The 57,671-nt window shown below is 50.0% G+C and carries 52 protein-coding genes, 1 tRNA gene and 2 pseudogenes (1 of these 55 running past the window's edge); 40 read left to right on the top strand and 15 right to left on the bottom strand.

The window, feature by feature from the left end; translation table 11 throughout:
- The 3 genes from H8L32_RS22785 to aroG form a co-directional block, all read left to right on the top strand.
- Positions 1 to 217: cellulose synthase subunit BcsC-related outer membrane protein (locus H8L32_RS22785; protein WP_186949734.1), on the top strand; the 217-nt coding region annotated here is incomplete at its 5' end.
- 3 nt (positions 218 to 220) lie between these two features.
- A complete protein-coding gene (locus tag H8L32_RS22790) occupies positions 221 to 670 on the top strand; it encodes a tetratricopeptide repeat protein (protein ID WP_186949736.1) in 450 nt (149 codons plus the stop codon).
- A 656-nt stretch (positions 671 to 1,326) separates the two neighbouring features.
- Positions 1,327 to 2,388, top strand: a complete 1,062-nt coding sequence (gene aroG / locus H8L32_RS22795) for a 3-deoxy-7-phosphoheptulonate synthase AroG (protein ID WP_186949738.1) — start codon at positions 1,327 to 1,329, stop codon at positions 2,386 to 2,388.
- 85 nt (positions 2,389 to 2,473) lie between these two features.
- Here aroG and H8L32_RS22800 read toward each other — a convergent pair whose 3' ends face one another.
- Positions 2,474 to 3,292, bottom strand: coding sequence for an Imm49 family immunity protein (locus H8L32_RS22800; protein ID WP_186949739.1), 819 nt, complete (start codon positions 3,290 to 3,292; stop codon positions 2,474 to 2,476).
- A 142-nt stretch (positions 3,293 to 3,434) separates the two neighbouring features.
- Between H8L32_RS22800 and H8L32_RS22805 the strand changes: the two genes are divergently transcribed.
- The 3 genes from H8L32_RS22805 (at position 3,435) to H8L32_RS27880 (ending at position 6,283) form a co-directional block, all read left to right on the top strand.
- Positions 3,435 to 4,196: a CPBP family glutamic-type intramembrane protease gene (locus tag H8L32_RS22805; RefSeq protein WP_186949740.1), complete on the top strand. Its 762-nt coding sequence runs from the start codon at positions 3,435 to 3,437 to the stop codon at positions 4,194 to 4,196.
- A gap of 3 nt (positions 4,197 to 4,199) precedes the next feature.
- Positions 4,200 to 4,340 carry a hypothetical protein gene (locus H8L32_RS22810; RefSeq protein ID WP_186949742.1) on the top strand — a complete coding sequence of 47 codons (141 nt, stop codon included), beginning with the start codon at positions 4,200 to 4,202 and terminating at the stop codon, positions 4,338 to 4,340.
- Positions 4,341 to 4,417: 77 nt separating this feature from the next.
- Positions 4,418 to 6,283 (top strand): eCIS core domain-containing protein, encoded by a 1,866-nt coding sequence (locus H8L32_RS27880; protein WP_230412377.1) that lies wholly within the window; start codon positions 4,418 to 4,420, stop codon positions 6,281 to 6,283.
- Between the two features lie 186 nt (positions 6,284 to 6,469).
- On the opposite strand, the gene H8L32_RS22820 is transcribed toward H8L32_RS27880, so the two are convergent.
- Together H8L32_RS22820 and H8L32_RS22825 are read right to left on the bottom strand one after the other, a co-directional pair.
- Positions 6,470 to 7,159: a retropepsin-like aspartic protease family protein gene (locus H8L32_RS22820; RefSeq protein ID WP_230412378.1), complete on the bottom strand. Its 690-nt coding sequence runs from the start codon at positions 7,157 to 7,159 to the stop codon at positions 6,470 to 6,472.
- Between the two features lie 6 nt (positions 7,160 to 7,165).
- Entirely contained in the window at positions 7,166 to 7,651 is a 486-nt protein-coding gene (locus H8L32_RS22825; protein WP_186949744.1) for a YajQ family cyclic di-GMP-binding protein, read from the bottom strand.
- Positions 7,652 to 7,821: 170 nt separating this feature from the next.
- Here H8L32_RS22825 and murB point away from each other — a divergent pair, with 170 nt between their 5' ends.
- Both murB and H8L32_RS22835 read left to right on the top strand, forming a co-directional pair.
- Complete coding sequence (murB, locus tag H8L32_RS22830) at positions 7,822 to 8,850, top strand: UDP-N-acetylmuramate dehydrogenase (protein ID WP_186949746.1); 1,029 nt, start codon at positions 7,822 to 7,824, stop codon at positions 8,848 to 8,850.
- 138 nt (positions 8,851 to 8,988) lie between these two features.
- Positions 8,989 to 10,545, top strand: coding sequence for a C13 family peptidase (locus tag H8L32_RS22835; protein WP_186949748.1), 1,557 nt, complete (start codon positions 8,989 to 8,991; stop codon positions 10,543 to 10,545).
- 104 nt (positions 10,546 to 10,649) lie between these two features.
- Here H8L32_RS22835 and H8L32_RS22840 read toward each other — a convergent pair whose 3' ends face one another.
- The 4 genes from H8L32_RS22840 to H8L32_RS22855 all read right to left on the bottom strand — a co-directional run bounded on the left by H8L32_RS22840 (position 10,650) and on the right by H8L32_RS22855 (position 14,545).
- On the bottom strand, positions 10,650 to 11,687 hold the full coding sequence (locus tag H8L32_RS22840; protein WP_186949750.1) for a M48 family metallopeptidase: 1,038 nt from the start codon (positions 11,685 to 11,687) through the stop codon (positions 10,650 to 10,652).
- Positions 11,684 to 12,787, bottom strand: a complete 1,104-nt coding sequence (locus tag H8L32_RS22845; RefSeq protein WP_186949752.1) for a YjgN family protein — start codon at positions 12,785 to 12,787, stop codon at positions 11,684 to 11,686. Before H8L32_RS22845 ends, H8L32_RS22840 begins: the two co-directional genes overlap by 4 nt.
- A gap of 192 nt (positions 12,788 to 12,979) precedes the next feature.
- Positions 12,980 to 13,543 (bottom strand): lipocalin-like domain-containing protein, encoded by a 564-nt coding sequence (locus tag H8L32_RS22850; RefSeq protein WP_186949754.1) that lies wholly within the window; start codon positions 13,541 to 13,543, stop codon positions 12,980 to 12,982.
- Between the two features lie 30 nt (positions 13,544 to 13,573).
- Positions 13,574 to 14,545 (bottom strand): quinone oxidoreductase family protein, encoded by a 972-nt coding sequence (locus H8L32_RS22855; protein WP_186949756.1) that lies wholly within the window; start codon positions 14,543 to 14,545, stop codon positions 13,574 to 13,576.
- Between the two features lie 112 nt (positions 14,546 to 14,657).
- On the opposite strand from H8L32_RS22855, the gene H8L32_RS22860 reads away from it, so the two are divergent.
- The 11 genes from H8L32_RS22860 to H8L32_RS22910 all read left to right on the top strand — a co-directional run bounded on the left by H8L32_RS22860 (position 14,658) and on the right by H8L32_RS22910 (position 25,896).
- A complete protein-coding gene (locus H8L32_RS22860; protein WP_186949758.1) occupies positions 14,658 to 15,539 on the top strand; it encodes a LysR family transcriptional regulator in 882 nt (293 codons plus the stop codon).
- Between the two features lie 91 nt (positions 15,540 to 15,630).
- Positions 15,631 to 16,161 (top strand): isochorismatase family protein, encoded by a 531-nt coding sequence (locus tag H8L32_RS22865; RefSeq protein ID WP_186949760.1) that lies wholly within the window; start codon positions 15,631 to 15,633, stop codon positions 16,159 to 16,161.
- A gap of 23 nt (positions 16,162 to 16,184) precedes the next feature.
- Positions 16,185 to 16,706 carry a hypothetical protein gene (locus H8L32_RS22870; RefSeq protein WP_186949762.1) on the top strand — a complete coding sequence of 174 codons (522 nt, stop codon included), beginning with the start codon at positions 16,185 to 16,187 and terminating at the stop codon, positions 16,704 to 16,706.
- A gap of 252 nt (positions 16,707 to 16,958) precedes the next feature.
- On the top strand, positions 16,959 to 17,336 hold the full coding sequence (locus H8L32_RS22875; RefSeq protein ID WP_186949764.1) for a flagellar protein FlaG: 378 nt from the start codon (positions 16,959 to 16,961) through the stop codon (positions 17,334 to 17,336).
- A 12-nt stretch (positions 17,337 to 17,348) separates the two neighbouring features.
- Positions 17,349 to 18,335 (top strand): hypothetical protein, encoded by a 987-nt coding sequence (locus tag H8L32_RS22880; RefSeq protein WP_186949766.1) that lies wholly within the window; start codon positions 17,349 to 17,351, stop codon positions 18,333 to 18,335.
- Between the two features lie 196 nt (positions 18,336 to 18,531).
- The gene (locus H8L32_RS22885) at positions 18,532 to 20,025 is read left to right on the top strand and encodes a pyridoxal phosphate-dependent decarboxylase family protein (protein WP_230412379.1); all 1,494 of its coding nucleotides are present in this window, start codon (positions 18,532 to 18,534) and stop codon (positions 20,023 to 20,025) included.
- Positions 20,018 to 21,259 (top strand): ATP-grasp domain-containing protein, encoded by a 1,242-nt coding sequence (locus H8L32_RS22890; RefSeq protein WP_186949768.1) that lies wholly within the window; start codon positions 20,018 to 20,020, stop codon positions 21,257 to 21,259. Before H8L32_RS22885 ends, H8L32_RS22890 begins: the two co-directional genes overlap by 8 nt.
- A gap of 78 nt (positions 21,260 to 21,337) precedes the next feature.
- On the top strand, positions 21,338 to 22,831 hold the full coding sequence (locus tag H8L32_RS22895; protein ID WP_186949770.1) for a hypothetical protein: 1,494 nt from the start codon (positions 21,338 to 21,340) through the stop codon (positions 22,829 to 22,831).
- Between the two features lie 281 nt (positions 22,832 to 23,112).
- Positions 23,113 to 23,601 carry a hypothetical protein gene (locus H8L32_RS22900; protein ID WP_186949772.1) on the top strand — a complete coding sequence of 163 codons (489 nt, stop codon included), beginning with the start codon at positions 23,113 to 23,115 and terminating at the stop codon, positions 23,599 to 23,601.
- 146 nt (positions 23,602 to 23,747) lie between these two features.
- Complete coding sequence (locus tag H8L32_RS22905; RefSeq protein WP_186949774.1) at positions 23,748 to 24,662, top strand: hypothetical protein; 915 nt, start codon at positions 23,748 to 23,750, stop codon at positions 24,660 to 24,662.
- A 163-nt stretch (positions 24,663 to 24,825) separates the two neighbouring features.
- A complete protein-coding gene (locus H8L32_RS22910) occupies positions 24,826 to 25,896 on the top strand; it encodes an acyltransferase family protein (RefSeq protein WP_186949776.1) in 1,071 nt (356 codons plus the stop codon).
- A gap of 214 nt (positions 25,897 to 26,110) precedes the next feature.
- Here the strand turns inward: H8L32_RS22910 and H8L32_RS22915 are convergent, their stop codons facing one another.
- Positions 26,111 to 26,818: a DUF4124 domain-containing protein gene (locus tag H8L32_RS22915; RefSeq protein ID WP_186949778.1), complete on the bottom strand. Its 708-nt coding sequence runs from the start codon at positions 26,816 to 26,818 to the stop codon at positions 26,111 to 26,113.
- 305 nt (positions 26,819 to 27,123) lie between these two features.
- On the opposite strand from H8L32_RS22915, the gene H8L32_RS22920 reads away from it, so the two are divergent.
- The 3 genes from H8L32_RS22920 to H8L32_RS22930 all read left to right on the top strand — a co-directional run bounded on the left by H8L32_RS22920 (position 27,124) and on the right by H8L32_RS22930 (position 29,615).
- Positions 27,124 to 28,086, top strand: coding sequence for an alpha/beta fold hydrolase (locus tag H8L32_RS22920; RefSeq protein WP_186949780.1), 963 nt, complete (start codon positions 27,124 to 27,126; stop codon positions 28,084 to 28,086).
- A gap of 214 nt (positions 28,087 to 28,300) precedes the next feature.
- Positions 28,301 to 29,008, top strand: a complete 708-nt coding sequence (locus H8L32_RS22925; RefSeq protein WP_186949782.1) for an SDR family oxidoreductase — start codon at positions 28,301 to 28,303, stop codon at positions 29,006 to 29,008.
- Between the two features lie 73 nt (positions 29,009 to 29,081).
- Positions 29,082 to 29,615, top strand: coding sequence for an acyl-CoA thioesterase family protein (locus tag H8L32_RS22930; RefSeq protein WP_186949784.1), 534 nt, complete (start codon positions 29,082 to 29,084; stop codon positions 29,613 to 29,615).
- Positions 29,616 to 29,735: 120 nt separating this feature from the next.
- On the opposite strand, the gene H8L32_RS22935 is transcribed toward H8L32_RS22930, so the two are convergent.
- Positions 29,736 to 32,021, bottom strand: a complete 2,286-nt coding sequence (locus H8L32_RS22935; protein ID WP_186949786.1) for a pre-peptidase C-terminal domain-containing protein — start codon at positions 32,019 to 32,021, stop codon at positions 29,736 to 29,738.
- Between the two features lie 816 nt (positions 32,022 to 32,837).
- The gene (locus H8L32_RS22940) at positions 32,838 to 33,584 is read right to left on the bottom strand and encodes an SDR family oxidoreductase (protein WP_186949789.1); all 747 of its coding nucleotides are present in this window, start codon (positions 33,582 to 33,584) and stop codon (positions 32,838 to 32,840) included.
- A gap of 482 nt (positions 33,585 to 34,066) precedes the next feature.
- Here H8L32_RS22940 and H8L32_RS22945 point away from each other — a divergent pair, with 482 nt between their 5' ends.
- From H8L32_RS22945 to H8L32_RS22960, 4 genes are all read left to right on the top strand, one after another.
- Entirely contained in the window at positions 34,067 to 34,384 is a 318-nt protein-coding gene (locus H8L32_RS22945; RefSeq protein WP_186949791.1) for a hypothetical protein, read from the top strand.
- A 90-nt stretch (positions 34,385 to 34,474) separates the two neighbouring features.
- Positions 34,475 to 34,804, top strand: coding sequence for a hypothetical protein (locus tag H8L32_RS22950; RefSeq protein WP_186949793.1), 330 nt, complete (start codon positions 34,475 to 34,477; stop codon positions 34,802 to 34,804).
- A 91-nt stretch (positions 34,805 to 34,895) separates the two neighbouring features.
- A complete protein-coding gene (locus H8L32_RS22955) occupies positions 34,896 to 35,393 on the top strand; it encodes a hypothetical protein (RefSeq protein WP_186949795.1) in 498 nt (165 codons plus the stop codon).
- A 231-nt stretch (positions 35,394 to 35,624) separates the two neighbouring features.
- Positions 35,625 to 36,794, top strand: a complete 1,170-nt coding sequence (locus H8L32_RS22960; RefSeq protein ID WP_186949797.1) for a hypothetical protein — start codon at positions 35,625 to 35,627, stop codon at positions 36,792 to 36,794.
- 90 nt (positions 36,795 to 36,884) lie between these two features.
- Here the strand turns inward: H8L32_RS22960 and H8L32_RS22965 are convergent, their stop codons facing one another.
- Positions 36,885 to 38,795, bottom strand: coding sequence for an ATP-binding cassette domain-containing protein (locus tag H8L32_RS22965; RefSeq protein WP_186949799.1), 1,911 nt, complete (start codon positions 38,793 to 38,795; stop codon positions 36,885 to 36,887).
- 165 nt (positions 38,796 to 38,960) lie between these two features.
- On the opposite strand from H8L32_RS22965, the gene H8L32_RS22970 reads away from it, so the two are divergent.
- A tRNA-Arg gene (locus tag H8L32_RS22970) sits at positions 38,961 to 39,035 on the top strand.
- 209 nt (positions 39,036 to 39,244) lie between these two features.
- A pseudogene (locus tag H8L32_RS27885) lies at positions 39,245 to 39,379 on the top strand (IS256 family transposase); the annotation flags it as partial.
- A 126-nt stretch (positions 39,380 to 39,505) separates the two neighbouring features.
- Here the strand turns inward: H8L32_RS27885 and H8L32_RS22975 are convergent.
- Complete coding sequence (locus tag H8L32_RS22975; protein ID WP_186949801.1) at positions 39,506 to 42,970, bottom strand: NACHT domain-containing protein; 3,465 nt, start codon at positions 42,968 to 42,970, stop codon at positions 39,506 to 39,508.
- Positions 42,971 to 43,614: 644 nt separating this feature from the next.
- Between H8L32_RS22975 and H8L32_RS22980 the strand changes: the two genes are divergently transcribed.
- Positions 43,615 to 44,493 carry an autotransporter outer membrane beta-barrel domain-containing protein gene (locus H8L32_RS22980; RefSeq protein WP_230412380.1) on the top strand — a complete coding sequence of 293 codons (879 nt, stop codon included), beginning with the start codon at positions 43,615 to 43,617 and terminating at the stop codon, positions 44,491 to 44,493.
- Between the two features lie 406 nt (positions 44,494 to 44,899).
- Positions 44,900 to 45,439, top strand: coding sequence for a cysteine hydrolase family protein (locus H8L32_RS22985; protein WP_186949803.1), 540 nt, complete (start codon positions 44,900 to 44,902; stop codon positions 45,437 to 45,439).
- Between the two features lie 114 nt (positions 45,440 to 45,553).
- On the opposite strand, the gene H8L32_RS22990 is transcribed toward H8L32_RS22985, so the two are convergent.
- Entirely contained in the window at positions 45,554 to 46,171 is a 618-nt protein-coding gene (locus H8L32_RS22990; RefSeq protein WP_222619468.1) for a hypothetical protein, read from the bottom strand.
- A gap of 337 nt (positions 46,172 to 46,508) precedes the next feature.
- Here H8L32_RS22990 and H8L32_RS22995 point away from each other — a divergent pair, with 337 nt between their 5' ends.
- Together H8L32_RS22995 and H8L32_RS23000 are read left to right on the top strand one after the other, a co-directional pair.
- Complete coding sequence (locus H8L32_RS22995) at positions 46,509 to 47,291, top strand: hypothetical protein (RefSeq protein ID WP_186949807.1); 783 nt, start codon at positions 46,509 to 46,511, stop codon at positions 47,289 to 47,291.
- 313 nt (positions 47,292 to 47,604) lie between these two features.
- Entirely contained in the window at positions 47,605 to 48,075 is a 471-nt protein-coding gene (locus H8L32_RS23000) for a hypothetical protein (protein ID WP_186949809.1), read from the top strand.
- Between the two features lie 125 nt (positions 48,076 to 48,200).
- On the opposite strand, the gene H8L32_RS23005 is transcribed toward H8L32_RS23000, so the two are convergent.
- Positions 48,201 to 50,123 carry a tetratricopeptide repeat protein gene (locus H8L32_RS23005; RefSeq protein ID WP_186949811.1) on the bottom strand — a complete coding sequence of 641 codons (1,923 nt, stop codon included), beginning with the start codon at positions 50,121 to 50,123 and terminating at the stop codon, positions 48,201 to 48,203.
- A gap of 2 nt (positions 50,124 to 50,125) precedes the next feature.
- Positions 50,126 to 50,623: a hypothetical protein gene (locus tag H8L32_RS23010; protein WP_186949813.1), complete on the bottom strand. Its 498-nt coding sequence runs from the start codon at positions 50,621 to 50,623 to the stop codon at positions 50,126 to 50,128.
- 367 nt (positions 50,624 to 50,990) lie between these two features.
- Between H8L32_RS23010 and H8L32_RS23015 the strand changes: the two genes are divergently transcribed.
- From H8L32_RS23015 to H8L32_RS23045, 8 genes and pseudogenes are all read left to right on the top strand, one after another.
- Positions 50,991 to 51,566, top strand: a complete 576-nt coding sequence (locus H8L32_RS23015) for a hypothetical protein (RefSeq protein WP_186949815.1) — start codon at positions 50,991 to 50,993, stop codon at positions 51,564 to 51,566.
- 976 nt (positions 51,567 to 52,542) lie between these two features.
- Entirely contained in the window at positions 52,543 to 52,680 is a 138-nt protein-coding gene (locus H8L32_RS23020; protein ID WP_186949817.1) for a hypothetical protein, read from the top strand.
- Positions 52,677 to 53,084: a phage tail terminator-like protein gene (locus H8L32_RS23025; RefSeq protein ID WP_186949819.1), complete on the top strand. Its 408-nt coding sequence runs from the start codon at positions 52,677 to 52,679 to the stop codon at positions 53,082 to 53,084. Before H8L32_RS23020 ends, H8L32_RS23025 begins: the two co-directional genes overlap by 4 nt.
- Positions 53,085 to 53,182: 98 nt before the next feature.
- Complete coding sequence (locus tag H8L32_RS23030; protein ID WP_186949822.1) at positions 53,183 to 54,400, top strand: phage tail tube protein; 1,218 nt, start codon at positions 53,183 to 53,185, stop codon at positions 54,398 to 54,400.
- A gap of 139 nt (positions 54,401 to 54,539) precedes the next feature.
- Positions 54,540 to 54,965, top strand: a complete 426-nt coding sequence (locus H8L32_RS23035) for a hypothetical protein (protein WP_186949824.1) — start codon at positions 54,540 to 54,542, stop codon at positions 54,963 to 54,965.
- A gap of 8 nt (positions 54,966 to 54,973) precedes the next feature.
- A complete protein-coding gene (locus H8L32_RS23040) occupies positions 54,974 to 55,372 on the top strand; it encodes a phage tail assembly chaperone (protein WP_186949826.1) in 399 nt (132 codons plus the stop codon).
- A 633-nt stretch (positions 55,373 to 56,005) separates the two neighbouring features.
- A pseudogene (locus H8L32_RS28385) lies at positions 56,006 to 56,455 on the top strand (phage tail length tape measure family protein); the annotation flags it as partial.
- A 693-nt stretch (positions 56,456 to 57,148) separates the two neighbouring features.
- A protein-coding gene (locus tag H8L32_RS23045) for a hypothetical protein (RefSeq protein WP_230412381.1) crosses the window boundary here: on the top strand, positions 57,149 to 57,671 show its beginning. The gene runs 3,992 nt beyond the window's last position; only the first 523 of its 4,515 coding nucleotides appear in the window; the start codon lies at positions 57,149 to 57,151; the stop codon falls past the right edge of the window.

Here is a 57,671-nt window from a genome sequence, read left to right on the forward strand (position 1 = left end):
TGGGCAAACGAGGTCCGCGTTCGCCTTCAAGATCAATGGTGCGGCAGAATACCAGCTGACCCCGCATTTATTCCTGGGAGGCCGTTTAACGGCAGACAACTCGGGAGACTTCAACGATGCGGCGGCGACGGTGTACCTGCGCTATAGTTTCGAGACCAGAAAGTCCCCGGTTGCCTTCCCACCGGTTACTCCTAAACCTTATTATTCTGGAAATTAAATCGTGAAAGCCACCACCTCCTTATTTCTCTCACCATCAAGACTGGCATCCATGTTGGGTGCCGCTTTGCTGGTCTGGTCTGCCGCTGCACTGGCGCAAGACCCGAACGCAGAAGGCCGCAGGTTCCTGGCAGAAGGTAATACCAGTGACGCCAGCAAGAAATTTGCCGAAGCCGCCAAGGTCAATCCCTTTGATGCTTCTGCCCTGAACAACCAGGCGGTGGCACTGGCCGCCCAGGGCGATAGCGAAAAAGCCCTGAACCTGCTGGAAAGAGCCAATCGCCTGAGCCCCAATCGCGCCGATATTGCCGCCAATCTGAATGAATTACGTAACTGGATGAACCGCAATAGCCCGCAGATTGCCGCCGTCCAGAGAAAAGCCCCGGTACCCGGTGCCTACCCCATACAAGGGGGCGATATCCCGCCGGAACCGCCACCATTGTGGAAGAAATGAGAAAAATGCATAAGTAAATAACGGCAACATCCTTGCAAATTGCCTGATTTTGATGCACTATTGACTCGGATAGCCCTTACCAAAGGGCAAAACAAGGCAAAAACAATTATTTAATCAATCATTGATATGAAACACGTTGTTTTCTTTTTCTTCTTTTACTTTAGCTATTCCAGGCCAACGGCGGTGGGAAGACGGTAAGCACTCGAAGAAAAAGCGCTAAACCAGAATTCTAAAAAACCGCCCGATCAGGCGGTTTTTTTTTGCCTGAATTTTTTACAGAATAAACGTAACGCATAAAAGCAAGACCTCTCAACACAGAGACACGGAGACACAGAGAAAGACAAGAGAAGGGCGAGCCAGTGGGAAAGGCATCGGCACTCTTAGTTATACGAACGTACTCTATGCCCCTCTGTGTCTCTATGCTTCTGTGGTGAGATTTTGGGTAAATCAAAACCTCTCAACACAGAGACACCGAGACACAGAGAAAGGCAAGAGAAGAGCTGATGAGTGTGATGATATGGAAACTCTCTTGGTTTTTCTCTGTGCTACCTCTGTGTCTCCGTGCCTCTGTGGTGAGATTTCAGGTCTTTAACAGTTTTCTAGTTTTCTTATTTTAATTTTCTTATTTAAATTTTTAGTATCTGACAGGAGTTAACATGCAGCGCACCGACGATTTACGTATACGCGAGATGAAGGAACTGGTTCCACCATCGCATTTGATCCGTGAATTTGCCTGTTCCGAAAAAGCTTCGGAAACCGCAGCCAATGCCCGCACTGCCTTGCATCGCATCTTGCACGGGCAGGATGACAGACTGATGGTCGTCATCGGCCCTTGTTCCATCCACGACACCAAGGCAGCGATGGAATATGCCCATAGACTGGCCGCAGAACGTGGCCGTTTTGCCGGTGAACTGGAAATCATCATGCGCGTGTATTTTGAAAAACCACGCACCACCGTCGGCTGGAAAGGTCTGATCAACGACCCCTACCTCGACAACAGCTTCCGCATCAATGACGGCCTGCGTATTGCCCGTGAACTGCTGCTCAACATCAATGAACTGGGCTTGCCGGCCGGTACCGAATACCTCGACGTCATCAGTCCGCAATACATCGCCGACCTGATCAGTTGGGGCGCGATCGGTGCCCGCACGACTGAATCGCAGGTACACAGGGAACTGGCATCTGGCCTGTCGTGCCCGGTCGGCTTTAAAAACGGTACCGATGGCAATGTCAAAATTGCTGTTGACGCCATCAAGGCTTCGTCACAGCCGCATCATTTTTTATCCGTCACCAAGGGCGGCCATTCAGCCATCGTATCCACCAATGGCAATGAAGACTGCCACATCATCCTGCGCGGTGGCAAAACACCTAACTACGATGCAGCCAGTGTTGATGCCGCCTGCAAAGACATTGCCAACAGTGGCCTGGCATCACGCCTGATGATCGATGCATCGCATGCCAATAGTTCCAAGAACCCGGCCAACCAGATTCCTGTCTGCGCCGACATCGCCAAACAAATCGCCGAAGGCGATACCCGCATCGTCGGCGTCATGATCGAATCCCACCTCGTCGCCGGTCGCCAGGACCTGGTGCAAGGCAAAGAACTGGTCTACGGCCAATCCGTCACCGACGGCTGCATAGACTGGGACTCCAGCATCCAGGTACTGGAAGGCCTGGCCGAAGCGGTCAAGCAAAGGCGTTTGAAGCAGGCGTATTGAAATTACCAGACTCCGTCAGGGTATAGGGTTACTCCGGTCATGACGGCATGAATAAGCTTTTAGGGGTATTTGTGCCGTTATGAATTCATGCATATGATTTCATAAAATCATATGGGTCAGTGTATGAATCGAGCGGAGAGATTGGCAACCATTCCTTCGGAATATAAGGGCTATCGATATTGACTTCGTAACCGTGATACCAGGCAAGCTTGCTATATAAAATTGCTGGGGTACAAATCAAGCCAGCGGTGTATCCACCTTCTAACGCGTCACGTCTGGCGATATATTTGTTTGTGACCAAGATATTAATAACTGCCTCCATCCTAGCAACATCGCCTTTAGCTAAGGCAAGATAAAATTGATGATCAATGATGAACTTTTTCTCCCTGCTCCCATTGGGTGGATTGGCAAGCAAACGTTCGCACCGGTCACCAAGAACATCCCATTCTCCGCGAAGTCCTACAAAAAATTGCTTGGTCCAATAATCGTATCGCCCTGTATTGTTCACGTATTTTTCGCCAAAAGCCTGGTCGTAATTTGAATACCAACGAATTAAACTAAGATTGTCTGATACCAAGAAAAACATGCCATGTAAAGCCTTGTTCTCATTTGCCATCGTTCCAGCGGTTTGATTAAAAGGTGGCTGAGTCAAAATAAATGCTAACTTGCTGTGCACATAAAACCAATTTTTAAGCTCAGCCAAATTTTCAGTATGAAACCAAGACGAAATGCCTTTTGCGGTTGCGAAGCTACTGAGTCGCAGAATACAACTAGAGGCGTTATCCTCATTCGCACTAATTCGATTGTTTAAAGAAAGGATTCGTTCAGGTTGAAAACTGTCCCCGTTGAGGTGTTCATCAGTGTGGGTTAGTCGAGCCAATGCTTTTTCATTGAGAATCGTCATATGAAGGTAATTTTTCTATTGAATACATATTATGATCTTGGGGTTCGAAGATTTGAGCAAGGATATCCATGCTTTGCAAAGCAGTCTGCGCAGATGTTATTAGTCTAATGTAATCGCACGCATATGGGATATCTCACAGACAATGCATTTGCAGTTTTTAACGTACAGCACATTCAAGCCAATGAAATTTTTTGAGTATGTAAAGCGCGAAAGCGGCGATTTCAAACGGTTTCTCGTTCATCCACAAAGACGTAAGCCCAATACGGAAAGCCTGACAGCAATTGGCGCACGTTTGCTATTTTTGTTGGCGCTGACACTTCTTTTCGGTATTTTTATCTCTGTGTTGAGCACCGAATTTTTCATGGACTGGGCAGGTGCAGAATCAAAGATGGATATGAAAGCGAAATATCTGCCCACCCGTGAGTTGCTTATGGTGATTTTATTTGCGCCCGTTATGGAAGAATTGATTTTTCGTGCGGGATTGCGCAAGGCAAAATACAGCTTGTTCGTTTGCCCACCGTTGCTTGCGCTGGCCTTATTGGCGCACAAAGTAGCTCTGGTTCTGGCGATAGTAATATGCGCGATTGCCATCATCGATTTTTTTGTAAGAAAACGTGCAGATGTTGAAGCGAAAACTGCACTTAAATTTGCGCGTGCCCGTAGCTACTTGCTTCGTTTTCCCTGGATATTCTGGTTTTATAGCCTGTGCTTTGGCTTTGTGCATATGTCGAACTACACCGTATCCGGAACACCAGGTTTGCTGATGATTGTTATCGTCGCCCCACAATTTTTTGCGGGATTGGCGGTTGGTTACCTGCGCTTGCGCAATGGCATTCTAAGCGGCATGATTTTGCACGCTTCGTATAATTGCGTGCTGGTGGCAATATCAATGGCTGCCCGGTGATTCTTGTTCAATTCACGACCGTCCGATATTGCAAGCCAGCTTGCTATTGGTGCCAACCTCATCACCACCACACGTACACTGGCATTCAAGGATGCAGAATGTACCGGCAAAGACATGAGCTGGGACTGTGAACTTACCGAATAAAGTTATTTATCTAAGCCAAAAAAGTTATAAAATGGTTAGCAAATTCAACTATTTGTTATGATTCTCTGAGGCAAGCGATGCGTATCACCACACCTGTACAGCAAGCCAGCCAACAGAAAAATCAAGCTGAACCTGTATCTCAGCGCCTATCTACAGTGGTTGATGCCCGCCCGCAAGCTTTGATGCACAGGCAAATACAAGAGCGGGCGAACAATAGCCCTCAAGCTGTGGCGCAAGCTCAATTGCAAAAAAAGGCTGACAATAGTCCGCAAGCCAGGCAACTCAAGGCGCATAGCGACTTGCTGCAAGCCAGACCCACCACCGCGCAGCGCCAAGTACAACAAACGGCGCCAGCATCCACCGCAAATAAAACCGGCATGCCCAACCAGTTGAAGACGGGTATCGAATCCCTGTCTGGTATGAGCATGGATCATGTGCGGGTGCACTATAACTCTGCACAACCAGCGCAATTGAATGCCCATGCGTATGCGCAAGGCAGCGATATCCATGTTGCGCCAGGCCAGGAAAAACACTTGCCGCATGAGGCCTGGCACGTGGTACAGCAGGCACAAGGGCGAGTGCGCCCCACCATGCAAATGAAAGGCGCAACACCGGTCAATGATGATACCGGGCTGGAAGCGGAGGCTGATGTCATGGGTGCGCGGGCGCTGCAGATGGCGGCAATGCCTGTTACAGAAGGTATTTCTCCCAACTTCATGCAAGCAAATAATGTCGCTCCAGTTGGTAAAGGCAGCGTGCAAAGAAAGCTGATGATTGGCAGTGAACCTTATTCCTACCAGGAAGACACGGAAAAGGTTCACAACACCGCCCCGGATAAGGAAAGCAGCTTCATTCCTTTGGTCAAGCCCAAGGCGAAAGAATGGTCATCGGACGCATGGAAAAGGCAGTACACGAACGTAGGTGAATTCCAGAACCATATATCTGGGCAGCCAGTCAATTGTGGGTTGTTTCCGTCTCTGGGCTTGTGGTATCGACTGCCATTTAATCCGGGAACGCCTTTTGTTTTGGCAGAAAACCACGAAACTAAAGTGACGTCGATCATGACAGAGAGTAACCGTAAGGGCAGCATTCTGCATGAGGGCAATGGCGTCATTCCTATCAAGTCAAAGAACGCAGCACAGAAACCTGATGATCCAGCCGGTTTTCATAAAACAGCAATGGAGTCAGTAATCGCCAAGACGCTGTTTGGCGTAACGTTTCATCCAGCTGCAAAAATGAAACCAGCAAAAAAAGCGGAGCACGAAACGGAACTGTCTTCAGTTTGGCTAGGGAAATACGCCAATGCCCGTGTCAAAGGTAAAGACGTGCACCAAAGGCCGTACTATCAAAATGAGCGCGGCGTTAAAGTCATACTGGGTGAAAATTCAGACGTGGCTTACAGTTCAATAAACTCTATGTTAAGAGTTAAAGCACAGTTTGACGAAGAAGCAGATAAGTATATTAAGGCTAATGAGGTAGCAAAACCAGTACCAGCCAATTATGTAAAAGGAACAAAAGCAGCATTGAATTTGTGGTGGGCCGCGATGTTGGAAGTGAAAGATTTGTATGCTGCACCAGTCGAGGATGCCGAGGCAATAAAAAATAAGGGAAGTGAAATTGCAACATTAAGGAAAAAACTCATTCCTAAATTAAAAAATCTATTTAACGAGGAGTATAAGGACGAAATTGGTGGCTTGGAAAAGCGAAAAGATGCTGTTAGTTTGAAAGGACTCAATGCCGAGATGGTTGAAACCCTGGCCATGCGGGATCTTGCCATGTTGACCGTTATCCTCAACAAGAAGAAGGACGGGTGGGGGGATCACGAAATGATCGCCATGGGTTTTGAGCATGTAAAAAACCTGCACACCCCACTGACCGATGAAGCAGAATTGCAAGTGATAACCAGGGAGAAATTTATTAGCGATAGCGAGAGCGCGCTTTAATCTTTCAATGAAAAATCACAGAAAAAAATCTAGCCCGTAACGACCAGATTTCACCATAAAACTATATTCGAAAAAACGAATACAGTTGATCTTGATGCCATTCACCCTCCTCGGCGAAGCCCGGTACTTGCTTTTGTATAGTCGAAACTATGCAAGCAGGTCTGGTTTATTGAGGTACGCGCTTACTCAAAACCTCTTCGTCAACGTCATCTGGTCCCCTTCGCGGCGCATTTCCATGCGGTTGAGGAAGGACATGCCCAGCAGGGGGATGGTCAGGCCTTTTTCTATGACGGAGGCTTCGACCTGGTGTAATTCGACGTCGCCGATCTTGATGGTGTCGATCTTGACCAGGTAGGTGTCCACCAGGCCGCCGGCGGTGTTGGCGCGGCCGGGGCGGCCTTCTTTATATTTCAGCCCCATTTTGACGGCTTCGCTGGCGGGCAGGGCGATCAGGCTGGCACCGGTGTCGACCAGCATGCTGACGCTGACGCCGTTGATGACGGCAGGCGCCATGAAATGGCCACGGTCACCGGCTTTCAGGATGACGGAATTGCCGGAACTGGCGGCAGAATGGTGGACTGCCTGGCCGATGATCAGTACCTGGCGTTTGCCGTTGATGACGACGGTGGCAGATTCACGGTCCGCTTCGACCAGTTTGCTGTCACCATTGATGGTGGCACCGACTGAATAGGTTTTGGGGGCTGCGCCATCCACGACCAGAATGGCTTTTCCGGGAAACAGGCCAACTACGCCGATATCGGTCGCCAGGCTGCTGCCTGTTATGGTCAGCATTGAAAGCGCTGCGGCTATCGTCAGTATGGCTTTGCGGGCTGGAAGGCGTGGTACACATAAGCGTGGTACATATGTCAGGCGCATGGTGGCTTAATCCCTGAAGTTGTTGAATTCCAGTGGCAAATCCTTGATTTCTTTGCGCAGCATGGCCATGGCACCCTGCAGATCATCGCGCTTGGCGCCGGTGACACGTACGGAATCACCCTGTATGCTAGCCTGCACTTTAAGCTTGCTGTCCTTGATGGCTTTGACAATTTTCTTGGCATCTTCGGTTTCTATACCGTTTTTGACCTTGATGCCTTGCTTGACCTTGTCACCGCCAATTTTTTCGATCTTGCCCAGATCCAGGAAGCGCACGTCGACATTGCGTTTGGCCAGGGTCATCGTCAATTCGGTACGGACCTGGTCGAGATGAAATTCAGAATCGCCATAAATAGTCAGTTCACGGTCTTTTTGCTCTACCTTGGCGCTGCTGCCTTTGAGGTCAAAGCGGTTGGTGACCACTTTGTTGGTCTGGTCAATGGCATTCTTGACATCCACCATGTTGGCTTCGGATACGGTATCAAATGAGGGCATGGTTGCTTCCTTGCTAAAAATATGAATTGAGGACCTGATCAAAACTGCCATAGCGAGGTGTCGCAAGGCTTTGGGGCAATTTCGAGTCTGTCCTGTGTCTGTCCTATAAGTAGCTGCATTTTAGCAAATGCAAGCAAGCTAAAGAGCGCTAAGGCTATAATTTCGGGCATATGACGAATTTATCTACACTCCAGGCAGATTATCCTCTGCAAAACTTGAATACTTTTGGTATTGCAGCCCGCGCCCGTCAGTTTTTGCAGGTGGAAAGCCCGGTGCAATTGCGTGCCGTGTTTGATGACCCCGCTTTGCGGGCCACGCCGCGGCTGATACTGGGTGGTGGCAGCAATGTTGTGCTGTCCGACCAGGTGGATGCCCTGGTCCTGCAAATGTGCCTGAAAGGGCGGCGGATTGTTGATAACAATGACCAGCGTGTGCTGGTGGAGGCCGCTGCCGGTGAAAACTGGCATGAATTTGTCTTGTGGACCTTGCAACATGGCCTGGCCGGGCTGGAAAATCTGTCACTCATCCCCGGCACCGTTGGCGCTGCACCGATACAGAATATAGGTGCCTATGGGCTGGAAATGCAGGATGTCTTTGATAGTCTCACCGCTTTTGATTTTATGACTGGCGAGATGGTGCAACTGGACAAGGCAGCCTGTCGTTTTGCTTATCGGGACAGTATTTTCAAACATGATTACAAGGATCGCATGGTCATCCTGGCGGTGCGTTTTGCCTTGCCCAAGCCCTGGCAGGCCAGGCTGGCGTATGCGGACGTGGAACGGTATTTAAGTCAGCGCGGCGCGAGCGATCCTTCGCCTGCTGAAATCAGCGACGCCATCATTGCCATACGCCAAGCCAAATTGCCAGACCCGGCAAAGACAGGCAATGCTGGCAGCTTTTTCAAAAACCCGGTGGTGTCTGGCGCAAAACGCGACAGCCTGCTGGAGGTATACCCCACACTGGTCAGTCATGTGCAGGGTACTGGCGACTACAAGCTGGCTGCAGGCTGGCTGATCGATCAGTGTGGCTGGAAGGGCAAGCATCTGGGGCGCGCTGGTGTATATGAAAAACAGGCGCTGGTATTGGTTAACCGTGGTGGTGCCAGTGGTGCAGATGTGCGTGCGCTGGCCAGCGCAGTGCAGGCCGATGTGCTGGCAAAGTTTGGTGTGGTGCTGGAAGTGGAACCAGTATTTGTATAGGGAAGCTCTGATTAAGCTACTGCGCGACGCTTAGTTAGAGATTCATTAGAGATTCATCAGAGATGCCCGAGCACTTTGCTTTAGGTTAACACGCCCTAAAACTCATTCTTCAATCTGCTTTATCCAACAGGATAGTGAATGTCAGAATTCTTACCCGCCAATGCCAGTAACGATGAGCCGTTGAACAATCAAGATGATCAACCCGGCCAGGATGCAGGAGGTGAAGGGGCGAATGCGTCTTCCATGCAGCGCCTGCTGACAGAAGCCTTGCGCGTGAGCATGTGCCGTGCGCCGCGCTGGGACGGCTTGCCCGCTTCGCCTGGCCTGGTCGCCGGTTTGATGATCTTGTACCTGCTGACGCATATTGCCTTGCAGCGCGTGATGATTATTGGCCCGGCACAGTTTTACTGGCAGGTATTTGCTTCTGGCTGGTTTTATTTTGCTGCACTTGCCTGGGGCTGTTATCGTTTGCGACCGGTTCGTCTGGAAGCACAGGAAACGCATTTGGGCAAGGCGGGCACTTCCATGGCCCCGGATGCCAGTCATCTGTTCACCCTGGCACTGGCGCAGGATCTGGTGCTGAACGTGGCGCTGCTGTCCTTCTCTGCGGTATTGGTGCGTGCGGGCTGGTATGACTTGTCTGGCTTCAGCCTGCGCATGCAGTGGCTGGTGTATCTGGCCCCGTCCATTCTTGCCTTATGCATACAACTCCTGTTTTTGTGGCGCGCAGGCGATCGTCGCAAGCCGGGTATGCTTGTGGTGGTGGTCGTCATGCTGATCGCACTTGGGCTGGATGCCAGCACCCGTTCCATGAACTTCTGGTACCCGCGCCAGCCTGCCAAATCCAGTGAAGATGCGACCGATAAATCACCAGAAATCACACAGGAAATCTTTGAACAGCAGACCGCTTTATTGACAAAGAAACTGGCCGATATACAGCCGCAAAGACCTGGTACCATCGATTTATACAGCCTGACCTTTGCCCCTTACGGTGAAGAAAATGTCTTCCTGAATGAAACCAGCATGGTGTCACAGGTGATGGCGCAGCGTTTTGATGCGCAGGGGCGTAGTCTGCAACTGGCGAATAACCCCGGCACCATGACTTCACTGCCATGGGCCACGCCGCTGAACCTGCAAAGAGCCATTGCGCATATCGCCACGCGCATGGATGTGAATGAGGACATCCTGTTCATGCACCTGTCTTCGCATGGTGCCAGTGACGGCGAACTGTCAGCCGGCATGTGGCCATTGACCATCAAACCCGTGACTCCGGCAGATTTAAAACAATGGCTCGATGATGCCGGTGTCAAGTACCGCGTCATTTCGATTTCTGCCTGTTATGCGGGTAACTGGGTGGCACCTTTGTCGGATGCAAATACCCTGGTGATGACGGCATCGGACGCTGACCATACTTCATATGGCTGCGGCAGTAAATCCGACCTGACCTTTTTTGGACGCGCCATGTATGACGAACAGTTGCGCAAGCAAACCCTGTCATTTGAAGCCGCCCATGCAGCAGCACGCCCCATCATTAAACAGCGTGAAGAAGTCGCTGGCAAATCAGATGGGTATTCCAATCCGCAAATTGCTGTTGGTGAACAGATACGTGCACGTCTGAAATTGCTGGAACAGCGCTTGCAGGCGCAAAAACCTGCACAGGCTGGCGATGTTGCTGCGATCAAGACCGAGCCATAACCGAGCCATAACCGAGCCATAACCGAGCCATAACCGAGCCATAACCGAGCCATAACCGAGCCATAACCGAGCCATAATTAAGGCCCTGCGTTAAGACTTTGTTTTTAAGGCTCGGTTTTGTCGCTGCTCCTGCCTCTGTCATAGCCACGTATGCGCATGACGCGGTCGCTGCCGGCGGGGTGGCTGGACAGGTAGGGTGACATGCCGGGTGCGAGGGCATCCAGTTTTTCAAAGGCGACGGCCAGGTGCTCGCGGGCGATGCCGTTGGCGTCCAGCATTTTCATGGCATAGTCATCGGCTTCTGTTTCAGCGTCGCGTGAATACTTCAGGTCCAGCATCAGCGTCGGTATATTCGCCACTACCGCTGACACATCACCAAACAGCAGTGTTGCCGTGGCACCCACTGCCGAGCTTTGTATGATGCGGCGGGTCAGGTGACGTTCGTGCAGATGGCCCAGTTCATGTGCCAGCACACCCATGATGGCTTCATCATCATTCATCAGCTTGATGATTTCATCGGTGACGATGATGTCGCCTGACGGCAGGGCAAAGGCATTCGGGCCTATGGTGCTTTTGCGAAATACCAAGTGATACGTGGGGCTGTCACCACGCGGTGGACGCAGCCGCTGGAAGCGTGCGCTCAATTCTTCCTGCCTGGCGGCGGGTAGAACAGAAGGCTTGAAGATATGCTTATCCAGAAAATCCAGCATACCATCACCGAGCTTGCGTTCGACAGATACCGGTGTGGCAAATGCCACCACACGTGACGCGGCTGGCAAGCCATACATGTAACCCAGTGTCAGTACGATAACCGTGCCTGCCAGCGCGAACAGTGTACCGGTCCAGCTTTGCTGGAGTTGTACCACAGTGGAATCCTGGTAGCCGGTGTTGCCGAGCATGGTATTGAAGGTAGCGTGGTCAGTGATTTCCAGATAGGCACCATCGCTGAAGGTGACTTTGCGCGGTGCGTGGCGGGTACGTTCTGAGACCCGCAGTTCCGTCAACGGGCAACTGCGGGTGATGCCTTCGTGCAGGTCATTCGTGATCTCGCGCACATAAGCGGTGTCGCCTATTACTGAAAATTCCACCCGGTACAGGCGCGAGGTTTTGCCATCAAAATAGATGGCGGCAACTGTGTTCATAGAGATAAATCAAAATCCAGTAAATCGGCCATGCCTTCGCCGGCTGCGTTGACTTGTTCCTGTGTTTCAGCGATGAAGTTGTCCAGGCTGCCGTTGACTTCCAGCTCCAGGCTTTCAATACGGTAGCGCAACGCACGAATCTGGGCAAATGGAATAAACAGGCCCAGTGTACAGACGATGGCCAGCACATTGGTGACGGCGATAAAGCTCATGCGGCTCCATACCATATTGTTTTTGAATTGATGTTCACCCAGTTTGGTATGGTTCCAGATCAGGTTTTGCAGCAAGGTCAAAAAGATAGGGTAAATGGCAAACAGCCACAGATACAGCACAAACATAAACAGGAACATGGATGACACCGCACCGAATACTGAGCCTGGTCTGCCATGGCCATCGCTGTTGCTCGCCACTGCAGCCAGGGCCGCAACCGTGCTGCCAAAGCCGACGCAGATAACGATTACGCCGACGATCATGATACCGATGCCCAGCAGATAGGCTTTATAGAACTGGCCTACGCCCGCATCAAAAGAAAAATGCGTGCTGCCGAAACGGCTTTCATTATGCTGGAACTGCTTCAGGCGCTGGTGAAAGACCGGTGCCAGCAAGTACAGGCTTAAACCTGTCAGGAAAGGCCACAGCAAGAACGTCGTATATGCCTGACCGGCAGTACCACGGAAACCAAAGCGTATGCCACGATAGCTGGAGTTATACAGTTTGAACTGCAGGCTTTTCCAGACCAGCCACGGCATGATGGCAACCATCAGTGCCATCATGGCAAAGCCCAGGCCAATTGAAAATTTGAAGGCCAGTTGATAGCCAAAGATAAAGACAAAGGCGACGATACGACCCTTTAGGATGGCGATGGCATTGCCATGGTATTCAAAACTGCTGCCGCCTAACTGGGTGCTGGAATACAGATAGCGGTTGCGGCGTACTTTGGCCCAGGCAGAATAAATGCCCAGTGTGATGATGGTCAGCAATAAGTTGACGATCCAGATACGGAAATATTCGCTGCCGCTGCCCTTGAATTCAAGTTGCAGTGTCCCGCTGGACTGATGCTGATGACTTGCTGAAAAGTCATTATTTTGAAAGGTATCCATGCTTGTGTTTTCCCCATGCACTTATTTTTTTAGAGCATGGACAATCGCATGGGGTTGGTATTAAGTCAAGTACATTAATTGTCTATCCATCCAAGGCAGCCGGCTTTGCCACAAACGCTGGCAGGTGGATGGATGATGTGTCTCTATGGCAATACGCTGTAACCTGGCTGGGGTGGTTTTGTGCCAGTCCCGCTAGCGTATCTTTTTCCAGATGGATATCGCAGTCGTGCCATTGCCACTGGCACCGGCCGGTACACGGTAACTCAAGGTGTCGCCCTTGAGTTCAAACTGTCTGGCCTGTTCGCTGCCATCCCAGTTGGGGAAGGATGCATGTTCGATACGGAAGATCAGGACATTGCGTTCCACATCGATAAAGCAGCGGCCATAGTGCGCGCTGGTGTCGAGGGATGCAGCACGGAATTCTGTCTCCGTTCCCTTGCGCTTGTCGCCATTGGCAAACCTGGTGCGTTCGGCCTTGTAAATTTGTAGCGAATAGCGACCGGTGTCGTCAATGATCAGCAAACCCCGGGGATTGGCCCCAAAGGTTTCGCCATGGCTGCCATCGGCACGGATTTCCGGGGCGCCTGTCAGCGTCCAGGTGCCGGTCAGGCGTTTTTGGGCCTGTTCATTCAGGTCTATATCCTGCTGCATCATGGCGCTGGCGGGCAGGCTTATGAATGTCAGGCTGGCGATGCAAGTGACGCAGATCAGAATCAAGCTTCTGAAGCTGGCAAGTGAGCGTAGTAATGTGTTCATGGTCATCCTTGGTGAGTGGGGCAACACGTATTAGCTGGTGGTTTCAACGGTGAGCAGTAATTTGCCGGTGGTCTTGCGCGATTCGAGGTCGGCCTGGGCCTGGGCCGCGTGCGCCAGTGGATAAGTGCCACCTATGCGCGGACGCAAAATGCCTTCACGCAGCCAGCCCAGTACCCGCTGACTGCGGGCGGTCAGGCTGGCGGCGTCGGCCACATGGTGGGCGAGGGTAGGGCGGGTAAAGAATAAGGAACCACTGCGGCATAGCGTCATCGGGTCGATTGGTGGCACATTGCCGCTGGATTGACCAAACAGCACCAGCGAACCCAGCGGTCGCAACACCGCCATGCTGCCCTGGTAGGTCGTCAGCCCCACCGAGTCATACACCACATGCACGCCTTGCTGCTGCGTCAGTTCTTTCACTGCGGCGACAAAATCTGTTTCGGTATAGCGGATAACATGGTCGGCACCCGCCTGGCGCGCCAGTTCTTCCTTGGCAGCGGTGGATACGGTGGTCAGTACGGTGGCACCCTTGTGCTTCAAAAGCTGTATCAGCAGCAGGCCCACGCCACCTGCTCCGGCATGCACCAGTGCAGTGTCGCCCGCCTTGATCTGGTAGCTGGTTTCGGCCAGGTATTGCACGGTGACGCCCTGCATGATGACGGCGGTTGCCTGCTCGTTACTGATGTCATCCGGCAGGCGTACCAGCTTCCAGGCCGGGATGCTCAGGTATTCAGCATAGGAGCCGGGCTGCGACAACCAGGCCACCCTGGTACCGGCAGGCAGGTCGGCATTGCCTTCCACCACGACGCCAGCGCCCTCGGTGCCAGGGATGGCAGGCAAGACAGCAGGGTTTTGCCCGTTGCGCTGATACACATCGGCATAGTTTACACCGGCGATGGCGACCCGTACCAGCACTTCTCCGGCTTTTTGGCTTGGCATGGGCAGGTCGGTCAGTTGCAAAACTTCCGGGCCGCCCTGGCTTAGTATCTGTATGGCTTTCATTTTTACTCTCTTGTTGTTAGTAGGGGTTGCGTTGCTGCACTTAGCTTAGACAAAGAGATACATAAATAAAATTACTGAAAAATTCGCCTGGACTGTGCATAATTGCACCATGATGAATTGGGACGATCTACGGTTTTTTCTGGCACTGGTCGATAGCGGTACGCTGACCGGGGCTGCGCGTCGCCTGCAGGTGGAACACACTACAGTGGCTCGTCGCATCGACGCCCTGGAGGCAGCATTGGGCCTGCGCCTGTTTGACAGGCTGGTGCGTGGCTGGCAACTGACGGTGGAAGGGCAGCACCTGGTGCCGCATGCGCGGGAAGTGGAAGAGCGCTGGTTTTCGTTCGAACGAAAAGCCCTGAGCGAAGGACAGATGGAAGGCGTGGTACGGATTTCAGCCGCACCCACCCTGACATCATTTGTACTGGCACCCAACCTCAAAAACCTGCATGCCGCCTTGCCCGGTCTGGAACTGGAATTGTTTGCCGAAAAACACGAAGTCAGTCTGGGCCGGCGTGAAGCCGATATTGCCCTGCGCATGTCACGCCCACAAACGGCGGGGCTGGTGATCAAGGCTGTTGCGACTATCCAGTATGGCCTGTACGCCAGTAAAAGTTATCTGAAAGGGCGCAAGCGCAGCGACTGGCAGTTTGCTGCCTATGAAAAAAATTCTGGCACGCTGCATCATCAGTGGCTGGAAGACCTGCTGGATGCCAATCCGTCCAGGGTGTTGTTGCGCAGCAATGATCAACTGGTCTTGCGCCAGGTGGTGGCAGCCGGCTTGGGAGTGTCGGTATTGCCGCATTACCTGGCCAAAGGCATGGGTGGTCGTAGCAGTGACCTGCAAAGGATAGATGATCCGCTTTGCCCCGTGCAGCGCAAGCTGTGGCTGGTCATGCATGACGACGTGCGCCGGTCTGTCCGGGTGAGGGCGGTGGCTGATCAGTTGATCAGCCTGTTTGCCAGCCAGGTGGTTTTAGAGATGCTGGCCTGATCATGAACAAATGTTGCAGGCAGACCTTGCACTGCACCATGTCCTGGCTAAAGCGGTATCATGTAGCTTTGGACAGGCAAGCAACAGCACAATGAATACCTTACTCATTATCGATATGCAGAACGCATGGGTGAATGGCACCACGCCGCGCTATGATAAAGAGGGAGTGGTCGCCCGCATCCAGCATGCGACCGAAGTCACGCGCCAGCATGGCGGGCAAATCATTTATATCCGTCATGCCAATGATGATGCAATGGTCGGCTCGGACGGCTGGGAAGTCATCCCCGAATTGCCGTTTACACCGGGTGATGTGTTCGTCGATAAAACTGCCTGTGATTCCTTTGCCGACACCGGCTTGCTGACTCACCTGAAAATCACCGGCGCCCACACCCTTATGGTCTGTGGCCTGGCGACTGAATTGTGCATTGATACCACCATACGCTCTGCCGTATCGCATGGTTTTGATGTCATTGCCCTGTCTGACGCCCATACCACCGGCGACCGCCCCCACATGAAGGCCGAAAAAGTCATCGAACACCACAACTGGGTATGGGAAAACCTGTCTACCCCGGCCAACAGCCGCCTGATGGTGCGGACGGTGGCTGAGGTGTTCGGGCATTGATAAGACAAAAGACCAGCACGTCAATGAAATATATTAGATGGACTACCTTCGCAGTATTGATTGCTGCCCTGCATCTCACAGCCGGTGCGGAAGAAATGCCTTATCAGGTTGATCAGCAGAATGTTCGCGTGGTCGCTAACTTCAGGCATCCCGCGCAGGAAACCGCCAACATGCTTGTGACCCTGCTCAAGGAAGATGGATTTTCGCCGCGACGCGAAGTATTGCAAGCCGGCATCCTGGTTTTTGCAGATGGTGCAGGTCCGTCCATCAAAGCGACAAAGCAATATAAAGGAGACACCGTTGTCAGGTATGGTATTTCTGTTGTGCCTTCCGGTGATGGGTGTACTGTCCGCGTAAGCATGCAGATGAGTACGCTCGGTCGGGATAAGCGTGGCAAGGACAAGATGTTTGACGTCACGCATGACAATTCGGAACTGGCGCTGAGCCTGGAACTGGGAATTCTGGAGCGCCTTGGCCAGCGTCTGCCTGCCACAGGTTTGCCTGCCACAGGTTTGCCTGCCACCGGTTTGCCGGCCAACGAATAAACTGCCAACGAATAACTACCATCCGGCCCCATCAAAAAAAGAGGGCAGGCTGCTGATTGAAAAGCCATGATGCCGAATGAGGTGTCATGGCTTTTTTAATAACTATCTCCTGTTTTTCTTACGTGTCCGTCAGTGTAAATAGGATGTAGACCCGTTTTTTGAATAAAAAATTAAACTTTTAAGCACGGCTACCGTTAATGATGTTAACGCAGTAATCCGTTTTGATTTTTTACATTACAGTCGGGGAATGATATGAATATCAGTCAGATAACAGGCGGGGGCACAAGCATCTCTGCTGTTGAGCCTCGGCAAGATGTTAAAAATACACCAAAATTGACGCCGTCCGGTCAGGATTTAACTGCTGGCAACGTGGCGCCTGCGCAAGATGCGACGCAGGGTTCTGCCATCAGCAGTGCCGAGTTGAAGCAGTCTGTGGATAAAATCAATCGTTTTATCGACTCCAGCAATAGCGTGAATTTAAATCTGGACAGTGGCTCAGGCAAAGTGGTTGTGCAGATCGTTGACCGTGAAACCAATACCGTGATCCAGCAGATTCCTTCTGCCCAGGCATTGTCCATCGCCAAGGATCTGGGGGGCAAAACTGGTTTGTTGCTCGACGCTCAGGCCTAAGAGGGTTGATGCGTGATTTTGACGTCTGACCCGGATTTCTGGCGCGCCCAACTAGGCCGTCCTGTTCTTGAAAGACTGGGTGTGGCACCTGCCGAGGTGCTGGCTTATGTTGCCTCTGTGAATGCCAGTCAGCAAATCAACCAGCAAGCCAGTCAACAAGGCAGCCAGCAATCTGATCCCGCCCTGGTGGCATCACCTGAAGCAGTCGTGCTTGCGGCCGATTTTTTGGCTGATGTGCAAGACGCCATGGCAGAAATGCCACCATCCCTGTTGAAACTGTTGGCCCGCCCCTTGCTGGGTGTGTATTTTGCCCGTGGCCTGGGTTCATCGGCGCTGACCGATGTGGTCATGGCACCGGATGGCCAGCAACTGGGCGTGGTTTGCCTGATGGACACTGATGCATTTTTGCACCGTGCCGCCAATGACTGGGCGACCTGGAAAGAATACACCCCCTTCCTGCCGCAAGAACAATACCGCATCGATGTCGTCATCGAAACGCCGGACAACGACAACCGCAAAAATGCCATCCAGTTTATATTGCTGCATGAATTTGGCCATGTTCTCAATGCCAACAGCGAATACCTGCCAGACTGGTGGATAGGTTCCAAACGCTTCAAATCGACCGAAGAATACAGCTACCTGTCGCTGGCATGGCAAATCGCCATGAGTGGCGATGTCATTCCCCTGCTGCGCAACGATTTCCCGCAACGCAAACACCTGCGCTTCTACACGGGCGATCAATTGCCTGGTGAACTGATCCCCGAGATTTATCAAGACCTGCAAAAGACCAGTTTCCCCACCCTGTATGCCGCCACCAATGTCTATGATGACTTTGCTGATGGCTTTGCCAGCTATGTGCACGAAGTCATACAGCAACGTCCGTTTGAGATCTGCATCAGGCAAGGCGAGCAGACCATTATGGAATTGCGTGATTACTGGTCCGGCCCCAAGGCAAAGACCAGGGCCAGCGTTTTTGCCGGAATATTTGCCGATGCTTAAGCTGCCCGGTGGGCAATAGCACCTGCAATAGCGTACAAAGCACGTAAAAATATTGTCGTTCAACTACCAGAAACACGGCAAACTGTATTCAAATTGCCCTCATGCATCAATAAAGCTGCAAAAACGCCTGTATTCGCTGTTTTAATCGTCCTACTCTCATAGATAATTACTGCATATATATGATTTGGGAGCAGGTATGCCAGTATCGGATACTGAAACACTGGACCCCAGCGACTGGCAGGCATTGCGGGCGCAGGGGCATCGCATGCTGGATGACATTCTTGATTATGCTGAACACCTGCGCGAGCGGCCGGTCTGGCAACCGATACCGGACGCCGTGCGGGCGCAGTTCAGGCAAACCCTGCCTGCTGGTCCCAGTGAACTATCGGCTGTGCATCAACAGTTCATGGACCATATCCTGCCGTATTCGGTAGGTAACAGCCATCCGGGTTTCATGGGCTGGGTGCAGGGTGGTGGCAACCCGGTCGGCACGCTGGCAGAAATGCTGGCAGCGGGTCTGAATGCCAATCTGGGCGGGCGCGACCACATACCCATCGAAGTTGAAAAACAAGTCACCCGCTGGGTTAGCGCCCTGTTTGATTTCCCTGACACAGCCAGCGGCCTGTTTGTCACCGGCACATCCATGGCCAATTTTATTGCCGTGCTGGTTGCAAGGGCGCGGGCGCTGGGCACGCAGGTGCGCCAGACAGGTCTGGCTGCCTGTACGTCAAGGCTGGTGGCCTACACCTCTGCCGGTGCCCATGGCTGCATTGCGCAAGCCATGGACATGGCCGGTTTGGGTATGGATGCCTTGCGCATTATTCCCATGAATGCGCAGTTTGAAATGGACACGGCCTTGTTGCAGGCCGCGATACAGGCGGACCGTGCCAAGGGCCTGACCCCATTCTTTATTGTCGGCACCGCAGGTTCGGTTGATGTCGGTGCGATTGATGATCTGGATACGCTGGCAGACATCGCCGCGCAAGAGCAGTTGTGGTTCCATATCGACGGTGCTTTTGGTGCACTGGCCATGCTGTCACCCGCATTGGCACCGCGTCTGAATGGCATACAGCGGGCTGATTCCATCGCTTTTGATTTTCATAAATGGTTGCAGGTACCGTATGACGCAGGGTTTATACTGGTGCGTGACAGCACTGCCCATTACGACACCTTTGCCACACCTGCCAGTTACCTGCGACGCGAAACCAAAGGCCTGGCCGCCGGTTCACCCTGGCCCTGTGATTTTGGTCCCGACCTGTCTCGCGGTTTTCGCGCCCTCAAAACCTGGTTCACCATACAGGTGTATGGTGCAGACCAGCTGGGGCGCATGATTGCCCATACCTGCGAGGTGGCGCAATACTTGAAACAGGCTGTTCTGGCCAACCCCAAACTGGAACTGATGGCCCCGGTGGCCTTGAATATTGTCTGCTTCCGGTATCGTTGCAATGCGCCCGATGTGCCCGATGTGGTCAATGCCAACATCGTCGTGGCCCTGCATGAATCCGGCATTTCTGCACCGTCCACCAATACCGTCAACAAGCAACTGGTCATTCGTGCCGCTATTGTCAACCATCGCACCCGCACTGAAGATATCGATGCACTGATCGCCGCCACCCTGCGTTTTGGCGACCAGTTCAGCAGCACAGACCAACATGCAGCAAGCAAACAGGATGACAAGTCACATGAATGATAATCAGGATACCAATACCGCCGCGCCAGCACAGCAAAGCAAGCTGATCGGCCTGGCACCGCTGATGCGCAAGGCATTTGCCGGTGTCGACATGAAACCGCAAGGCATGGAACTGATTGCCCATGCCGAAAAATATCCCAATGACGCCAATGCCATGATGGATCTGGCGACGACGCTGTTACTGCTGGGCCACCGCGACACCGCCCTGGCTACACAGATGGAAGCCTTGAAGCTGCAACCCCTGTATTCTGTTCCATCTGTACATGAAACAAAAATCAGATTGCTGGCCCTGATGACCGATGGCGATCTGATGGCCAATACCCCGCTGGAATTTCTGGTGGAAGATTCAGACATTGCGCTGGACCTGTTATACGTCGGTGCCGGCATACCCGCCATAGAACAACTACCTGAACACGACGTCCTGTTTGTGGCTGTCGGTGAAGCGGACGACAAGCATGAACTCTTGCTGGATTTACAGGCGCTGGCAGACAACTGGCCACGGCCCGTCATCAATGCGCCAGAGCGCATCACCCACCTGGGGCGTGACGGTGCCTGTGCATTGTTACAGACTGGCGAAGGCATAGAAATGCCCACCTCCATCCGCATAGACCGGCCTACGCTGGAAAAACTGGGCAGTGGCGAAATCGAAATCAGCAGTTTATTGCCAGGCGACGATTTCCCCATCATTGTGCGGCCTTTGGGTTCTCATGCCGGGCATGGCTTGCGAAAAGTCGCATCGCCCGAAGATATTCCCGATTATCTGCAAGCCGTACCCAGCGATGAATTTTATGTTGCCCGCTTTGTCGATTACCGCAGTGCAGATGGTCAATTCCGTAAATACCGCATCATCCTCATCGATGGCAAACCCTTTATTTCGCATATGGGTATTTCCAAACACTGGATGATTCACTACCTGAACGCAGGCATGACCGAAAGCCAGGAAAAGCGCGATGAAGAAAAACGCTTCATGGAAAATTTTGACACCGATTTTGTACCGCGCCACCTGACCGCATTTGCAGAAATCACCCAGCGCCTGGGGCTGGATTATGTCGGCATAGACTGCGGCGAAACCCGCGATGGAAAATTGCTGATATTTGAAGTGGACAGCGACATGATCGTGCATGCCATGGACCCGGTAGACATGTTCCCCTACAAGCAGGAACCGATGAAAAAACTGTTTGCTGCATTCCGCGACATGCTGCTCAAGGCCATGGCAACAGCACCTGCTGCGTAAGTTCTGATATTGAATGTGAACCCATCCATCAGGCAGGGGTGGCATAGCGTGTTTCAGGGAGCCAGATCACTCATGCCCATGAGTACACTACAAGATTTACCCACGCTCGATCAGTTGCTGATTGATGGTGGTGATGCCAGGCTCATTCTGCAAGCCGATGGCACCAATAAATACGGCTGTGCTGCCGTGCCTTTGAACGCGCACGATGCGATGTATGCATTCAGCTCGGCCACTGCTTCCAGCATATCCGCACCAGCGTATGCCGCCGCCACACGCACCTACACCAGACTGCAACAAAGCGAGCAGGATGCGTATGCTTGCTACGCAAACGAATTGAATGAAGTCCGGCAAGAATTGAAGCAGTTATGCGGGCTGGAGCAGCGCAAAGACGTGGACATCATCTTTGCCGCATCCGGCACGGACCTGCACCTGATCGCCGCCCAGCTATGCACCAATTTTTCCAGTGCACGTACCCTCGTCATCATGGCGGATGCCAATGAAACCGGCAGCGCCGTGCCATCGGCACTGACGGCCAGGCATTTCAGCGAACGTACCGCCCTGGGTGAACAGGTCAACGCCGGCAGCCACATCGCGCAGGCGAAAGAAGTTGATATCGTTAGCATCAGCTTGCGCCAGCCCGACGGTACCGTGCGTGACAGTCAGGATGTCGATAGGGAAGTGGAAGCACTGACTCAACAAGCCATACATTGTGGCCAGGCAGTCATGCTGATTTTGATGGATGTCAGCAAAACCGGCATGATGGCACCGTCATTAAGCATTGTGATTCAGTTGCGGGCACGTTACCCGCAATTGCAGGTCATGGTAGACGCCTGCCAGTTCCGCCTGTCAAATGCCAGCTTGCAGGCGTATCTTGACCAGGGTTATATGGTGGCGATGACAGGCTCCAAATTTTTATGTGGCCCCAGTTTTTCTGGAGCGCTGTTTTTGCCGCATACCATGCAAGCAGGCTTTAAGGCGATTAGCTTGCCGGCATCGCTAAATGCCTACAGCAGTCGTGCCGATTGGCCATCTGACTGGGCCGGAGCACAGGGTTTGCCGGCACGCCCCAATTGTGGCCTGCTATTGCGCTGGGTCGCGGCGCTGGAAGAACTGCGTGCTTTTCGTGCCTTGCCGGATGCGGCGATTCTGGGCTTCATCCAGCAGTTTCAACTTGCTGTCTACGACTATTTTTCCAGCCACTCATCGCTGGCACTGTTGACCGTGGCAGCACCAGACCGCAGCGCCATCATGACAGGGCAGGGCTGGGATTGTTACGCCACTATTTTTTCGTTTGTATTGATGTCAACCGCGACATCGATATCAGGCAAGGCACAGCCTTACAGCCACGACGACACGGTGGCCATCTATCGCCATCTGCAAAAAGAAAAAGGCATGCAACTCGGCCAGCCTGTCACCTGCGGCATACACCATGGCAAACCCATCAGCGCCTTGCGTTTGTGTTTAGGGGCCAGGCAGATTGTTGCTGCTGTCCAGAAAAATCAGGCCAGCACCATTATTGCAGCGGCGTTGCAGGTATTGGATGAAGTGCAGCGGCAGATGCTGAGGCAATAAAAAATAACTCCGGAGACAATATTGGAGTGGACGATGTTCAAGTCAGAGTGTAACGACAAAATTTGCCTCTAAATGCCCTTAGGTATTGGCAAGATGTATAAAAATAAAATTGCAATCCTTAGATAAAGTTGCCACAAAGAAACTAAACTCTTAATTATAATGCCATAATGCATTTAGTTGTTTAAAAATATTTTCAATAAATAAATTGATAAGTAAGCAATATTTCGTATAATCAAGAAGTCATCGATGGGTGACTTCTTTTTTTTTCAGGAGATTTTCAAATGGAATTGAAACAGATTTTTCTGAGCCTTACACTTCTCGCCAGCGTCAGTGTTGCCAGCGCCCAAACTGTGCCAGATATACCACCACAGGGGACTCCTATTTTTGAATTTGCTTTTTCAGGGGGGCGTCATTTCAACACTTTGAATTATCAAGAAGGTATTAACGCTGGGTTTTCGCCCCAAAACATAGCTTGGCACTCAACGGAATCGTCAGGTGCCTTGACAACCTTGCTGTATCGATGCGTCGTCCCAAATGGCGGCGGCCAGGATCACTTCGCTTCGCAGGACCCTAATTGTGAAGGGCAACTTAACGAGGGCAATTTTGGTTATGTTTTCAAAGCACCAAGGCTGGGACTGGTCCCGCTATATCGCTATTATGCTCATCCAAACGGATTCAGCCAAAACGATCATTGGATTAATAAAGCAACACAAAACTTAATGCCAACTGAATACGGGCTGGAAGGAATTATCGGTTACGTTTACCCATAAATCTTGAAATGGCAGACGGTCAATGACACTAATTGCGCAATATCATTGGCCGTCCATATTAATAGATATGATTTTGCCAAAAAGAAATTTTTTGCTCATTCACACTAAAATAAGCCATCTATCACCTTGATTTTTTTGGGGGGGAAATGCGACAAGGTAACTTTTTATTCGGCGCGTCAGCATTAGCATTAGTCGCTGCGTTGGTGTATTTTTTATTCCATACAGACAGTGACAATTACAGTCCGATCATTGACAATCAAAAACTAAAAGAACAAGTAAGTGGGCAAGCTGATTTAGAAAAGAAAAAACTCCTTAAATCGAATCATCAAAACTGTATCCCCAATCGAAGTGTCTCCTTGTACGCACAAAAAGCAGTTGCTCCTATCAGTAATTCAAATCGTGAAATAGGTAAGGCCGCAACTGCTGCGCGAAAAAATCCAACAGAAATACTAACCCAAATTCAAAACAGTAGGGACATTGACGAGATAGGTATTTATTCGGTTGCGATATTCGACATTGCAAAAATATGCTTGCAATCACAATGGAAAAATACAGGCGTAACATATAATCTAGATGCAACAAATTTTGGCTCTGATACTTCTTTTTGTCAAAATTTGCCACAAGATGTCGTTGCCAATCCATTGAAGATATTAGACGATGCCTCTCAAAAAGGATCTTCTTTAGCAAAGACTCATTACCTCATGAATGCATTTGTGTTTGCCCCAATATACAAGAGTATTGGAACGCCAGAACACATTGCCTTTTCGAATTTCATTATTGAAAGAGCCAAAAATTACGGCGAGGAAGCTGTAAAAAGCGGAGCACAGGAGGCTAACTTTTTGATGTCACGAGCATACACATCTGGCTTATTCGGAAAAAAAGATTTAACTCGCGCCTTAGCGTATTTGCTTCCGTTGGAGCAAAACCTGAAATCTCAAGGGATTGGAGATTCCATTTCTGAAATCAATTCAAAACTTGACGAATCGAGTAAAGTACAAGCTCGCAATATTTCAGTTGGATGTACGGGATTTGATTCAAGTATTTTGATGAGTCCATTCTAAGCAATGTTTTTTTGCCAGTTTAAATACGTAGTCAATCTAATTGACCGCATGCGGTTATAATCTAAATCCGTTTTTTATACCTAGCTCGCCGGCAAACGATTCAACTATGGTTAGAATTCGCCAATAGTCGATACATCAACAAAGATGCTCACAAATATAAAATATGACTCTATCGAAGTTTGCCGATGGGCATGACAATAATTTCAACTTGATTCGAATAATTGCAGCAATTTCTGTGTTAGTTGGACATAGTTTCTCGTTGCTTGGTTTTGAGGAGCCACTCACAAAACTTTTAGGGATGTCGATAGGGACGCTGGCTGTTGACGTGTTTTTTATCAGTAGTGGTTTCTTGGTCGGTAAAAGCTTATTGACCAGAAGAAGTGCTGTTGAGTACCTTGCATCTCGATTTTTGAGAATATTTCCAGCTTTGGCCTTACTCACATTTTTAAGCACTTTCATACTTGGCCCGTTATTTACCACGTTACCCCTCACTTCATACTTCACGAATCTTGAGACTTATCAATTTCTACTGAAGGGCACAACAATATTAGCAGGCATTTCCATGAATTTGCCGGGGGTTTTTGAAGATCATAAGTTCACCGCTGTAAATGGCTCATTGTGGACAATCATTTATGAACTAAAAATGTACCTATTACTGCTGATATTTTGGGCGGTCTTTAGGCGCATTGAAAAATTAAAAATAGCTCCCTTGGGATATGTACTTGTTGCAGTGTCTTTCGTTTCTGGATTAATGCTGATCTTACAGAATTTCCACGGTCAAAATGAAAGTCATTTAAGTCGATTCATTTTTATGTTTTTTACTGGGACATCATTCTATGTGTGGAAGGACAAAATTCAATTAAAGCCACTATATTTTTTTGTTTTCTTCGGTCTAGAATTTTGCGCATTTTTTATCGGCAAAGAAATTTACTTCGCAGCATATTGTTTAACGATTCCTTATCTGCTGTTTTACGTGGCATATGTACCTGCCGGATTTATTCGAAAATTTAACCTGATTGGCGATTACTCATATGGTGTTTATATTTACGCCTTCCCGGTTCAGCAAATGATTATTTCGCTTCTGCCAGGAGTTTCCGTAACTGTTATGGCCGCATGGGCTATCGTGATTACATTTCTATTTGCGGTATTTTCATGGCATTGTGTGGAAAATCCTATTCTCAATAAAAAAGAACATTTCACCAAAAAAATACTCCGTTTAAGATCAATTTATTGAAATTGATAGATGCTGTCGTGTAGGGCGGATGCTTAATAGGACCATTGTATTCTTCTTCTGCAATTCGACGTACTTGCATTCGTATATCCATATCCATATAGAATATATCACCGTCAAGCACCGTTCATATGCTGTTGCGTAGACACCTACCTGCGTCAATATGAATAGCTAGGGTAGCGACTGTTAAGAATAGTAGTAATTTCATTGCCATCACTTATTGCATCGTAGATTTAGGCGCAGCATCACAACCCATTGATCTCAGGTTGTTTTCTATTTCACGTTTGTTACGCGTCAGTTCATCCATGGCGCTGCCCTGGCCACCAGTGCGTTGAGCATTTTGGACGGATGCCAGTTGACGGCGTACATCGTCACACATGGCTTTGGTGCGTGCGGCATCTGCGCTGGCGCGTTTGGCGGCGTCTGCCGGGCTTTCGCCCTGACTGGCTTTGCGTTCGGCTGCTTGTGTACGTTTGGCAGGGTCTTCCTGGACAGGTGCAGTGCCAAATTTGCGTTCGTTTTCTTTTTCTGTCATGCAGTCGCTTTCTATGCGGGCGCGTATGTCCAGGGCATTGCCGCGCTGGGCATACACATCGGCAATTACTCTGCGACGTTCTGCTGTCGTCGCTTCGTTCAGCAATTTGTCTTGCTGGGCACCGCCTTCACGCATCCAGATCACTTTCTTGGCTTCTTCGCCGCGACGTACGCAGGTTGCATCCAGCGGTGGTTTGTCCGTGGCTGTGGCTGTCACGGCCTTGCCGATGACTTTTTCTTTTTGGCCGTTGGTGCAGGGGGTGTCCTGGTATTCACTACCGCAACGATACATTTTTTGCGCCATCACCTGGCCGGGCAAGGCCGTGCCACTAACTAACAAGACGTGCAACAGCCAGGGCGCTGCTATTGATAAAAGAGGACGGATACGCATAGAGGTAAGCCTGGACAGAAGACGTAAAAGTATTACTTTAGCATTGCCTGTAGCCAAATGGTGCAATGGCGCATTGGCGCAGAAACCCCCAGCCGCATCTGCAATGCTTCTTGCTTGGCCAGTCGCCAGGTTCAGCAGAGGAAATCAGGGGCTTTATAGATATTTTGGGGCTCGCTTGACACAGATTTGATTTTTAGATGATAATCGACATCTGTAAGATGATGATTGACATCTAAATGGCTTGATTTCATCTTTGCCAGCTTAGTTACCTTAATTACCTTAGCCACCGGGTGGAGCAAGAGATCATGAACAGTGCAAGCAAGGCAGTAGATCGGATGGACGATGCGAACGATGCAGACAGCGGCAACGAAGCCTTGCTGACTGCATTCGAAGCCATCGCCGAACACCATTATGTGGATAGCGATGGTGTGCGCATCCATTATGCGGCCATGGGGCAGGGGCCTTTGCTGGTGCTGTTGCATGGTTTTCCTGATCACTGGCTGGGCTGGTGGCAGGTGATGGCAGATCTGTGCGCCGATCACCGCGTGGTCGCCCTGGATTTGCGTGGCTATCACCTGAGCGATGCGCCGCTTGACCCGCAAGCCTATCTGCCAGCCAGACTGGTGGCCGATGTAGCGGCCGTAGTTGAACGTGAAGACGCGGGCAAGGCAACTGTGATAGGGCATGACTGGGGCGGTTTTATTGCCTGGCATGCCGCCATGCAGGCGCAGCCCTGGCTGGAAAGACTGATCGTGCTGAACATGCCGCACCCCTGGGCCATCGCACGCGAATTAAGCAATAACCCGCAACAGCGGGTCGCCAGCGATTATGTGCGCACGTTCCGGCAAGCACAGTCGCATACGCAGTTGCCGATGGCGCGCCTGGGTGCATGGATCAAAGACCCGGCTTTCAAACGTCGCCATGATCAGGCCATGGCGATATCGACGCTGGAAGCCATGCTGCATTATTACCGCACCAACTGGCCGGCAGAACCGTATTTCATGCCGGGCGACATGCCACCCAAAGTTGCTGTGCCCACCTTGTTGATACATGGCCTGGCTGACCCTTATGCCTTGCCTGCCGGTCTGAACGATGTCTGGCAATGGGTGGACAATGAACTGAGCATACAAACCATCCCCGATGCCGGTCATTTTATTCAACACGACAACGCGCAACAGGTAGTGCGCATCGTACGTACATGGCTGCACCAGCAAACGGGCGGCAGCGATCAGCAAACGTCTGTATTTTCAAACAAGGAAATGCATTAAATTTTTTAACTCATTAGGGCTTACGCAAAATTGTCCCAGCAAGGCTATCGCTTTAAGAAACCTCCCTTGCAGGGGAGGTTCGTTACGTCGGCAGACAACATGTTGTCTGAAATCCCGACTACACCGCAGCGACGAAGACAGTACGAATAGTACGGCGAGGAGCTGCAACGCAGCTGGGGCGATTTTGCGTAAGTCCTATTTATAAGGAATCATCATGGAACTCAATAATACTGTCGCCTTTGTCACCGGTGCCAACCGTGGACTGGGCCTGGCCTTTGCCACTGCCTTGCTGGAAGCCGGCGTCAAAAAAGTGTATGCCGCCGCCAGAAACCCGGCGCAGGTCACATTGCCCGGCCTGCACCCCATACAACTGGATGTCACCAATCAGCAGCAAGTGCTGGCAGCGGCACAGGCCTGCGGCGATGTAAACCTGCTCATCAACAATGCAGGTATCGCCCAGCCGTCACCGTTCCTTGCGGCAGACAGCCTGGCAGCCATCCGCGCGCAATTCGACACCAATTTCTATGGCATGCTGGCCATGAGCCAGGCCTTTGCGCCGGTACTGAAAGCCAATGGTGGCGGTGCGCTGGTCAATATGCTGTCAGTGCTAAGCTGGATCAATCTGGCCGGCATCAACGGTTACAGTGCATCCAAGGCCGCCGCCTGGTCACTGACCAATGGCCTGCGTAATGAATTGCGTGAGCAGGGCACACTGGTGGTCGGCGTGCATGCCGCCTTCATCGATACGGGTATGACGCAGCATATTGCCATGCCAAAGTCCACCCCACAGCAGGTGGCAAGCCAGGTAGTGGATGCGATAGTGCAGGGACGGGAAGAAGTATTTGCCGACGACATCACGCGTCAGGTAAAACAGGGTTTGTCACTGGAAGCCGCCCCGTATCTGCGTGAAGGTGGTCGATAAGATCTTGCCTGGTGCAGTGCAGGCTAACAGCGGGTTATGATGTCACTCTTGCCGTTAGACAAAGGGTGTGGCCGTGTCTGGATTGATTCGCAATGTGTTGACGATACTGCTGGCATTGTGCCGCTACCGCTTTGGCGGCCATAGCACCGGTGTGAGTGACAGGCTTGACTGTCATTTTTGGGTAACGCCATGGGATGCAGGCATCCGGATATTGAAAAGTGATGCCTATCTTCAGCTTGCCGAAGCGGCGCAGTTTGATTTTGTTATCAGGACTGGTTTGTTGCGCCCCATGCTGAGCAATGGCACGGCGTTTGTGAATGTGTCGCAACTGATTAGTTTCATGAAGCCGGTGCGTCTTTTTCAGCGGGTGCGGGTAAGCAGCGGCATCCTGTTTTCCGATGATAAATGTGCGTATTTTTCGCATGAAATCTATGTGGGTGATGTGGTGCATGCAGAGGTACTGGTGAAGATGAAATTCAAACGTGGACGTGTCACGGTTGAACCATATGCCTTGTTGCAAACCCGTTTCGGTGAGCGGCCTGCGCAGCTGCTGGCCTGGGATCAGACGTTGCAGGCGATGGCTGCGGTACACCAGGTGCCGTCATAAGCTATTGGATAAGGTCCCAGGCAAGTGCCTGAGACCTTATTTACGACTATTTACGACTATTGCAACTGTTTGCGATGAATGCCTTATCGCACTTCAAAACTCACAACTTCAAAACTTCACTTAGTCCGTGGCCACCAAAGTCACACCACTGATGGCGCTATACGCTTTGACCATGACGTAATACGTACCGGCGGTTGGTGATGTCACGGTAATGCTTTCATTGTTGCTGGTACCGTTAGATCTTTGCAGATATGACGTGGTAGTTGGTGCCGAACCCAGTTTGACATACAGATCAGCATCGCCTGTACCACCGCTGGTTTTAAAGGTTACTGATGACTTGCCGGCAGGTACCGCAAAGGTATATACCGCAGTTGCACCCGATGCCAGGCTGATGCCCGTGACCGGCACACCATTGCTTAGCACATTACCTGACGTGGTCGTCTGGTAACTGGCCACCAGGCTGATGCCGCTGGAAGCGGTATAGCCATTCAGCAGGACATAATACGTGCCTGCTGTTGGTGACGCGATGGTGATGGTTTCCGTGCTGGTGGATCCATCCGATTTTTGCAGATAGGTCGTGGTCGTCGGGGTGGATCCCAGTTGCACGTACAGATCCGCATCGCCTGTACCACCTGTGGTTTTGAATGTCAGGTTGGTGGCGCCAGTCGGTACAGAAAATGTATAGACCAGGTTGCTGCCGGTAGTGACAGACAGGCCCGTGACCGCAACATCCTTGGTCAGGGTGTTAGGTGGTGGTGGCGTTGTGGAACCCATGGCAGACGCAAAGTTTGCCATGTTCAGACTACCGTAACCACTGGCATAATCCCAGCCTGCCTTGGCGGTGTAGCCGCCATTGCTGCCAGACGTGATGTCGTGGAACATGCCCGGTGTGCTGGCCGCTTTTTGGTAAATCGCGGCAGCAGGGAAGGGCAGGCTGTTATTGTTCATCGACTGTACACGTGCCCAAAAACCGGTGAAGATAGGCGCTGCCAGACTGGTACCACCGATCTGCTGGTTGGAACCATTGACTATCACCAGCGCACCACTGGCCGGATCAGCATTGAATGCAATGTCTGGCGTGCCGCGTTTGGTAGAAGAGCCCAAAACGCCTGCACTGGTTTGCCAGCTTGGTGCTGATTCATTCAGGGATGGCCCACCGCCGGCGCCACCGTTTGCACTTTGCTGGCAACTGGCTGCCGTGGTGCAAGCCCATACCGACTCAGACACCCACGTCGTACCCGAAGTATTGAGCAAGGTGCCGCCCACCGAAATCACATACGGTGATACCGATGGATAGCTTTGTGATGTGCCCGGGCCACCACATTCATACGCCCCCGAATCGCCGGACGATACCGAGAATGTCTGCCCCTGTGCCACGGCGGTCTGGAAGATCTGGTCATTGCTGGCCATGACACCCGAGTTGAGCGCATCGTTTTCGCATTCACCCAAAGACACATTGATGACTTTGGCCACGTTGTCGCTGACAGCGCGGTTATAGGCCGCCGTGATGTCGGCATCGTTCAGCGTGTTGGCGGTGTACAGGATCATTTTTTTGATCGTGCCACCCGCTGTTGCCAGGGCATCCTGCGTATCCATATTCCATTCACCGACACCGGCAGTGTCAGTGCTGGCAGCACCGATTGTGACTGTCTGCACATTCACAGTCGGATAACCGGCGCGGCTGGTAAAGGTGTTGAGGTCGGCAATTGTCTGCGTCATGCTGCCCTGGGTGATAATGCCGATGGTGGCATTCACCGCGCTGGGCAGATTGCTGGCGTTATAGATGGTAGAAAACTCGGTAGGATTGTGCCCCGTACTGGCCAGGGTATTGGCGTTAGGCCGGACCAGATGAGTGCGATAGGTATGCAGATTTTGCAGACCATGCACCGCCAGTACCGTATCTGACAGCGCCTGCGGTACCTGTGCGTCGCTCAGGTTGACCTGGACAGAACGCCCCCCTACCGTGTAGGTGTGCAAGTCGGTATTGAAGGCGGTTTTGACCGACGCGGCGGCGCCATCGGCACTCACCAGCGTGCGGTTGTCTGACACGGTAATGTTGACGAAACCGCTGCTTTTCAAATGATCAATCACGGCCTGCACCTGTGCTGCTGTCGGTGCATAGTTCGCCATGAAGTCGGCACTGGAAATCGGTCTGACATTTTTCCCGTTCAGAATACCCGTGGTCAGCGTGTCAAGTGCGGCCTTGTTGCGCAGCTTGAGCGCGACCACCACGTGCGTGGGTGACCCCGCCTGCAAGAGTGTGGCCGCTGATGTCGATGACACGGTCGCAGGTATCCTGGTGGCCTTGGTCGCTGTTGGCGCCCATTGTGCCTGCGCAGTGCCGCACAACATGGCCAAAGCCATTGAGACACCGGATAGTAGTTTGAAATTACTGCTGATACGCATTGCTTTTCTCCTTTTTTTTGATGCGAAGATATGACCGGCACCGTTTTAGCGATGCCGGCCAAGCTCAGGTACCTATCCCCGATATGGTTTGAATCCGGGATGGGTACGTAAGCCAAAGCCGTGTATAAGCACGGCCCTGGCCCTCCCCCAAATTGAGCATCCAGACAAACCAGGCATTTGATCAATGACTGGTCTGCCCTTCCGCTCCGACTGCATGCCAGTCATTGATCAAATGCCTGACATTGCATTTTTTTAGGCAATAGTTGTCCCTCTCGCAGGTGCAGGCGCCTGCAAGAACTATTGGTCCTGCTTAAATCAAAACGACTTCATTGAAGCCTCATTACCCAGCGACAAAAAATAGCTTGAATGCAATATGTCGCTTTGTAACAGAGGCCGATTATTAACATTGTTTAACAATATGTCAAAAACAATAAGCCGTTGCTCTTTGGTAAATATTCTCTATTTTTTACCTTGATTTTTACGAAAAACTGGTTCTTTATAGACAAAAAGGTAAAGTCACATAACTAAAAAGAAATGATTGCGCCCAACAAAGTCGTTGCGAAAGTGCAACAATGCTGGTGGGAATGTTGAATTGGGAGGAAGTTGAAAACGCGATTTAGAGCGTTGAGAAAAGCCGGAGAAAGGTGTAAGAAACAGGCTGGACCCTGGCGTTAAGGCGTGCACAGGGCAGTGATTGGGTGGGATTTTTTTGGGCAATACAGTGACCACGCCATCCAATAGCTTGCCACCATTTATTCTTTTACCCGCAAAGAAAGCAGTTGTGCCTATCCTTGCGGGCAGGCTGCGTGCGCTTATCTATCGCCCGCCCGATACATCCACAAAGCTGCCGGTGATGAAAGACGCGCCATCGCCCAGCAAAAAGACGATGGCTGCTGCCACTTCGTCTGGCGTACCACCGCGTAGCATGGGGACGCCGCTTTTCAGTCTTTCGACCCGGTTGGGTTCACCGCCATCGGCATGCATGGTTGTGGTGATCAGGCCAGGGCGCACGCAGTTGACACGTATGCCTTCGCCAGCCACTTCTACTGACAAACCCGTGGTCAGCGTGTCGATGGCTCCTTTGGTGGTGGCATAATCGATGTATTCATTCGCTGAACCCAGGCGTGCGGCGGCTGACGATACATTGACGATGGCACCACCAGTACCGCCATGCCTGCGAGACATGCGCCTGACAGCTTCACGGCAGCATAAAAAATAGCTGGTCACATTGGTGCTGAGCAGACGATTGATGCGTTCTGCCGTCAAGTCTTCCAGCCGGCATTGCTGCATCAGTATGCCGGCATTATTGACCAATGCGTCGAGCTTGCCCAGTTGCTGGTCCAGTTCGGCAAACAGGCGCACTACGTCTGCTTCTAGCGCCACATCTGCCTGTATGGCAATGGCGGTGCCGCCTTCTGCACGGATGTCTTGTACCACCTGCTGTGCAGCGTCGTGGTTGTGCAGATAGTTGACGCAGACCGCATACCCGGCAGCCGCCAGTTGCTGTGCCGTGGCAGCACCAATACCGCGACTGCCGCCAGTGACCAGCGCGACTTTTTTCATGGTTCGTCCTTTCTCGTTTTATACGTCAGACCGCACATGGCGTATGTTGGCAATATCTCATGCAGAGATCATAACCGGGATGAGAATTTTTCACCGAAGCGGGGTGTATTCCGTAGGGTGCGCCGCGCGCACCATGTGCATAAAACAAAGAGCAATTGCAATTGCCGGAAGGGGGAACGGTGCGCGTGGCGGACCCCACGGGGCAGGATTTTTTCTGCGCGCCTGGTCCTTTTCGTACCCTAAAAAAACAAACGACACCGTGCACAATGCAGGTGTCGTTTTTAATGTTCCTACGCGCGTAACGCATGAGCATGTAATCCGGTTGACAGGGCGGGTGCCGTTTAGAACAACAACACTAAGCTGCATGTACTGTGGTTTTTTGCGTCAACGCAGATGTGTCGGCTGGCGTTTTTGGCTTACGTAGGCTGACTACGCTAAGCAAAATAAAGCAAACCAACCCAAATACGAATAGGAAAATTATCATGAACAAACTGATCACCGCCCTCATCGCTTCCACCGTTCTGATGGGTAGCGCATTTGCACAAACACCAGCCAGCGCGACTGCAAAACCTGCTGCCGCAGCCGCTGCAGCCAGCGTCGCCAAACCTGCCCCGGCAGCCAAAGTAACCGCAGCTTCTGCATCAGCAACTGCATCGACACCAGCAGCGCCAGCAGCAGAAACCAAACCAGCAGCGGACAAAGCAGCGAAGCATGAAAAACATGTCAAGCACGCTAAAAAAGAAGTGAAAAAAGATGAAGCAAAACCAGCATCTGCTTCTGCACCAGCCGCTTCGAAATAAATCGTCACAAGCAATAAACAGTTACCCCGGCAGCAAATGCTGCCGGTAAAAAAAGTAAATTAAATCGCTCACATAATTGAAGGAATAAACATGAACAAGCTCATTACCGCCCTGATCGCTTCTACCGTTCTGATGGGTAGTGCATTTGCACAGACACCAGCCAGCGCATCTGCCAGCGCGACTGCAAAACCTGCTTCCGCAACCGCTGCTGCCAGCGTCGCCAAATCTGCCCCGGCAGCCAAAGTGACTGCAGCTTCTGCATCAGCAACTGCATCGACACCAGCAACGCCAGCAGCAGAAACCAAACCAGCAGCGGAAAAAACAGCGAAGCATGAAAAACATGTCAAGCACGCTAAAAAAGAAGTGAAAAAAGATGAAGCAAAACCAGCATCTGCTTCTGCACCAGCCGCTTCGAAATAAATCGTCACCAGCAATAAACAGTTACCCCCGGCAACACATGCTGCCGGTAAAAAAAGTAAATTAAATCGCTCACATAATTGAAGGAATAAACATGAACAAGCTCATTACCGCCCTGATCGCTTCTACCGTTCTGATGGGTAGCGCATTTGCACAAACACCTGCAACGGCAACCGCAGCCGCAGCCGCCAAAGTGACTACGCCTGCCGTTGTTGCGACAACAGCCATTGCGCCAGCAACCACCACTGCTCCAACGAAAGCGGTAACGACAACTGCCATGGCATCTACCGGTACGGCCGGCGCTGCGACAGCCGCTGCCCCTGCTACACCAGAAGTCAAGACAGTGGCGACAGACAAGGCAGTGGTTCCGCATGAAAAACATGCCAAACATGCAGTTCATGAAAAACTGGCCAAGAGCAAGACCGATGTCAAAACAGAAGTGAAGGCCGAAGCCAAGCCCGAAGTCAAAACTGACGTCAAAACTGATGTCAAAACTGATGTCAAAGCCGACGTGAAAGCCGAAGTTAAAACTGATACCAAAGTAGCAGCCGTAAGCACCACAGCCAAGGCCGTGACACCAGCAGCAAAATAAGTCTTGCGACGCATAAGCGCGAGATTAATTTGGCAAGTTGAGTGCTGCAAGATGTGTTTAAGAAACGACGCGCAATCATTAGCGATTGCGCGTCGTTTTTCCTTATCGGGACATATTTCTTGATAGAATGCCAGCGCACCCTGGCGGGACGTTCTGTTTGTACCATGCGACACCACGTCAGATGTGTTCGTATTCATGGCATATGTTTCCCCATCTTTCGGAGTGAGTGTAATGGCTTTGCGTTCTGTAAAAGCGGCGATTCTGTTTTTTGCATCCGGCTTTGTGCTACATGCATCAGCCATAACACAGCCTGATGCAGAACAATTGCAAGCTTATTTGCATAAGCAGGTGGATACTGAAAACAGTTATTTCATTGTGCCGATACTGCCTACTGAAAACTCCAACAGACTGGCGCACAGGATGCTGGACAACCTGTGGAAGGATGCGGCATATCGCGACAACATGCGCAACTGGCTGACCAAAAATCAGGCCAGCGTGATGGAAGATTTGCTGGGCGAATGGCAAAAGCATTACCACACCGCTTTCACAGAAAGCCTGGACCTGCTTGACGATGACACCATCAAACTGCTATGGCGACTGCACCGGACCAATGCCATGGCTACCATGGACCGCCAACTGTGCCGTACGCGAACAGAGGCGCAGGTTGCCGACATCATCAGGGGCGAGGCGGACAAGCTCATCGCCGCACAGGAAGACAAACTGGCCGTGGCATTGCCCAGGGCACTGACACGCGAATTTGCGCGCCAGAATTCTCCACGTGCAGGTGAAAGACCCGATTCCAATTTTATCGCCAAGGTGGCCATCAAGACCTTCGGCGCTGTCGCCAAGGAATGGCCGGAAGAAGATAAAAAGCGTATCGAAGGCCGCTTTTCTTATGGCGATAATTCAGGCACCCCACAAGAACTGTGCGAGGCTATCTGGGTAACCAGCAATGCCATCTACGACAGTAAAATCGAAAAATCAGACGCAATGCTGTCTGCCAATATACTCAGACTGAGCGTCGTCAAATCAGCTTACAAAAAAACACTCGCGCAAGCGGATGCCCCCGGTGGTGCGAGACAACCCGCAGTGCAGGGTTTTACGCCAGGCAAGGCACTTATTTACTACCCAAAAATATTCGACAACAAGAACCTGAACGGCTCAAGCACCTACAAGATAGCAATTGATGACAAAGGCAAAGTCACCCAGGTGACCCAGATTGCCGGCAGCATCAAACCACCGTCACTCACCAGTGTGGATGGCACGGTTTTTTCAACCGAGGCCATGTTGCTGCGCATTGTTGAACATTATTTCCGCAGTGGTTCTTTCGTGCCCAAGGTGGTTGACGGCAAGCCTGCTGCTTATGCCATCAGTCTGGGATTTACCTGGAGCTGGGATTAACATGTGTTGTGGCTGACAGTATAAAAAAACGACGCCGCGCAGTAAGCGGGCGTCGTTTCTTTATGTCAGGGTGATGTCGTCTGAACTAAATCAGCCTTTGCTTCTTGCTTCTATCACTTCCCATTTTTCCAGTGCTTCCAGCAATTGCTCGTCAATCTCAGCATGGCGTGCATTCAATTGATTAGCCTGGTCCGGGCCGTTTTTATACAGATTGGCATCGGCCAGTTTTTCAGTAATCGATGCCTGCTCGGCTTCCAGTGCAGCAATCAATTTGGGTAATTCTTCCAGTTCGCGCTGTTCTTTGTAGCTGAGTTTTTTCGGCTTGGCGGCTGCCGGTGCACTCATGCTTGATACGGCTGCCACGGCTGGTTTTTGTTCTGACTTGCTGACTTTGACCGCTGGCACCGTGCTGCGATAGCGTTCCCAATCGGTATAGCCACCAATAAATTCGCGCCACTGGCCTTCGCCTTCAGCAACGATAACCTGCGTCACCACATTGTCGAGGAAGGTACGGTCATGGCTGACCAGGAAGACGGTGCCAGTATATTCTTCCAGCAATTCTTCCAGCAATTCCAGCGTATCGATGTCCAGATCATTGGTCGGTTCATCCAGCACCAGCACGTTAGCCGGTTTGGCAAACAGGCGTGCCAGCAACAGACGATTACGTTCACCACCAGACAGCGATTTAACCGGGGAGCGTGCACGTTCAGGCGCAAACAAAAAGTCGCCCAGGTAAGACATCACATGCTTGCGCTGGCCATTCACTTCTACCCAGTCACTACCTGGCGCAATGGTGTCTGCCAGGCTGGCTTCTTCGTTCAGTTGCGCACGCATCTGGTCAAAGTAAGCGATCTGCAATTTGCTGCCTTGCTTGATGGTGCCGCTGTCCGGCTCATCTTGCCCCAAAATCAGTTTGAGCAGGGTGGTTTTACCGGCACCGTTCTGACCGATCAGGCCGACCTTGTCACCACGTAAAATAATGCTTGAGAAATCATCGATAATGATCTTCTCGCCAAAGCGCTTGCTGACGTTTTCCAGTTCTGCCACGATCTTGCCTGAGCGTTCGCCAGAGCCTACATCCAGCTTGACCTGGCCTTGCTGTTCACGACGGGCGCTGCGTTGCAGACGCAACTGTTCCAGGCGCTTGACACGGCCTTCATCGCGCACACGACGGGCTTTGACGCCTTTGCGTATCCAGATTTCTTCCTGCGCCAGAAACTTGTCGAACTTGGCGTTTTCTACTTCTTCATTTTCCAGCAAATCTGCCTTGCGCGTCTGGTAAGTCGTAAAGTTGCCAGGGAAAGAAGTCAGCTTGCCACGATCGAGTTCAATGATGCGGGTGGCAACGTTATCCAAAAAGCTGCGGTCATGGGTGATGAACAGCACGCTGCCTTTAAAGTCTTTCAGCAAACCCTCCAGCCATTGTATGGATGAAAAATCCAGATGGTTGGTTGGTTCATCCAGCAGCAAGACATCAGGCGCACTGACCAGCGCACAGGCCAGCGCCACACGCTTTTTCATACCGCCCGACAGCGTACCCATGATGGCGTCTTTGGACAGGTTCAGCTTGTCCAGCGTGGTTTCGACCTTGTTACCCAGACTCCAGGCATCAGCCGCATCCAGTTGTACCTGGATGTCATGCATGCGTTCCATCAGGGCATCATCATTGTCGCCGCCAAACTGGCCAGTCAGCGCCTCATATTCCTGCAACAGGGCAGGCAACTCACCCAGGCCAGACGCCACCGCATCAAACACGCTAAGGGTCTGGTCGAACTGCGGTTCTTGCTCAACATACGCAATCTTGATGCCTTGCTGCATCACCAGCAGCCCATCATCAATTTTGGATGTGCGGGCAATAATTTTCAGCAACGATGATTTGCCGGTGCCATTACGCCCGATCAGACCAACACGCTCGCCTGCCTCTATGGAAAACTCTGCATGATCAAGCAGAGCAACGTGACCGAATGCCAATTGGGCATCGCTTAATGAGATAACTGCCATAAAACCCTGTGGAACCGGCATCAGAAAGATGCGCGGACATAATTAGAGAAAAGCAGTATTGTACGCTAGGGCGGCACTTAAACTCACCTGCTTAATTGATTGTTGCGCCCGGCTCAGGTAAGATGGCGGGCTGATTGAGAAATGCACAAGCATTTCTCACCGTGTCTCGCCGTAGTTCAATGGATAGAACGTATGCCTCCTAAGCGTAAGATACAGGTTCGATTCCTGTCGGCGGGACCAGGGCACTAAATCCCATATCCTAAAAAAATCAACATAATCCGAATGAAATCAAAGGGTTAGCGTTGAATATTCAAGAATATCAAAACTACAAAAAAATTGTTTTCTGTTAGCCTTTACGAAAAATTTACGAACATGGCTAGCTTCAAAAAGGCAGTGAACGCTTGGCGCGTCCAAATTGCTACCAAAGGTGGACTTTCGTGGAAAAGCTGGCACTTAACAGCGTCATTCGATCCGTCACCAAACGCAGAAAACTGTTTCCCAATGTTGCCTCTGCTATGAAGACGGTGTGCCTGGCGATACAGCGGGCAGCAAAGAAATGGACCATGCCGACACAACACTGGTGACAGGCGCTCAACCGCTTTGATATAGAATTTGGTGAGTGTATCAACGCTCACCAATAGTTCCGAGAGAACTTACATAGATATTTTTACAGGCTGCAATTTACCGATCCTATCTTTAGTTTAGTGATTTCAAATCCCCCCCCTGCTTTTTATTTTAGTTTTGGAAATATTTTGTTTCTTGCCGCGATTTGCCTGTCGAAGTAGATCTTCCTTTTGCGGCCATCCCGCTTGCGTAAGCACCTCCGTAATCTGCGGGTTGCCTGACGAAATTAACATCGCAAGCTCCTTTTCCTGCACGGCATTCTGGTTAATACTAACCGCGCGGGCCAATAGCGCGAATTGGAGCAGCGGGTTCGATAGAACTGAGGAGGCGTCAATTATGTCTTTCATAGGTGATTCCTCGCCACTTCCGTATCCACCGCGGAACCAAACCCAGATATCAAAAAGTATAAGCCATGCTGCTGCTTCGACGTCAGAAGAGTTGAGAGTAGTCCCTTTGAGGCGAGAAACTAGCTGGCTCCACTCAGAACGATCAAAATATCTCTTCAACGCGTTAGGCAATGATGTTGATAATGTTGCACGAAGAGCTTCACGCCAATGCCCTATTGGATCGAGAGGAGTGTAACTTTGCAAAGAGTCAACAAAATAATTAGAAAACAAAGTTGAAGAACGGAGCATAGGCCAAAATGCTTCCGAAGCCGAATCGATTTTTTGCAAAAGTGTCTTACGAATTAATTGTAATTCGGAGAACTGCTCTTGAGGCCGATGCGAATTATTAAGATTGATTAACGACTTATTTATCCCCAATTGAGTGCTTCGCCGAGCTAATTCACTGTACACGATCCTACCTTGCTCTTGACGCGAGGTCTTACTTTGCTTTGATGTTGAGTTAGCGTCAATCCACGATAAGAATATCCCAAAAAACGAATCGCTCTGACGTTTTTCTTGACCACTAGACTCTTGAGTAAGTGCGTTAAACATCGCCTTTTTTATCATAGGATGCAAGTCGACTACAGATGCCGCTAATAAGGCCAGATTTAACCCATGATCATGGTGAGGTCCGTATGCCGGCACGCTCAACAACATAATTTCACGTGCAAGCAAATGCCGACTAGCATCTTCATTATTTAACAAAATAGAAGCACACATTCCAAGTGCTGCCGCACCATTAGTATCTGTTCTGTGTAGAGCCCACATGGAATGTACGATATTAAACTCTTCTATGGATGGTCCACTCATAGGGTTACCTGAACAAAAAATTAGCGAATTCAGTACATTTGACAGCGGCTCTGGCCATTCACCTGAAACCAAATCGGCTTGTTCCGGCGTCAACGATGGCAATCCGACAGTCGGCCGGATAAGGCTCAGAATAAGTCGATTTTTCGAGGACAAATCGTAGAAAAAGTCATTAAAAATACGAAGCGATAAATCGAAATTCGCCGAGTCCTTTGCCACCCAATTAAGTAAGGCACTTTCAATAATGCGAATGTCTTCGCTTTCCGTAAGCGAGATTAGCCGTTTGACCGTTTTTCGAATAATATCTGTAGCGCGATCCTCTGCGGGTTCAATAGCATCACGGAGTAGTCCAATCAGAAGTAGAATCGTATCGCGGTCTTCCACTAAAGTGTCTTTTTCCAAAAGTTTATCGATAAAGAACTTTTGACCGACGGTAGATTTTAGGCTGGCAACAAGTAGTCGAACTACTTCTCTCCACCTGGGATTCTGCAAGTCCCCGCCCAATTCGTCCCATATTGTCTGAGCGCCGCCTATTTCACCAAACGCAGCAAGGTATGTCGCACTTAAATATTCTTGAAAGGTGAGATGGATAAAACTGTATAGTCCATCACCAGCTTCAATTAACAGTCCAGCAGAATTATTAATAAACTCTAAAAAAATCTCCGCTTGGTCTTCAGCAGGAGGATCTGATTCTTTGATTTTTTCATTTTCGGCAATATAGCTCTTGATAAAAGAAATTAATTCGTTTCTTTGAACAACAGCGCGTCCCTCATTGCCTAGACTTTTCTTGTGCATCCAATACGCGATAGCTTCAATCCGCAGTCGATTTCGCCGTTCAACTCGCCCTTTGACAATTTCCTCATCATGCCGCTTAGCCTTGTACCACGTGTTTAGCAATGTTTCGGTACACTTTTGATAAAGTACCACCCGTTGATCTGGAAGTACTGCGTCGATCCGATGCACGAGCGCCACAATAGTTAGCAGCAAGGGATTACTGGCGAGGGCGCGAATGGAATCATTGTCAGGATGACTAATCACGCGGATCAAATCATCGGAGTTTCGAACCCTTTCACTTCGATCATCAATTCGCACTGAATACCAATCGGATATGAAGTTCTTAATTTCGGAAATACGAAGCTTCGCAACTCGGCAGTGTTCATATGTCTCATCGAAGCGAATTTCGGCCTCGTAGCCGATGAGACGCGACGTGATAATTACAGTATTTTCTGGATAATTCGTAGTAAACGATTCGACTCTCTGACGAATTGTTGATTTAAAACCTACTCCAGGCAACTCATCAAGGCCATCGAACAATACAATTGCCTGTCCGCTCTCGATGTAGAAATCGTAGAATCCCCGATCTAACGATGGCATATTAAAATCCGCCTTCGCCACCTCCAAAATATAATCTTGGAGCGAGAGATTTTTTCTCTGTTTTAACTCATCCGCGTATCGACGCAGTGTTATTACGATTGTCAGGCGATTGTCCTCGGAAAATGCGCAGCGTGATTGCAACGCTTTACTTGTACCTACCAATGCCAAAAAAGCTAACAAAGTGGACTTCCCTGATCCAGGGTCACCCAATATCACCGTTTTTGCCCCAGCGGATAGAAATTTTGTAGGATTTAATCTGGGTGTTTCATCAACTTCAAGCCCAGAGCGCTCTGGCACGACCGATAAGGGAATATAGATATCCTCCAGGGAAATTCTTCGTGAAGTTTCTTCTTTGTAAACGGACATTCCGACAAATTCAATCCTTCCATATTTGCACCGCATGTTTTCATCATATTGACTCCTTAGTTCCTGGATGCTTTTTCTACGAATATCCCCGGAAGGAACCAGTGATGGGTAATAGAATAGGCACAAAGAAGGAGTTTCAAGAAACATTGCCTGAAGTTTGCTATGTCCTATATGCTCAATTTCTACTTTGTCTCTATAGGCATCACGCAAATCGGCGAACCATTCCACATCTCCGCCGCCCTCGCGACGCCCAGAATTTTTCAAGTCGTCGGGTGTTACAAGGACCCACTTCGTCAATCGCAGCCGCTTTGAACGAGTTAATGCATTGTCAAGCGAAGCTCGAATTTGTTTTCGGTGCCCGTCACTTAACGGAGATGGGAAAAATTTATACTGATATCCTGTAGCGTCCTTTGACTTTGCCTTCCTTGAATAGCCATCAAGACCCTCATAATCGCCTGATGCGTCATCAAATAGATCGAATTCTAGTCCATGTCTTTTAGCGTCCTTGAAAAGGAGTAGCCCGACCACACGTCCGAATTCTTTACCTCCTTCAGTACCGGCAGCAAGAATTTGACTAAGTGGTGGGACTGCGGGAAGTCGGTCGGCAACTATTGTCATAGGGCATTTATTTTGAAATAAGATGTTTTTAGGATAGCAGAGGACATTGTAATTTAGCAAATAATTCGGATTTCTATGTTGCTCCACTTAATGCAGAACCGCGCCTCTTTAGTTTAATCTCGTTGCGTAGATCCACAACAAATGGGCGGAAGTGGTCTAGCCTTCGCTACATCCTCTGCTTCAACTAGATTGTAGACTTTCACGACCATGTCGATCAGCGCAAATCGCACTGTGCTGGCTGCAAGCAATATTTAAAAATTTGCAAACTGGGCGCGTGGCAAAGCGCAAAATGGAGAGATCACAAGCATTAGTGCAAAGTTTTCTACATTGCAAATTTCCATGTTAAATTCATATTTTTCCATGATCGACACTTCAGGTATCAACCCACACCATGACTACCGCTCTGCTTATTATTGATGTCCAGCAGGCCCTGTGTTACGGCGACTATGCGGCCTTTGAATCAACGCAGGTGATTGAGTGCACCTACGCAGGCTGCTACAGAGACAACTCGCCTTGTAGGATTTGCCTGACGTAGTTTTAAGAGAACGGCTAATTTACTCCCCACTGGCCGATTGTTATTCTTCATCTAATCGAGATCGGTTTCAAATAATCTGCCAACGCTGCTCACTTTTTTGGAGACTGCCATGTCTGCGTCATTTCTGGAAATTTCCCGTCAATCTGGATTGTCCAGACAAGTTGCCCGGCTTTTCAAGACGGCAGCAGGTGGGACGCTATTGATGGCGGTGGCTAATACCGCCATGGCGGCAGAGATGTCTCCTGCGCTTGATCGCATGAGTATCTCTATTGGTGCGCTGAATGTGGATTCCAATGTGCAACTGGGTGTCAACACATCCGCCGGACGGGCGGATACACCAGACTACAATGCGGATCGTTATACGATTCCCAGAATCAGGGCAGATTTTCTGCTTGGTCATAGCCAGGGGATATCCCTTGATTATTATCGTTACGACAGATCCTATTCATCAAACCTGATTGGTAACACCACTGTGAATGGGCAGGCAGTGTCCGGCACGGCCAATCTGGCTGCCAAGCTGCGGCTGGAGCTGGGGCAGGCCGCCTACAAGTGGTGGATAGGCAGCGGTGACGATGTGTTTGGGCTTGGCCTGGGTGCAGCATTTTATCGGGCATCAATAGATGGCACGGTTTCCGGTACGGTTTCGGCCGCTATTCCGGGTGCGGCTGGCAGTATGTCGGCGAGCGAGTCAAATTCTGTCAGCCGTAGTACTGTCGCACCCTTGCTTGAACTGGGGTGGCGCCATGCGTTTTCACCATCAACACGTTTCTTTGTAGAAGCGTCGGGCATTAAAAAGAACGGTGGAAACATTAACGGCCACATTTATACCGGCACGGTTGGCGCCGAATGGTTTCCTTTGGAAAATGTGGGTCTGGTGGTGGATTATGGCGTATCGAAAATCAGTCTGGAACGCGAAACCAGCAATGGTATTGCCCGACTGAGTACGCGCTTGCAGGGGCCATCGGCGTATGTGAAAGTGCGCTTCTGATTTTCAGGGCGATTTCTGGTCGTTATTTCTTGTTCCTGCGTCCTTATTCATGATATGGCGTAGCAATTGGCATCACACGATGCCGACTGGTGTGCGGACTATCAAAACGGACTGCACGTCGCTGTATCACATACCGCTTAAATTAGCGCCTCAACTATGGATTTGTCAGGTTTTGGACTGTTTTGGACCAGGTTTATCTTCAGGCTCAAATGCTTACCGGTGTCAAGGCTGTAGATAGCATGGAAGCAAGGTGATTTATAAGGCTGTTAAAAATCTGCTCCCATCTTGGCGGCCGAGGACTCGGCTTCGGCCTTATAACTGCCAATTAATTTGCTGCGTTGCGCCGCCATTTTCATGTTAAATTAATATTTTTCCATGAATGCCACTTCAGGCACCAACGCTCACCATGACTACCGCTCTACTTATCATTGATGTCCAGCAGGCCCTGTGTTACGGCGACTATGCGGCCTTTGAATCAACGCAGGTGATAGAACGCATTAATGCTGTCAGCAGCAAGGCTCGCCAGGCTGGGGCACCGGTCGTGCTGATCCAGCATGAAGAGGACGAGGGGCCGCTGGTATACGGCACGGATGGCTGGAAGCTTGCCGCCGGGCTGGATGTCCAGCCCACTGACATCTTCGTGCGCAAGAAGGCGACGGATTCGTTTCACAATACAAATCTGCAAGACATCCTGCAAGCGCATGGGGTGACAGATCTGGTGATCTGTGGATTGCAGAGTGAGTTTTGCGTGGACACGACCACGCGCAGGGCACTTGCGCTTGGATATCCCGTGACGCTTGTTTCGGATGCCCATTCAACCATGGACAATAGCGTGTTGTCGGCTGCACAGATTACTGCCCACCACAATGAGACGCTGTCGAATATCTCCAGCTTTGGCTCTCGCGTGGTTGCAGTTCCATCGGGCGATGTGAAGATTGAAGGGTGAAGCTTCCGGTTCCAGTTGATGTACTTGCGGCCTGTTTAGATTCGCATTTCTCGATGACAAGTAGATTGACGATGCCACTTTTGAGACTTTAGTCAAACTGGACCTTGGAAGTGTTTAATATTTTGGTGGCCCGCGCCTGATCAGTTCGACCAAATTTGGATTTGATTTTTCAATGTTCATTTGGTCGGTTTGCAAAATAGCAGGCAATTTTTTGCAAATCGTATTAATTGTGGCTTTGTCCTTCCCCAGCAATTGTTTGCGCACACGTTCCTTGCCCTGATCCATCTCGTTCTGCACTTGCGGCCACGTTCCTGCGGCAGCTTTGGCACTTCTTGGGTCCAGGTGAGACCAATATTCAGGAAGTCCATTGTATTGAACGTTCATTTCATCAATGAATGCCTTATATTTTTGATGCCAATTATTCAGAGCAATTTGATTGTCATCCTTTGTTTCTGGAAAACTTTCCGTGCAGAGCTCAACAATCCAGTCACTCGATTTAGTTTTAAAAATAATAGCACCAAGATCATGAAAATAATCCCCTGATGACGCTGGCGTATTTTGGGCATTAACTTGAATGCTCAGACAACAACAGGCAGATATAAGAATCAAATTCTTTTTATACAAAGTGGCTCTCCAACGGTGTAGGCGCAAGGCAGGGGCAGATTTAGCAATTATATAGTTCCAAGCTTGCGGGCGATTTCGTTCATCGTCAACGCTATGGAGCATGTCCAAGGTATCAGATAGATCATAAAATCCCGGTCAAATGTGATGGAGTTGATCTACCATTGAACATAAAGAAAAAATCTAAAAGAGAATCAAGCTAAATCAACAGAAAATATACATGAGCCGTCAAGAGGCAGTGTTATATTTTTAATCAGGATGATGTTAAGGTGGTTTTTCTTGTAAATCGGTTTTAGGTAATGCAGAGTAGTAAATAAGAAAGCGAAAAAGCGAAAATTTACTTAAGGGACGATCGCTATCAATCCAATTTGTTAGCCCAAGAAGCATGTTGCAAGTAATGGCTATTTGCTGTTGAATTAAATAACAAAAAAACACAAGGAAAAGTGCAATGCAGGGCAAGATACTTGAGTATAGAGAAGCTTTCCAAACTGGACTCATCCGGAGTGTGGATGGCGACAGATACCATTTTAATGGTGACGACTGCAAGTCATTGATTAAGCCACGTACAGGGGCCGAAGTGGATTTTGAAACAAGCGGCGATAAAGCGATTGAAATTTATGTATTGACGAAAGATATTACGCAAGAGGTCAAAAATGTAACTTCATTAGCAGTGCAAGCTACATCATCCACATATAAAGCAATAATTGGTGTAATTAAAAAAACAATTCCTTGGCTTATAGGGGTTATCGTTGTCTGGAGTATTGGCTACTACTATACCCAAGTCGTAGTACCTGAGACAAGGCGTGAGAACGAACAAAGAGAAGCGCAAATAGCAAAAGAATTGCGAGATCGTGTTAACACGCAACTTGATGGCATGTTAAAAGAAGCGATGACGATTTGTGAAGCCAAGGATTATGAAAACGCCATTTTAAAATTTGAAGAAATTATCAAATTAGATTGTACTGGTTATAGTTCATGCACACCGCACGGGGCGCAGAAGATGGCGAGTTGCTATATTCAAATGAATAAACCACTCAAAGCATTGAGCTTGCTCAATAATCCTGATGTTCACAATGATGAACTGTCTGAGTTGAACATTCCGGTTCAAAATAGGGCATCACTTTATGTGACCACTGCAATTGCGTATAGCAGGCTTAAGGAAAAAGAAATCGCGTATTTCTATGCAATGAGGGCCTGTAAGTATGGGGATTGTTCCCTCGTAGAAAAGTAATTCATTACTGAATGCATGCCGAATTTAGTGGAAGTCGAGCACAAGGTAGGGGCAGGTTTAGCAATTATATAGTTCCAGGCTTGCGGGCGATTACACCCTGCCAGTCGCCACACATACTATTTAAGGTGTTAATGTCTGCTTTTATTTGATTTGAGTTCTGCATAAGCTGCAATGTAAATCTACACGGAAGTTGGCTATACCGCAGGCAAACCCGACGATGGCAAATATTCAGTGTAGTTCAGTGTAGCTGTCAATCGTCGCTTTCTTCGTCATTGCTGTGACGATTGCAATTGAATAATTTACCGGGGACGCAATGTATTTTTGGAAAATCGATCTGTTGAAGGCGCAACTGATAGCCAAAGGGCTGACTGAAAATCAGACGTATTTATACACGCTGGCATATATCGTTTTCACTACCTTCATGGTGGAGCTGATGCGTTATAGCCCTGATACAGTATTTAATGAATGGACGCATTTTTCGTCGACGATGAATGTTCTTATTCCTGTTGCGGGGACGATGATGGCGTTTCGTGCCAATGGCGGTGCGTCGGGTGTTCAATTTTTGCCGCGTTACTTGAGTATTTCTATGGTGGCGTCGCTACGTTTTATGGTTTTGGTGATCATACCGTTGATTATGACGATAGCGACCTTAAATCCTGAAAGCGCGTTGTCGGGGTCGCCGTTTGATCTACTGTTTTCTGCTTGCGATGCCTTGTTGTTCTTCTTTATCGTCAAGCATATGCGTGAGGTGGCGACTGCACGGCCAGGTGCGGACAGTCGCTGAAGCCTGAAGAGGCATGGCAACGCTGTATTGTTGTAGCCCCTTGCTACATTCGCGTAGTTTTTTCTACGTCTTTTACATCACTGACAGAACGATAAAGTCTATTCAAAGAGGGCCGCAAAATTTTTCTATGGCGCCTTGGCCTGATTACCTAGTTGCGCTTTGGCATCCGTCAGATTGGCAAGCAATGTTTTTGTGGATGGATGTTCCGGGCCGTAATTGACGTTGGAATTGAGTGCGTTATAGGCCAGTTCAAAATAGGAGATGGCTTTGGCGTATTCTCCCAGTGCTGTCCATGCCGACCCCAGGTTATTGCGATCTATCGCTACGTTCGGGTGTGTGCTTCCAAAGACGTTGAGGTCACTTGCCAGGGTGAGTTCAAAGAGGTCGATGGCCTTGCGGTATTCGCCTGATGCTTGCCATGCTGCCCCGAGGTTGTTGCGTTTTATTGCTACGTCGGGGTGCGCTTCACCATAGGTTTTGATGTCACTGGCCAGGGCCAGTTCATAATAGGTGATGGCTTTGCTGTATTCATTCAATGCTTTCCAGGCACCGGCCAGATTACTGCGGTCTGTTGCCACGTTCGGGTGGGCTTCTCCAAAGGTTTTCAGATCACTGGCCAGGGCCAGTTCAAAGAGGTCAATGGCCTTGCGGTATTCACCTAATGCAGACCATGCCGTACCCAGGTTATTACGCCTTATCGCGACATCAGGGTGCGCTTCGCCATAGGTGGCAAGGTCGCTGGCCAGGGCTTGTTCAAACAGGGCAATGGCCTTGCGGTATTCGCCCAAAGAGTTCCATGCTGCGCCTAAATTATTGCGTTCTGTCGCCAACACCGGGTGGTCGTCGCCATAGGTCACGATGTCACTGGCCAGGGCCAGTTCATAGTAGGTGATTGCCATGCGATATTCACTTAATGCATCCCACACCAGGCCCAGGTTGTTGTGCTTGATCGCTACGCTTGGGTGGATTTTTCCATAGATCTTGATGTCGCTGGCCAGGGCCAGTTCAAAAAAACTGATCGCATGGTAGTGCTCTCCCAGGGCTTCCCACACCAGAGCCAGGTTGTTGCGGTCTGTCGCCACGTTCGGGTGGTCATCGCCATAGGTTTGGATGTCGCTGGCCAGGGCCAGTTCATAGTAGGTGATGGCCTTGCGATATTCCCCTAATGAGTACCAGGCACCGCCGAGGTTATTGCGGTCTATCGCTACATCCGGGTGCGTTTCGCCATAGGTTTTGATGTCGCTGGCCAGTGCTTGTTCATAGTAGGTGATGGATTTGCGATATTCGCCCAGCATGTAGCATGCTGTTCCCAGGTTGTTGTGATCTCTGGCGACGTCGGGGTGGGTTTCGCCATAGGTTTTCAGGTCAACGGCAAGGGCCTGTTCGTGTAATTTTTTTGCGTCTGAATAATCACCCAGGGTATGGGCATTGTTGCCGGCGGCTGAAAGATACAAGGCATTGCCAGGGTCCAGATAAATCGCTTTTTTGTAGTTGGTGTCGGCGTCGAGGTATTCCAGGTCATGGCGTTGCAACTCAGCCAGTTGGTAGGCTGTCTCAGCGGCGGTGTCGTCGTCTTGCTCTTGTTTTTGCTTTAATAATTCTTTTGCTTTGGGAAGATCAAAGCGTTTGCGTGCTGCCTGAATTTGTTTGGTGAGCGTGTTTTTTTCATCGAGAAAGGCGATGCGTTTATTCAGTTTTTCTAATTCCTGCACCAGGTTTTTTGCGTATTCCCAGCCTTTGACTAATTTTTCCTGATCGGATACATGGCGTTTTTCTTGCGTATTGATGGTGTCGAGATTTTTTTGGATTTGTGCTTCCAGATTCTTGACCTTGATGTCGTAGTCGTTGATCTTTAATTCGTCCTGGGGGTCACCAAAGACGCTGACAATACCATTATTGACGGCAATCTGAAGAGTGCCGCCGACCACATTGATGGTGCCTATGTTGGTTGCCACCTGGATGCAATCGTCACTCTGGCAGCTTTGTTCAATTGCCTGCGCATTCGCAGAAAAGAGCAGGAAAAAGCACAGTAGTGCAAATACTTTCATGGTTATTTGTTGGCCGCCGGCTGGCTGGCTGCTGATGAACCATCCGTTGCCTGCCCCTTAGTTGCCTGAGCCGTAGTTGCCTGACTCTCAGTCGCCTGACTTGCAGCAGGCTGGCTTGCAGATGCGCGATTGATATTCAGCGTGCCCTGGTTAACCCCAATCTGGGTTCCATTGTTGCCGCTGTTGGTTTGAATGACAGGCAGATCTTTTTGTGTGCCAGGGGCCGCAGGCGTCACCAAAAAGACGGTGGCAAACACGGCCAAAGCACCACCAGCGCGTAATTTGAATTTATCGATACCACCTTCCACATAAAGAAACCCGGCCAATATGCCACCGACACCTGCAGCAGCCAGGGCCAGCACGATCTTGAAGGTGTCATATTGCGTGGGTGTGGGGTTGGGTATGAACACGTTCAGCACCAACAGGGTGATCACGAATGCGACACCAAAGATAAATCCGGCGACTTTTTCCCACGGCATTGGTTTTACTTTACGCGTCATGTTTTTGCTCAAGAGTAATGTTGGTGTTGTTGATAGGGGAGGCAATGTTGACAAAAACAGGCCCCGATCATAGTGTATTGTATTTAAATTATGCCATTGTTGTAATGGCGCTGGTGGCAATAGAATAACTATATTTTTATACAGTGTTGTAATGTGGGTTTTACTGTTGGGGATTTCAGACTATCCGTCTCAACACGGGCGCAAGTGTGTTGTCTGGATGTGCGGGACGTGTGGATATTGGGGATGGCAACCCGGAAAATTGTCTTTCTGGCCCTGCTCGGTTATGCTGCCAGCAGTAAAAACTGTAGAACGCAGTGCATCCATGTAAGCGGGACGCATTTCTTCTCGATTTAGCGGAAATTTGCCGATGATAGAATATTCTTTGGGTACCTTGCCGTTTCGCGACGGTGTTGTTTTTCTGTTTCCCAATCACCTGTGCTGCAATTGCGGCAAGACCACCGACCTGACGACCATAGCGCAAGATACCAGGCGCACCACCTACATGGTCGGAGCAGGGACTGAGATCACGTTCAAGCTGCCTTTGCCTTTCTGCAAGGATTGCGCACCGACGGCAACCCGCCGCCCGAAAAGCCTTTTGAACTGGTCGCTGATATTTATTGGTACGTTTGCGGCATCGGCATTGGCGCTGATCATCATTGGCGACATGGTCTTGAACAGCGCACTGATCGCTCGTTACCTGGTGCCGTTTGCTTTGGCCCTGGCGGCCCTGGCCTGTGCCGGCATGGTGGCGCTGACGCGGCCCAAAGGCAAGCAGACCAGTTATTTCCAGCCTGTGCGCATACCGCGTCTGAAGCAGGAGTTTGTCTCTGGCGCGGTGACTGCCATAGGGTTTTCTTTTAGCAACCTGGCTTATGCCAAGGCCTTTGCCCTGGTCAACCGTGAATCGATTGCAAAAAAACTGGTGACGCTGGAAGCTGTTTAAGACTTCATCATAAGACTTCATCAGCATCGCAACATTCGTGCAGGCATGTTGCACATATGCTTACTTCTGTTGGATAGCTGTTCAACTGATGTTGAACAGCGACTGAACTGATGTCCTGCTAAAAAGCGACAGGTGTTTTACAACCGCCTGATTTTGTTGCAGCAGATTAGGGTGGTGTACCAACATCAATGCAAGCAGCGGGCAACAGATGAGCAATAAGCGTGCAGCAGAGCTGCAACGATGATTTAACTGGGTGGCTATTCTGCTGCCACGCGGCTGGCAACAGAATTGATCATGTAGTGCACGCCTGTTCAATGTCGCAGGAACATATGAACATGGGCTGCACAAGTCTTCTTGAACAACTGAACTATCAATGCGGCACGCAAGGTGCTTAACTGTTGGTCGTTCGTTCAACATGCTTATGTACAAATCGTGCGCAGATCGTGAACAGCTTATATAAAGCTGTTCACCGGATTAACGGGTGTGGCACACATGATGGATTTCTGTCGCAGCTGTGTTCAACTAACCAATAACCAATAACCGTAAACCAGTAAACCAAAAACCAGTAAACCTGGCGCGCGCAAAAAAAGGTGACAAGTTCGACATCCTCAAAAAAATCAACGCGGCGAACGCTGCTTAGCTCCGGAATTTGTCGTGGTTTTTTATTTCCTCATAGGAAAAAAATTCATTTCTTGAACGAGAAAATAAAATCTGGCTAAATGCTTGACGACCGATTTTGTCCGGCTTACTATGTAAATGTATACACGTAATAGCTGCGTCTGAAGCCAGTGCAAGATGAATTTTCAGTCGTATTTTGGTATCGCAGCAGCCGTAAAAATCAAGCCATAAAAATTTCACCAAGCCCCTGATCGAAAGATCCGGGGCTTTTTGTTTTTTCCATCACACACCGCAGCCTTTGCAAGGCGCGGACAGCACGCAAAACCGCGTGTTTTTCCACATCGAAATGGGGGAATTTATGAAACATCTGAAGAATTTGAAGGATTTGACTATCAGCAAACCCTGTCCTGCAAGTCCTGTTGCCACGGCTGCGATAGCCATCACAGCAGCCACCGCAGGCCAATCCCTGGCCGTATTGACGATGGTGCAGTCATGAGTATCGTTAAAATTCGCGCTGCGCTGGAAACGGCGCTGACGGCAACTGATCCCAGCTTTGCCACTGCCCGTGAAAATGCCGCCTTCACACCGGTGGCTGGCACGCCCTATCAGCGGATTTCATTGCAACTGGCAGCGCCTGATAATGCTGTCATGAGCAGTAGCTCCTATCGTGATCAGGGCATATTCCAGGTTAGCCTGATGTATCCCTTGCAGAGTGGCGTTGCTGCTGCTGAAGCACGTATTGACAGCATCCGCAATGCCTTCAAGCGCGGTGCCAGCTTTGTTGAATCTGATCACATCATCACTATCGACAAAACCCCGGAAGTTGCCCAGGGTGTGGTCGATGTTGACCGCTGGATGATTCCAGTGAAAATCCGGTTTTATTCAAACCTGATGACGTAAGCGAGAGCAATCTCCAACACCTGCCAGTAGACGAATGGTTCGTCCACTGGTTTTTTTATGCCCGCATCACGCGGGCTTTTCTTTTTCAAGAGGAATTTATGCCTACAATTGCACAAGGTATCAACAAGAAAATCGCATTCAAACGTCAAACTGGCGTTGGTGTAGCTGCATCAGTAACAGGCGCCCAATATCTGCGTCGCAAGCAATCGGTATTCACGCTGAAACGTGATACCTACAATACCGCCGACGAAATCGCCAGCCATCAACAACTGATTTCCGAACGTCAGGGCGTGCAAATGGTCGAAGGTAAATTGTCTGGTTTCCTGGCACCAGGCGCCTATTCTGACTGGTTGGCTGCATTGCTGCGTCGTGATTTTTCTGCTGGTGCATCCGCTACTGCCGTGTCGATTACGGTTGCCGGTTCTGGCCCTTACACATTGACACGCGCTGCCGGTTCTTATCTGGCTGATGGCTTCAAGATCGGTGACGTGATTCGCCTGTCTGTCGGCTCTTTGAACGTTGCCAATCTGAACAAAAACTTCCTGATCACCGGCCTGACAGCCACTGTTGCCACCGGCATCCCGCTGAACGGCGTGGCACTGGTTGCCGAAGGCCCGGTCACTGGCTGCACCGTGTCTGTACAAGGTAAAAAAACCTTCACACCGACATCTGGCCAAACCAACGTGTACTACACGGTGGAAGAATGGGCGAATGACGTATCCATTTCCGAACTGTCCAAAGACGTCAAGGTCGGTCAGGTTGCACTGAAGCTGCCAGGTAGCGGCAATGCCGAGGTTGATTTCACACTGGTGGGCCTGGATCAAACCACAGGCGCTACACAATACTTCACGACACCAACGGTAGAAACTTCTGCCAATGTCTTGTCCACAGCGACAGGTGCACTGATCTTGAATGGCGTACAAAACGGTATCGTCACCAACATCGACCTGACCATCAACGGCCAGGAAACACCAATGGACGGCGTCGTCGGTACCAATTTGCGTCCGGATATTTTCCGTAAAAAATTCATGGTGTCCGGTTCTTTCTCTGCCATGCTGGCAGATTCCACCATCGATGCCATGTTCCGCAATGAAGCAGAAACGACACTGGTCGTCGCCCTGACTTCTGACCGCACCGGTAACGCTGACTTCGTATCCCTGGTATTGCCACGCCTGAAAATCAAATCGTCCACGACTGACGACGGTGAAAAAGGTATCGTCGGTACCTACGAATTTACAGCCCTGTACAACTTCGCTGGCGGTGCAGGCGCTAATTCTGAACAAACCACCATGTCCATCCAGGACACGCTGGCCTAAGCTGATCAAGTTTCAGCGACTAGCAATACCCGTCTTGTAAAAGCAATTCAGCCTGCGGGCTGTGTCTTTCGGCCCACCTCAGACGTGGGCTTTTTTTCGTCCATGCCGGACATTTCAATCAAATCAAAAAGGTAAAACCATGACACAAGCATTCTTCAATATCGACACTCTGGTCAACGATGATCTGGCCGTAGCAGACGTGCCTGTCGTCTTCAATGAAGACGCAGAACCTATCGCCGGCTTTAAAGTTGTCGGTAAAAACTCTGCCCGTTATCAGGAAGCACAACGCGCCATCGAAATTCTGTCCATCAAACGTGCTGTCATCAAAAAACAGCAAATCGATGCCAAGACCGATGAAGGCGCAGGCCAGTTCGTTGATATCAACAAAGAAAACCAGATCCGGCTGGCAACTGCCGCCGTGGTCAGCATCTATGGTTTCCGCTCTGGCGATACCGATTTGAAAGCAACGCCTGAAGTGCTGGCAAACCTGTTCAACAAGCGTCCAACCTGGTTGGCCAAGGTGATCACCGCGATTGAGGCAGAAACCGGTTTTTTGCCAGCCTGATAGAACAAATGCTGGACTATGCCAGAGCAGAATTCTTTCTTAGTCAACCACAAAAAGACGGAAAGCCACTGCGCTGGCATTTGACCGTGGCACATGATGCCATTGCCCATTTTGATGCTGCCAGCAGCATGCAATACATCCCTGCCGAATTGCGCGATTCCTGGGATCTGTTCGTCAACCCGCCACAGCTACCGTTTGAACTGGAGTATCTGTGGCGCTGGTTTCTGGAATTGCACAATTCACGCAGCAACAATGGCATGGGGCCATCGGTCATCACGTATCAGGATTTGCTTGCCTGGTCACACATGACAGGCAATCAGCCTCGCAAGTTTGAACTGGATGCGATCAGACAGTTGGACCGCATTTATTTCGAAGCGATGGACAAAGAGAATGACACAGCTGCTTAAGAGTGCCTAAGGGTACCTGAGGGTAGCTAAGGGTACTTAGTAGCGCTGAACAGACTTGAATCAAGATACAGCAAACCGCCCCAGGGCGGTTTTTTATTGGGAAAACATGGGGACAGAATAATGTCAAACGAAACCGGGAGTAATACTAGCGGAGTAGCCCAGTCAAATGTAAAACAAACCAGTGTGGATGTCAGCCAGTTAAGCAACTTTACTGATAGTTTGGCTAATAGCACAGAAAAACTCAGTGGCTCGATTAAGCATGTCACAGCAGCCATGGCCTCACATAACGCCAGCCTTAATGCTTTACTCAGTTCGGTGACCAAACTGCGTGAACAACATGCGGCGTCAGAGGCACTTGCTTCTGCTGAAGAAAAGCTTGCAGCCAAAGGCAGAGAATTTGTCGCAAGCCTTAAGCAACAAGCTGATACCTTGGGTATGACCAAGCAGCAGATGTTGCATTATCAAGCGGCTCAACTCGGGGTTGCTGACCAGGCGGCTCCATTCATAGAAAGTCTTGGGCATACCGAAAAAGGTATGACTAAACTCAATTTTAGTAGCGATGCCACGCGTAAACAGTTGCTAGGTATGGCGAAAGACATGGCTCAGGGAGATTTCAGCAAATTCGGTGAATCGATGATGGGCCTGGCCGAGAGTACAGGTGCTTTAGCTTTGGTGTTCACTCCAGTTGGTGCTGTCGTTGCTGCTGCTGCCGCAGTTATTGGAACGGTAGCTTATCAGGCATATAAAGCACATGAAGAGTTTGTTGCATGGAAAAATGCACTGGCTGTAACCAATGATTATGCAGGAATGACGTCTGATTCTATGGAAGAACTTTCCAGGAGCATGACGGCGTCAGGCGAAGTTACAATCGGCACAGCAAAAGACATCACACTTGCTTTGGTTTCTTCTGGCGAACTTGGCGGGGCGGCATTAAAGAAAATCGGTATGCTCTCAAGCGATTTCGCTAAAGTAACAGGGCAAGATATCGATAAGGTTGCACCTGATCTAATTAAATTGTTTGCCGATCCTTTGAAAGGTGCTCAGGATTTAGACAAGACGATGCATTTTCTGACTGTCACAGATTTGGAGCATATTTCTACACTCAAGCGACTCGGGCAAACACAAGAGGCGCAGCTTTATCTCGCGGAGGCTCTAAGCAATCATCTCCCAAAACAGGCAGAAAATGTTACAGAGCTAGGGAAAGAATGGAATGAACTTAAGTCGACATTATCTTCAGTCGGTGATGGATTCAGAAGTCTCTTTAAAGAAGATTCATTGGAAAAACAGATAGGGCGCCTTTCCATTTTTGCCGACTTAATACGTAAAATTTCAAAAGAAACTGGTTTGGGCACAGGCATCTCTACACAAATTGATGATGCTTTGAAGAACCAGCAAGAGATCTTGAAATATAAGAATCAGGCGGCAGCAAAAAAAGAGGAAAACAATGCAAACAATGAACGCGAGAAACTGGCTCAACCTGAAATTCAAAAAGCAGCAACGTATCAAATAAGAGTCCTGAAAGATCAGAGGGAACTGGTGAAAACTGGTGAAGATTCTGAAGATAGGGCGCAAAGGTTAAAAGAATTAAATAAGCAAATTGCAGATTCTACCCGAGCTTTAGGGGCGGATGAACGTCAGCTTGCCACGGAGCGCATCACAAACGAAGCCAAAATACGTGATTTGGTGAATAAAGGTGTGAGCGATGATTTGGAAACTGCCAAAAAATTAGGCAGTATCAATCAATTCGAATACGAGAGGAGAGTGCAAGAAATTGCAATGGAAGATATCGCATTCAAGAAAAGCCAGGAACAAAGAATACTGGCACTTGGTGGATTGACAGCAGAGCAGACACTTCAGCATAAAAACAATATCAGCGCGCTCGATAAAGAACGTGAGGTAGCCGAAAAACTCAATAATAATAAAGCATTGCTTGAGGAAAAAAAGGCCCATGATGACGTGATCAAGTCTATTGTTGACGAAGGAAAAGCAACCTCTTCACGCTTAAGCGACGCAATTGAAAAGCAACGTAAGCAAAATGACGAAATTGGAAAAACCGTCGAACTTAAAGAGCTTGAGAAAAAAGCTAGTGATGAAGCAAAAATCGCCGCACTCGAAGCCGATGCTGAATTGGCACAGTTTGCCATTAGTGAAAGTAAAAACAAGAATTTCATAGAAGTAGAGGAAACCAGGTTAGCGCAGATCAAGGAAGAAATCAGGCTTCGAAAAACTCTCATAGAAACCGAAGAGAAGGGAGTCAAATTGGCCGCAGATGCCGCTGCTGAAAAGGCGAGTATTGAAG

It is taken from the genome of Undibacterium hunanense (assembly GCF_014284335.1).
Lineage (GTDB): Bacteria > Pseudomonadota > Gammaproteobacteria > Burkholderiales > Burkholderiaceae_D > Undibacterium > Undibacterium hunanense.

Excerpts from the sequence above, each read along its gene's own strand:
- H8L32_RS22915 (WP_186949778.1), bottom strand. The coding sequence starts at position 26,818 with ATGCGTATCCGTCCTCTTTTATCAATAGCAGCGCCCTGGCTGTTGCAC.
- H8L32_RS23010 (WP_186949813.1), bottom strand. The coding sequence starts at position 50,623 with ATGACGCGTAAAGTAAAACCAATGCCGTGGGAAAAAGTCGCCGGATTT.
- H8L32_RS22935 (WP_186949786.1), bottom strand. The coding sequence starts at position 32,021 with ATGCGTATCAGCAGTAATTTCAAACTACTATCCGGTGTCTCAATGGCT.
- H8L32_RS22820 (WP_230412378.1), bottom strand. The coding sequence starts at position 7,159 with ATGCGCCTGACATATGTACCACGCTTATGTGTACCACGCCTTCCAGCC.
- H8L32_RS22850 (WP_186949754.1), bottom strand. The coding sequence starts at position 13,543 with ATGAACACATTACTACGCTCACTTGCCAGCTTCAGAAGCTTGATTCTG.
- H8L32_RS22945 (WP_186949791.1), top strand. The coding sequence starts at position 34,067 with ATGAACAAACTGATCACCGCCCTCATCGCTTCCACCGTTCTGATGGGT.
- H8L32_RS23025 (WP_186949819.1), top strand. The coding sequence starts at position 52,677 with ATGAGTATCGTTAAAATTCGCGCTGCGCTGGAAACGGCGCTGACGGCA.
- H8L32_RS22995 (WP_186949807.1), top strand. The coding sequence starts at position 46,509 with ATGCAGGGCAAGATACTTGAGTATAGAGAAGCTTTCCAAACTGGACTC.
- H8L32_RS22925 (WP_186949782.1), top strand. The coding sequence starts at position 28,301 with ATGGAACTCAATAATACTGTCGCCTTTGTCACCGGTGCCAACCGTGGA.
- H8L32_RS22865 (WP_186949760.1), top strand. The coding sequence starts at position 15,631 with ATGAATACCTTACTCATTATCGATATGCAGAACGCATGGGTGAATGGC.
- H8L32_RS23005 (WP_186949811.1), bottom strand. The coding sequence starts at position 50,123 with ATGAAAGTATTTGCACTACTGTGCTTTTTCCTGCTCTTTTCTGCGAAT.
- H8L32_RS23000 (WP_186949809.1), top strand. The coding sequence starts at position 47,605 with ATGTATTTTTGGAAAATCGATCTGTTGAAGGCGCAACTGATAGCCAAA.
- H8L32_RS22950 (WP_186949793.1), top strand. The coding sequence starts at position 34,475 with ATGAACAAGCTCATTACCGCCCTGATCGCTTCTACCGTTCTGATGGGT.
- H8L32_RS22835 (WP_186949748.1), top strand. The coding sequence starts at position 8,989 with ATGTCAGAATTCTTACCCGCCAATGCCAGTAACGATGAGCCGTTGAAC.
- H8L32_RS22895 (WP_186949770.1), top strand. The coding sequence starts at position 21,338 with ATGAGTACACTACAAGATTTACCCACGCTCGATCAGTTGCTGATTGAT.
- H8L32_RS22825 (WP_186949744.1), bottom strand. The coding sequence starts at position 7,651 with ATGCCCTCATTTGATACCGTATCCGAAGCCAACATGGTGGATGTCAAG.
- H8L32_RS23030 (WP_186949822.1), top strand. The coding sequence starts at position 53,183 with ATGCCTACAATTGCACAAGGTATCAACAAGAAAATCGCATTCAAACGT.
- H8L32_RS22840 (WP_186949750.1), bottom strand. The coding sequence starts at position 11,687 with ATGAACACAGTTGCCGCCATCTATTTTGATGGCAAAACCTCGCGCCTG.
- H8L32_RS22905 (WP_186949774.1), top strand. The coding sequence starts at position 23,748 with ATGCGACAAGGTAACTTTTTATTCGGCGCGTCAGCATTAGCATTAGTC.
- H8L32_RS23015 (WP_186949815.1), top strand. The coding sequence starts at position 50,991 with ATGATAGAATATTCTTTGGGTACCTTGCCGTTTCGCGACGGTGTTGTT.
- H8L32_RS22975 (WP_186949801.1), bottom strand. The coding sequence starts at position 42,970 with ATGACAATAGTTGCCGACCGACTTCCCGCAGTCCCACCACTTAGTCAA.
- H8L32_RS22875 (WP_186949764.1), top strand. The coding sequence starts at position 16,959 with ATGAATATCAGTCAGATAACAGGCGGGGGCACAAGCATCTCTGCTGTT.
- H8L32_RS22960 (WP_186949797.1), top strand. The coding sequence starts at position 35,625 with ATGGCTTTGCGTTCTGTAAAAGCGGCGATTCTGTTTTTTGCATCCGGC.
- H8L32_RS22870 (WP_186949762.1), top strand. The coding sequence starts at position 16,185 with ATGAAATATATTAGATGGACTACCTTCGCAGTATTGATTGCTGCCCTG.
- H8L32_RS22985 (WP_186949803.1), top strand. The coding sequence starts at position 44,900 with ATGACTACCGCTCTACTTATCATTGATGTCCAGCAGGCCCTGTGTTAC.
- H8L32_RS23020 (WP_186949817.1), top strand. The coding sequence starts at position 52,543 with ATGAAACATCTGAAGAATTTGAAGGATTTGACTATCAGCAAACCCTGT.
- H8L32_RS22965 (WP_186949799.1), bottom strand. The coding sequence starts at position 38,795 with ATGGCAGTTATCTCATTAAGCGATGCCCAATTGGCATTCGGTCACGTT.
- H8L32_RS23040 (WP_186949826.1), top strand. The coding sequence starts at position 54,974 with ATGCTGGACTATGCCAGAGCAGAATTCTTTCTTAGTCAACCACAAAAA.
- H8L32_RS22800 (WP_186949739.1), bottom strand. The coding sequence starts at position 3,292 with ATGACGATTCTCAATGAAAAAGCATTGGCTCGACTAACCCACACTGAT.
- H8L32_RS22855 (WP_186949756.1), bottom strand. The coding sequence starts at position 14,545 with ATGAAAGCCATACAGATACTAAGCCAGGGCGGCCCGGAAGTTTTGCAA.
- H8L32_RS22890 (WP_186949768.1), top strand. The coding sequence starts at position 20,018 with ATGAATGATAATCAGGATACCAATACCGCCGCGCCAGCACAGCAAAGC.
- H8L32_RS22955 (WP_186949795.1), top strand. The coding sequence starts at position 34,896 with ATGAACAAGCTCATTACCGCCCTGATCGCTTCTACCGTTCTGATGGGT.
- H8L32_RS22980 (WP_230412380.1), top strand. The coding sequence starts at position 43,615 with ATGTCTGCGTCATTTCTGGAAATTTCCCGTCAATCTGGATTGTCCAGA.
- aroG (WP_186949738.1), top strand. The coding sequence starts at position 1,327 with ATGCAGCGCACCGACGATTTACGTATACGCGAGATGAAGGAACTGGTT.
- murB (WP_186949746.1), top strand. The coding sequence starts at position 7,822 with ATGACGAATTTATCTACACTCCAGGCAGATTATCCTCTGCAAAACTTG.
- H8L32_RS22920 (WP_186949780.1), top strand. The coding sequence starts at position 27,124 with ATGAACAGTGCAAGCAAGGCAGTAGATCGGATGGACGATGCGAACGAT.
- H8L32_RS22805 (WP_186949740.1), top strand. The coding sequence starts at position 3,435 with ATGCATTTGCAGTTTTTAACGTACAGCACATTCAAGCCAATGAAATTT.
- H8L32_RS27880 (WP_230412377.1), top strand. The coding sequence starts at position 4,418 with ATGCGTATCACCACACCTGTACAGCAAGCCAGCCAACAGAAAAATCAA.
- H8L32_RS22860 (WP_186949758.1), top strand. The coding sequence starts at position 14,658 with ATGAATTGGGACGATCTACGGTTTTTTCTGGCACTGGTCGATAGCGGT.
- H8L32_RS22910 (WP_186949776.1), top strand. The coding sequence starts at position 24,826 with ATGACTCTATCGAAGTTTGCCGATGGGCATGACAATAATTTCAACTTG.
- H8L32_RS22885 (WP_230412379.1), top strand. The coding sequence starts at position 18,532 with ATGCCAGTATCGGATACTGAAACACTGGACCCCAGCGACTGGCAGGCA.
- H8L32_RS22900 (WP_186949772.1), top strand. The coding sequence starts at position 23,113 with ATGGAATTGAAACAGATTTTTCTGAGCCTTACACTTCTCGCCAGCGTC.
- H8L32_RS23035 (WP_186949824.1), top strand. The coding sequence starts at position 54,540 with ATGACACAAGCATTCTTCAATATCGACACTCTGGTCAACGATGATCTG.
- H8L32_RS22845 (WP_186949752.1), bottom strand. The coding sequence starts at position 12,787 with ATGGATACCTTTCAAAATAATGACTTTTCAGCAAGTCATCAGCATCAG.
- H8L32_RS22940 (WP_186949789.1), bottom strand. The coding sequence starts at position 33,584 with ATGAAAAAAGTCGCGCTGGTCACTGGCGGCAGTCGCGGTATTGGTGCT.